The sequence below is a fragment of the Paenibacillus sp. YIM B09110 genome (assembly GCF_037167145.1).
Lineage (GTDB): Bacteria > Bacillota > Bacilli > Paenibacillales > Paenibacillaceae > Pristimantibacillus.
The window spans coordinates 461374-518151 of the sequence record NZ_JBANSP010000002.1 but is presented as its reverse complement, the minus strand read 5'-3'; the positions used below and the strand labels follow the sequence as shown (position 1 = coordinate 518151).

Sequence of the window (56778 nt, the reverse complement as noted above, 5' to 3'; positions counted from 1 at the left end):
GCGCAGCGCCGTCCATTGGCGGCGCTGCGCGTTTCATTCCGGAGAAATATAGAGAAAGTATGGCAGATTGAATTACTTTCCTATATTTGAACAAAGTTGTTCGTTCTAGGTACTCCGATAGGAGGTTTTCTTAATAAGCTCTTGCAAATACGACTGTGTGCTTCGAATCATCACCGCATACGAGACATTTCGGCTTCTGAACGGAAGGTTCGAAAGGAATATTGCGGCTTGTAGCGCCTGTCTCTTCCTTCACTTGCTTCTCGCAAGCGGCAGAACCGCACCAACCGGCTTCAACGAAACCGCGCTGCTCTTCAAGGAAAGCTTTCATCTCGTCGATCGTGTCGACAGAACGGGAATTGTCGCTTCTGAATTGCTTCGCTTTCTCCAGCATGCCGCTCTGAATCTCGGCAAGCATCGCTTCAACTTCAGCTATTAGATTGTCTTGCTGCACGATGCGCTTCTCGCCAGTCATCCGCGATACGAGCACAACGACGCCGTTCTCCATATCGCGTGGTCCAAGCTCGAGACGAAGCGGTACGCCGCGCATCTCGTATTCATTGAACTTCCAGCCCGGACTTACGTCCGCACGGTCGTCGACGCGAACGCGAACGCCAGCTTTTTTCAACTCGGCATACAGTTCGTCCACGCGACCAACAACTTGCTCGCGCATCTTCGCAGGTCCGATCGGAATCATAATTACTTGTGTTGGAGCAACCTTAGGCGGCAATGCAAGGCCACGGTCGTCACCATGCACCATAATAAGCGCACCGATGAGTCGCGTGCTTGCTCCCCATGACGTCGTATGGCAGAACTGCAATGTATTTTCACGATCCAAATATTTGATATCGAAAGCTACAGCGAACTTCGTTCCGAGATAATGGGAGGTGCCGGCTTGAACCGCCTTGCCGTCCTTCATCATCGCTTCGATCGAATAAGTGTCAACCGCGCCCGCGAATCGCTCCGAAGGTGTCTTCTCGCCTACGATAACCGGAATCGCGAGGAACTCCTCTACGAACTCACGATAAACGTTCAGCATGCGCATCGTTTCTTCACGTGCCTCTTCTTCGTTCTCGTGAGCGGTATGGCCTTCCTGCCATAGGAACTCGCTTGTGCGAAGGAACGGCATCGTACGCTTCTCCCAGCGTACAACGTTAGCCCATTGGTTAATAAGGACAGGCAAATCGCGGTAAGATTGAATCCACTTGGAATACATATGGCCGAACATCGTCTCGGAAGTCGGACGAACGGCAAGGCGCTCTTCCAGCTTCTCGCCGGCAGCCTCCGTTACCCATGGAAGCTCTGGATTGAAGCCCTCGACATGCTCCTTCTCTTTTTGGAAGAAGCTCTCCGGGATGAACATTGGGAAGTAAGCGTTGCGGTGACCTGTTTCCTTGAATCTTCTGTCCAGGTCGCGCTGAATATTTTCCCACAGCTCATAACCTTCTGGGCGGAACACGATACAGCCTCGAACCGGCGAGTAATCCATAAGTTCGGCTTTCTTAATAACATCGATATACCATCTGGAGAAATCTTCGCTCTGCGGCGTAATTTCCGTAACAAATTGCTTATCCTTAGACATGAGCTTTCTTACTACTCCCCTCGTACCAATCGTAAAATATCGTTATAGGTAACTACCAGCATTAATAGCATAATCATTGCAAATCCGACAAAGTGAACCATGCTCTCCCTATTCGGATCGACCGGTCGGCCGCGCAATGCTTCAATTCCGAGGAAAATGAGACGGCTGCCGTCCAGCGCCGGAATTGGAAGCAGGTTGAATATGCCGAGGTACAGACTAAGCAGTGCTGTCCACGAAGTCAGCTGTACGATGCCTTGGCTTGCGATCTGACCCGTAACTTCCGCCGTTCGTACTGGACCGCCTACATCATCTAGATTAAAGTTGCTGATTAGCTGCTTGAATCCTTCGAAAATGCTGATCGTCATATTTTTCATTAATTTTGCCGAACCCGTAATCGTTTCTGCGAAGGTGGCCTGCCTCATCGGCACTTTATTGACACCGGCGGTAATGCCGACCTTGCCGACTCCTTGATCGTCAGGCTTCGGTGTAATCTCAATCTGCTGAGCTACGCCGTCTCTTATAATATCGACCTTAAGCGCGACATTAGGAGACTTTCCGATTATATCGAGCATTTTATCAAAATCGGTACCGATCTTCGTGCCATTAATGGCATGAATGACATCGCCTTCTTGCAGCTTGCTTTGTGATGCAGGGGAATCTGGCAATACCGAGTTAATTAGCAGCTTATCGGGCTGAGTGGTTGGTACGCCAGCCATCTGAATGTAAGCAGCGAACAGCACGAATGCCAATACGAAGTTCATAAATGGACCAGCTGCAATTGCTAGCGCGCGCTGACCTACAGTCTTGCTGCCGAATTGGCGGTCAAGAGGCGCAATCTGCGTATCTCTGCCTTTCGCAATCAGCAGCGCTTGAGGATGCACAGCAAAACGCTCCGTTTCCCCTTCAATATCCAGCGTCACATGAAGATTGCGCTCTAGATCAATCGAGGTAACTTCACCGCGAATAACGTCGCTCCGCTCATCCAAGCGATCGAGATACAGCTTCTTGACCACATTATCCTTAACGCGGACTGCTATTGTCTGGCCTGGCTGAACTTCAACAATCTCTGGATCCTCGCCAGCCATTCTAACGAAGCCGCCTGCCGGGATCAATCTAAGCGTATACCTGGTCTCGCCTCGCAACACCGAAAACAGCTTTGGACCAAAACCGATCGCGAATTCGCGGACTAGTATACCCGCCCGTTTGGCAAAGTAATAGTGTCCCCATTCGTGAATCGTGACAATAACGAAAAAAACGAGCACGGTCAGAAGAATGACCTGAATCATATGCATATACGTGAAGCCTCCTGTTCGTTACGGCCTGTACATAGATTATCATTATTCTCCCGTCCGATACAAGAGAACCGGTTTTTGACCGTATGCAATCGCTATACGGTTGCCGCGAACCGGCGAGCCCAGCTGTCTACCTCCGCGATCGTCTGTAAATCGTTAATCTCCGTAACATCATGACGGCTAACGGTCGACTCTACAATTCTCTCTATATCGAGAAAATTAACTTCTCCGTTCAAGAAACGCGCGACAGCTATTTCATTCGCTGCATTGAATACAGCAGGAGCGGAGCCGCCTAAGCGCCCGCTATCGAAGGCAAGTCGCAGTAACGGGAAACGGACAAAATCCATCTCGCGGAAATGAAGCTTGCCGATCTCAGCTAAGTTCAGTCGATTCGTCGGCGTTGCCACGCGATCCGGATAAGTGAGCGCATATTGAATCGGCACTCGCATATCCGGCAAGCCCATTTGAGCGATTACACTATGATCGGAGAATTCCACATAGGAATGAATGATGCTTTCCGGATGAATAATGACATCTATCTGATCGTATGAAACCCCGAACAGCCATTTGGCTTCAATGACCTCAAGCCCTTTGTTGACCATCGTAGCCGAGTCAATCGTAATCTTCGCACCCATCGACCAGTTCGGATGGTTAAGCGCCTCACTCACTGTCACGCCTTCTAGCTGCTCGCGCGTACGATCACGGAACGAGCCCCCCGATGCGGTAAGCGTAATCTGCTTGATGCTCTCCCGCTTCTCGCCATTCAGACACTGGAAGATGGCCGAGTGCTCGCTATCGATCGGCAGAATCGCCACGCCGCGCTGTTTAGCGCGTTCCATAACGAGATGCCCTGCTGTAACGAGCGTCTCCTTGTTAGCGAGGCCAATCGTCTTGCCGGCATTAATAGCTGCAAGCGTTGCTGGGAGCCCTCGGCTGCCAACGATCGCCGTCACGACTATATCTGCATCCGTATGAGAAGCCGTCTCGATCAAGCCCTCTTCGCCATATACAACTCTTGTTCCAGAGGGCACATGCAGTCTAGCGGCATCGGCAAGCTCCTTCGAACCGAGACATACGATTGCCGGCTTGAACTGGCGCGCCTGCTCGATGAGCAGGTCGACGTTAGATCCCGCCGACAGTCCAACGACTTTGAACAGCTCCGGAGCATGAGCAACGATATCGAGCGTTTGCGTTCCGATAGATCCTGTCGAGCCTAAAATACTAATTTTCTTCATCACCAATATCCTCCAAACTTAAGACGGCAATAGGCCGGTTAGGAGCAGCAGCGGAAATACGATCAGCCAGCTGTCGAAACGGTCGAGTACGCCGCCGTGGCCGGGAAGCAGTGTTCCCGTATCCTTAATATCACGCACTCGCTTGTAGGCAGATTGGATTAAATCTCCGAATTGCCCAGCAACAGCGGCCAGCAAACCGATGAGAAGTGCCGTTGGCAGACTAAGACTGACCGTTTCCGGTGCGAATACGGAGAAAATCACTGCAACGATCAAAGACAGCACGACACCGCCTAACGCACCTTCGATTGTCTTATTCGGGCTGATCGACGGCCATAGCTTCGATCTTCCGAAGGCTCGTCCGCAGAAATAAGCGCCTGTATCCGACGCAATCGTACAGGAGAAGGATAGGAACGTCCAGAACAATCCGTTCGGAACGATGCCTCGCACTTCGATCATGGCCGCAAAGCCGTAACCTACATATAAAGCGCCTAGCAACATAAGCGCGGCGCCATCAATTGTCGTTTTGTTTTTGGTAATGACAGTCACGGCAAGCAATAGAAAGGCAAGCATCCACATGATTGTCATTTCGGAAGGCACATCAACGTTCCAATCCGACCAAGGAAGGACAAACAGCAATACGCCCGCATACCCAAGCAGTGCGGACGGATGCGACCATTTGACGCCGTTCATTCTTGCATACTCCGTAAACCCTATAATGGCGAGCAGTACGAGCAAAGCGGTAAATAGCCAGCCTCCAACAATTGTCAGAGCAACTAAAAGCGCCCCAGCCAGCACCCCTGTAATAATCCGTTGTCTCAACGAAACGTCACACTCCGATACTTGAAGCTACAAACCGCCATATCGGCGCACACGGCGCTGATACTCTTGTATGGCCTCATGAAAATGCTCTTCTGTAAACGCTGGCCAATACACATCCGTAAACCATAATTCACTGTAAGCGAGCTGCCACATCATAAAGTTGCTTAGACGGAGCTCACCGCTCGTTCGAATAAGCAAATCCGGGTCAGGCATTCCGCTTGTATGTAACCGGCTTGCCATCAGCTTCTCATCAATTTCATTGATGTCGACCACGCCTCGCGACACATCCGAAGCAATATCCTTGACCGCCTCCAGCATTTCCTTACGGCTGCCGTAGTTAAGTGCAAAGTTCAATACGAGCCCGGTATTGTTCGCTGTCTTGACGATCGCTTCCTCAAGCGGGCTTATTGTATGGGCAGGCAAGTTCTCTTTATGCCCCATCATTCGGACTTGAACGTTGTTCGCAATCAGCTCGTCGAGCTCAATCTCAAGAAATTGCTGGGGAAGCTTCATTAAGAAGTCGACCTCATCCTTCGGTCGCGTCCAATTTTCCGTGGAGAACGCATATAAAGTCAAATATTTAATGCCCAGCTTATCAGCGGCCATCGTTATTCGCTTGACCGCCTTCATCCCGGAATGATGACCTGCCGTCCTCGGCAATCCACGTTTTTTAGCCCAACGGCCGTTGCCGTCCATAATAATAGCCACATGCTCAGGAACCTTTTCGAAGACTTTAGGATTAGACGGCTTTTTGGACGATTTGCCAAGTAGGGCCCAAAGTCGCTTGATCATCTTCGTTCCTCCCAACCGGAATCAAAACCAAACCCCACCTGTCGGAGGGGCCTATTGTATAATTATACTTCCATAATCTCTTTTTCTTTGGAAACGAGAACTTTATCCACTTCAGTGATGAACTTGTCCGTTGCCTTCTGAATATCTTCTTGATGGCCGCGTGATTCATCCTCGGAAATTTCCGATTTCTCAAGCTTCTTGATGGAGTCGTTGGCATCGCGGCGAATGTTGCGGATAGCCACCTTTGCTTCTTCACCGAACTTTTTCGACGTTTTCACGAGTTCGGCGCGGCGCTCTTCCGTAAGCATAGGCACGGAAATGCGAATCGCAGTTCCATCGTTAGAAGGAGTAAGACCCAAATCCGACTTCATGATCGCCTTCTCAATTGCAGCAACGGACGATTTGTCCCAAGGCTGAATGAGCAGCGTGCGCGCGTCTGGTGTATTGATATTAGCGAGCTGGTTAAGAGGCGTCATTGCCCCGTAGTATTCAACTTGAATGCGGTCAAACAAAGCAGGACTCGCTTTGCCTGCGCGAAGCGATGCTAGGTCGCGTTTTAAAGCCGAGATTGCTTTATCCATGCGTTCTTCAGCATTTTTCTTAATTTGAAGCGGCATTATTTGACACTTCCTTTCACAATAGTCCCGATTTTATCACCGAGCACGACACGCTTAATATTACCATTCTCTGTAATCGAGAATACAATAAGCGGAATATTGTTGTCCATGCAGAGCGAAGCGGCTGTTGAATCCATTACGCCCAAGTTGCGGTTAAGCATGTCAAGGTAAGTAAGCTCTTCGAATTTTTCTGCCGTATCGTCTTTGAACGGATCGGCCGAGTACACGCCATCCACTTTGTTCTTCGCCATTAAAATCACTTCTGCTTCGATCTCCGCAGCACGAAGTGCGGCTGTCGTATCTGTCGAGAAGAACGGATTGCCTGTTCCTGCTGCGAAAATAACGACTCTGCCCTTCTCCAAATGACGAATGGCACGGCGTCTAATGTACGGTTCAGCAATTTGCTGCATCGCGATCGACGTCTGCACTCGTGTTGGCACATCAATTTGTTCCAGCGCGTCTTGAAGCGCCAGTGAATTCATTACAGTAGCAAGCATGCCCATATAATCGGCTGTCGCGCGATCGATGCCTTTCGCCGTGCCGGCGATTCCGCGCCAGATATTGCCGCCGCCGCATACGATTGCGACTTCTACGCCGAGCGCAATAACTTCCTTCACTTGGTTCGCAATGGAAGAGATGACCGACGCTTCAATACCATAGCCTTCCTGTCCTGACAATGATTCACCGCTGACCTTAAGAACGATACGTTTATACACAGGATGTTCCAACGTTTATACCTCCATCATACAGCTCAAATAAGTGTGCAAGCTTCTACAAATTGTGTCTTTGAAAACAAGCAGGCGGGGCGGACGCCCCGCCCCGCCTGTGCGTTCGGATTAAAGTTTTGCTTGAGCCATAACTTCTTCAACGAAGTTGTCGACTTTTTTCTCAAGGCCTTCACCAAGTTCGAAACGAACGAAGCGACGGATCGAGATGTTCTCGCCGATTTTGCTAATTTTTTCATTAAGCAAAGTCGAAATTGTTTTGTCGGGATCTTTGATGAACGATTGCTCCAACAAGCAATATTCTTCATAGTATTTCGAGATGCGGCCTTCAACCATTTTTTCAACGATTTTTTCAGGCTTGCCTTCGTTAAGCGCTTGTGCTTTCAAAATTTCGCGCTCTTTCTCAAGCTCATCGCCAGGAACTTCTTCGCGGCGAACAAATTTTGGATTAGCAGCTGCGATTTGCATAGCGATGTCTCTTGCAAATTCACGGAATTGATCCGTTTTTGCAACGAAGTCTGTTTCGCAGTTTACTTCAACGATAACGCCGATACGGCCGCCAGCGTGGATGTACGATTCTACAACGCCTTCTGTAGCGATACGGCCAGCTTTGTTAGCTGCAGCCGACAAACCTTTTTCACGAAGCAAAGCGATCGCTTTGTCGATGTCGTTGTTTGTTTCGTCCAAAGCTTTTTTACAATCGAGCATTCCTGCTCCCGTTCTTTCACGTAGTTCTTTTACTGCGCTAGCGCTAACTGCCATGTTAAACCCTCCTAAATGTTGTGCGAAGCTGTTATTCTACCTTATTTTAAAAAAATGATTTTCGTTCAAAAAAAGGGCAGTGAGAGGTTTTTCACCATCTGACCACCCTTTGTTGACCTGCATGAACTGCTATTTAAGCCGTTGTTTGCTCGCCTTGGTTAGCTTCTACGATTGCGTCAGCCATCTTCGAAGTCAACAACTTAACGGCACGAATTGCATCGTCGTTACCAGGAATGACATAGTCGATTTCGTCTGGGTCACAGTTCGTATCAACGATACCAACGATTGGAATACCAAGTTTACGAGCTTCTGCTACAGCAATGCGCTCTTTGCGCGGGTCGATGATGAACAGCGCGCTTGGCAAACCTTTCATACCTTTGATGCCGCCAAGGAATTTCTCCAAACGGTCTTTTTCTTTGCGAAGAATGATAACTTCTTTCTTAGGAAGAACTTCGAAAGTGCCGTCCTCTTCCCATTTCTCAAGCTGTTTCAAACGGTCGATACGCTTTTGAATAGTCGAGAAGTTCGTAAGCGTGCCACCCAACCAACGTTGGTTGATGTAGAAGTTGCCGCAACGTTCTGCTTCTTCTTTAACCGAGTCTTGAGCTTGTTTCTTTGTGCCGACGAACAGCATAGTGCCGCCCTCTGCAGCTACGGATTTAACGAAGTTATACGCTTCGTCAACCTTTTTCACTGTTTTTTGCAAGTCGATGATGTAAATTCCGTTTCTTTCTGTGAAGATATAACGATCCATCTTAGGATTCCAACGACGAGTCTGATGACCGAAGTGTACCCCAGCTTCGAGAAGCTGTTTCATGGAAATAACCGCCATATTCAACACCTCCTGTATTGGTTTTGTGTGCTCCTCCGCCACTCGCATCTCTTGCCAACACTTTCGCCGAGCGAAAGCACCATTGGCAAAATTGACCGGCGTGCGTTTTTAACACCGTCAATTAATATATCATATATGACAAACGTCTGCAACAATGGTTTATAGAATAAAATCAGTTTGCTGCCTTCGAGCTATTGAACGCGTCCGCTTCTGATTTCGTTATCGGGTTGCTCGTAACCGTTTCGATGGCTTCATCAACCGTCATATTCTCGTGAAACAAAAAATAACCGGCGCGAACCAGTTTTTTGTCCTTCTTCATTTGATTAATGAACCCCGTCTTATCGTCAATAATATGGTTCTTCTCGAGCAAAGAAGCTGTATTGCTTAAGTTCGCTCCATGTTCAATCCGTAGTACCTTCTCAGCATTAGATTGATCAGCTGCAGGCGTAGCCGGAACGGGCGTAGAAGTAGGCTCAAGAGGCTTGTCGCTTGCTTTCACTGGCGCATCCGTTGCTTCTGGATCAGCATTCTGATTCACTTCGTCGTTTATCTCATCTGAATCCTTCTGTGCTGCCAGCAGTGCATCAACTTCTTCTTGCGTATACAACTTCTGTTCAGTTGCTTGATCTTCGCCAAGCAATGACAACTTTTCCTCGCTTTTCTCGCCGATGTACATGAGCTCCAAAAGCAACGCTCCTATAATAATGCCGACGCCGAGACCAATCATGAATGTACGGTTTTTAAGCATGAGCAGCATCCTCCTGCTTTGCAAGCTGCATAATGAGCTGCACCTCGCCTTTGTTCATGCCAAGCTTCCGAGATATCGTTTCGATCGATTTTCCTTGCTCATACAATTGAAACAACTCCGCGTAACGAGCCTGGATTGAGCGCTTCGCATGAATTGGCTCTTCTGCCTGCGTTTCTTCTTCGTCTAGCTTGGGCTGACTCATTATGGAAGCAGGTTGAATCGCATCATGTTGAACGGATTCTGTCGATAATGGATCCAGTCTTGTCCCCTGGTTGACTATACTCGCGGCTTGCAGTGTCGCTAGATGCAGTTGTTGCTCAAGCGTAGAGCTCTTGCGCTCTAACTCTGCTATACGCATATCTTTGAGTTCTGCATCTTTCTTCGCTTCCTGCTGCGATTTCGCCACAAGCGAGACAAGCTCCTGATTGTCCTTCTCCATATTCTCCATAAACTGCTCGAGCGCCGTCTCCATATTTTGAATACTTTGTGAAGGCTGCTCTGCTTGCCGCTTCTGTCTAGGCAGCATAAAAGCCAGCACGATGACAACCGCTCCAACTAACACAATATATTGCCAGTACGATTCCACCTCACTTACCGCCTTTCTCCTGATGACTTGCGCTTCTATAATTTAATGTCAAGATTATGCCCCTTGAATGGATGGGCAGGCTTCGCTTCCGACTGCTCGTCCGTCTGTTCGCCAGCTGTGCGCTTGGAAGCAGATGAACGGTGGCCTCCGGATTCTTTACTCTGATCTTGATCGCTGCGCACCTTCTGACCAGTCGCTTGCTCAACTCCGGTATTTTTTGACCGCAGCTGTTCGGTTTCCTTGGACGCTTGACCCGCTAATGCTGACTGGTCAGCTAAAGGCTTATGAGCAGCTTGTCCTTGCAGTCCACTATACTCTTGCGTACGCGGTACAGACATTTGCATATCAAGTGGTTTGAAGGTCATCGAATGACTCCCCCTTATAAGGTAGTCGGCCGAGCAGAAGCCGAGCAGTGCGGTCTAAATGTGTTTCTTCCCGCAGTTAAATGCATAAAATTGCTTATCCTCACAGGACTTCGCTAGATATTGTTATCACGAGATTAATGGATTCATAGTAATATCCCCGTCCTGATAACGGAAGGATACTCGCTGCGCTGCGTCTTTAACGAATTTGGTATATCGTCCGATGACAACCTTGGTCCCGCCGTAGATTGTATTTACGACCTCAATCGTGGCCCGATCCGTATCTTCCAGCGAACGTTCAATTTCGAGAATGCGCATTCTTGTCTCCTCTACCTCAACCTTCGTCTGACGTTTCGTCGCGCTAAGCTTAACCCGCAGCGCCATCTTCTCCTCAGAGAGCTGTCCAGCTGCGGCCAGCTGATCGAGAATAGTAAGCGCTTTATCCGTTTTGTCCAAGCTTTCCGCAGATTGCTTTAACCTCGTCCTTAGCTCCTGCAGCTCATAACGGAACTCTGGTTTAACGCCAACCTCAATCGCTGTTGCTGTAGACATCGTGTTGCCGACGGTGCGGGCACGCACTAAGTCGCCTGCTTGAACGATGCCGCCTACGATTAATCCCTTTGCTCCTGAGCATACGATGCTTTTGCCAGCTCTTATACTTGAATGCATAATGCTTTGGGAGACGAGAATATCTTCTCCGGCAATGACGTTCGCTTCTTGAATAAAGGAACTGCGCACGTTGCGCCCAGCCTTCACATGACCCTTATTTCCACCGAGAATACCCCCTGTAATCTCGATAGAGCCTTCTGAATCAAGCTCAGCGCCTTCTACGCCGCCTATAACGCGAATATCGCCTGCTGCTTTAATACGGAAGCCGTTGAGTACGTTGCCGCGAATGACGACCGTTCCGACAAAATCAATGTTTCCGACACGATAGTCAACGTCGCCATTCACTTCATAGATCGGAAAGACGTTTATCTTTTCCTTATCCGTCATCGTGATTAGACCGTCAATTGCCGCATACATGGCCGTTTGTTCCGGATTAAGCACGACATTCTTGCCTACTTTGAAGCGTACCTGCTTGCCCAGCTTGGAAGGAATCGCTTCTCCGTTAACCGTTACTCCGGATGGACCTGGCTGAGGATCAATTCGTTCTGCGATAAGTTGTCCGCGCGTAACGTTCTTCAGCTTATTAACATCCTTGAAGTCAATCTTGCCGTCTTCGTTCTCGGACGGACGCTTATCTCGCTGTTCTAGTTCATAGATAAGGTTAATATATCCATCTTTGCCTGCTTGGGGCGATTTACCCTTCGCAATGACGGTTTGTTCCTTGCAATAGGCAAGCGGGTTGCTGCTTATGTAATTTAGCATCTCTGACTGCAGCCCTTGGACAATTCCTTTGCTCCGTACAAAACGCTCCAATTGCTCAGCGGTACATTCGAAGTCATCAGTTATACGGCTAAAAGTTAAGAAGGCCGACAATTTATCCGCTGAAGTCTGAACGCGCAGAAAGCTGTCTAATTGTTGATCATCCACCTTATCTCCTCCTTTCTAATGCTGCAAGAGTTGATCCTTATGTTTAGCCAGCACTCCGCGCAAACGTAAAATCGCTTTGGAATGGAGCTGGGAAATTCGCGAAGGCGATAAAGACATAACTTCAGCTATTTCGCTCAAAGACAATTCCTCGTAGTAGAATAAGGATACTACCGTACGTTCCTTTTCGGTCAATCTTTCGATCCCCTTCACTAACGATTCCTTCATATAAAACTCGTGAACCTTGTGATCGGGATTCTTCGCTTTGTCGTCCACCAGCAATGACATCCGTGTCTCCGATTCCTCTTCACGAATGGGATCTTCCAAGGAGCATACCGTCGTCACTGCAATGTCTTGAAGCATGCCGGCGAATTCTTTCTCCGATATTTGCAAATAGGAGCTAATCTCGGCATCTGTTACGGAACGCAAATACTGCTGCTCGAGATGCTGATAGGCTTCCTCCACTCGCTTCGCTTTCTCACGCACCGAACGAGGCACCCAATCGCCTTGACGCAATCCATCGATAATTGCCCCGCGTATACGCCATGAAGCATAGGTCTCGAATTGCAATCCCCGGCAATAATCAAACTTCTCGATTGCATCGATTAAACCCATAACGCCATTGCTAGCGAGATCATCCTTAATTACGTTTTTGGGCAGGCCGATTGCCATACGATTCGTAACGTAATCAACAAGCGGCAAATATTGCTCGATCAATTGCTTCTTAGCTTCGACTTCACCACGTTCTCTCCACGCTTGCCACATCTGGATGTTTGTCAGATGAGCGGTTTTGGGCTCGGCCATCGATTCACTCTCCTGTCAGGTGACGAATGGCCTTAGCCAATTCCTCAGGCTGTGAATTTTTTGTAGAAAGCAATTGAGGAGGATTAAGCGGTTGAAACGCGCTAACAGCCTCCTGCTTTTGGGCTCCAACAGTAGAATTGTCTTCTCGCATCTGTTTCTTGAGCAGCTCATTCAAATCGTCACTTTCGTTCGGTGTCTGAAGATCGAGCTGCCCTCCTGTTAGGCTGCCGGCAGCTTCCGCGCTCTCGGATGGTTCTCCAATTAGCGCCGGAGGTTTAAGGATGATGGCAAACACTGCTCGTACCGCATACGCAAGAACAAAGAAAGCGATGAAAGCATACACGCTTCGAAGCAGTACTACGCCAGGCGGATTCGCTCCGAGTGAGAAAGCTACCGTCAGTACCGTGCCGACGAATCCTAATCCAACATTCCATCGCCATGTTCCTAGCATGTCAAATCTCCTTTATTCCAAACTGCACACTTCTTATCGAAAGTATGCCGCTGTTGCTGTCTATTTCAATCGTGCGACCGACACTGCCTCCAGTATCTTGCGAAAGGATCGGAATCTTGAATCGGTGAAGCATTGCTGTGCACGATTCTACGTTACGCGGTCCGATTCTCATCGTATCGCTTTGTCCAGACATCGCAAACATTTGTGCGCCTCCAGCCATCTTCGCTTTCATACGCTCTATTCGCGCGCCTTGTGCAAGCATTCGGTCCAGCAATTCAGGAATTGCCGTATCCGAATATTTTGCCAAATTAATTGTAGTTTCGCGGGCAATATCTGATGAAGGCAGCATGACATGCGCCATACCGGCTATTTTTCGAATCGGGTCAAACAACGTAAGACCAACACAGGAACCAAGTCCTGTCGTCTTAAGGGTTGCCCCGTCCATTGCGATATTCAGATCTGCCATGCCTACCTTGATCACATTTTGCTGTATCATTGAACGACTCCCAGGGCCCTGAATATTTTGTCGAACGATTCTGGATCCGGGATTAGGAAGAAGTGCCCCTCTAGCGCCTCACGATCTTCTAAGAAAGTCGTTTCGATCAGCATTGCAGAGTCGCCCATCTCGCCATATTGGACAAGTCCATAACTAAGAATAGCTCCCGCCATATCAAGCGCAATCTGCGGTACAGACGGCGCCATCGTCAGATGAGTAAAATCGGCCAGCGATGATAAATACGATCCGGCGAGTATGTTTCCAATCTCGCATAGTGCGGAAAGCTCCATCTCTGAATAACCTTCTTGGCCTTCCTCTCTTATCGACAATAATTGTCTTAACAAACGTTCAGCAGATGCTTCCTCGATGATAAAGAACATATTGCCTGGGGCGTCTCCTTCAACGCGAAGGAAAACGGCGAACACAATCTGCTCGGAGCCGCCAACTCGATCAGCGACTTCTTCGAAAGGAAGAAAGCTTACTTTTGGAACAGCCATATCTACCGGCTTGTCCAGTAGACGGGACAATGCGGTCGCTGCATTGCCCGCCCCAATATTACCTACTTCTTTCAGTACATCTAGCTCGAAGGCTTCGAAACGACTAAATATACTCACTTCTATGCCTCTACTTGCGCTAGCTGGACAATCTCGTTTTTGTTAAGTACTTCCGATAGATTGAGCATAATAAGAAGCCGGCCTTCTCCGAGCTTCGCAATGCCGCGCAAATATTTCGCTTTTATACCACCAACAATCTCTGGCGGCAAGTCAATGGAATCCGTATCAATATCAATGACATCGTTAGCTGCATCTACGATAAAGCCTACTTCAATCTCGCCTACCGCTACTACGATTATCCGCGAATTTTCAGTTGGCTGCGTCTCGGATAGATTAAAGCGACCGCGAAGATCAATAATTGGAACAACTATTCCGCGAAGATTAATAACTCCTTTAATGAATGCCGCTGTTTTCGGGACACGAGTAATTGGAGACAATCTTTCAATCGTGCGAACCTTATCTACTTCAATTCCGTACTCCTCGTTGCCTAGCGCGAACACGATAACCTTTACTTCTTCTCCCATTGTAAACCCTCCCTATTTAATGAGTGCATTCGGATCAATAATAAGTGCCACATAGCCGTCGCCAAGAATCGTTGCTCCGGATATCGCTTCAATGTTGGCCAAATACTTGCCAAGCGTCTTAAGTACGATTTCACTTTGGCCGATGAACTCGTCTACCGTAACAGCAGCCCACTTCTCGCCTTTGCGAACGACGACTATTTCTGTTTCTTCCTCCGTATCCTCGTTATAATCAGGGGAATCCAAAACTTTGCTTAACGACACGACTGGAATGATCGTATTTCGGAATTCGATCATCCGATTGCCATGTACATGCAACACTTGCTCTTTACGAATAATTCCAGTTTCCACGATGGACGATAGAGGAATCGCATACTTCTCGCTTCCTAGCTTAACAAGCATTGCAGATATGATAGACAAAGTAAGCGGAAGCTGAACAGAGAATTTCGTTCCTCTGCCTTGCGCAGAATCTACCGTTACATTACCACCGAGTGAAGTGATCTTTGATCTTACGACGTCAAGACCAACACCGCGGCCGGAAATATCGGAAATTTTGTCAGCCGTACTAAATCCAGCAGCGAAGATGAGCATATTGATTTCATCGTTCGTCAGCTTCTTCGCTTCTTCCTCTGTAACGACGCCATTCTTGATTGCGGTCTTCAGCACTCTTTCCTTATGGATGCCTCGGCCGTCTTCTTCCACTTCAATAAATACATGGTTTCCGCTATGGTAAGCGCGAAGATTGATCGTACCCGTCTCCGACTTGCCCGCGGCAATACGCTCTTCAACCGTCTCAATACCATGATCTACCGAGTTGCGAAGCAAGTGAACAAGAGGATCGCCAATCTCATCAATGACTGTTCGGTCAAGTTCGGTTTCAGCACCGGAAATGACGAGATCAATCTTCTTGTCCAACGATTTAGCCAAATCCCGAATCATCCGCGGGAAGCGGTTGAATACCGATTCTACTGGAACCATGCGAAGCTTTAGAACGATGTTTTGCAAGTCTGAGCTGACACGAGCCATGTGCTCAACCGTCTCGGTCAAATCATTTCGTTTAATCTCGCTGGACAACTGCTCTAGCCTTACGCGATCGATCAACAGTTCGCTAAATAAATTCATAAGCGTGTCCAAACGTTCAATATCGACGCGGATCGTACGCGAAACGGCTGGCGCTGGAGCCGAAGATGTACTCGCTTGAGCAGCTGGCGCCGCAGCAGTTGCCGCAGTTTGGCTTTGGGCTTCAATAACAGGTACTGCTGCAGTTTCGTTCACTTGGGCAACACTATCGATCGCAGGCGCCGCCGGTGATTGGCTAAGCATGGCCAGCGATTCCTGATCAAGCAGCGTAACAACGGCCGATTCGATTTCTGAAATATCGGAAATTTGTTTCTGTAGATCTGCACCCTCTAGCGGCGATATCGTAAATACGGAGAATGATAGATCGAACTTTTCTTGCTCAATATCCTGAACGGACGGTTCTGACTTCACGATCTCACCGCTGCGCTCTAGCAAGTCGAATACCATGTAGGCACGCGCCGCTTTCAAGACGCAATTATCGCGTACCGATACTTGAATGTGATATACATTCTGACCGCTTTCGATCGATTGCAGCAGTACCGATGATTGGAATTCATCGAGCAGCATGGCTCCCGCTGTTCCCGCAGACGGCTTAACAACCTCAGTTGCAACAGGCTGAGCCGAAGCAGCTCCCGATTTATAATCGCTTTTGAGAATGACTTGCAGAGAAGCAACGATCGCCGTTACGTCTGCTTTGCCCGTTCCTCCGCCAACGATATCCTGTACCATCGCTTCCAGAGCGTCAAGCCCTTTAAACAATGTATCAAATATAAAGCTATCCATCTTAAGCTTGCTATTACGAACGAGATCCAGCACATTTTCCATCTCATGCGTTAGAGCTGCCAGATCCTCGAAGCCCATCGTTGCCGACATCCCTTTAAGCGTATGAGCGGAACGGAAGATGGCTTGAACGATGCTTAGCTCCCCGGGCTCGCTTTCAAGCTTGAGCAGGTTTTCGTTCAATGCTTGCAAGTGATCGTTCGATTCATCGATAAACATGGACAAGTATGCATTCATATCCATTTCGAGAAACACCTCCTGTAAGTACTTATGGTAGTCACTAGCATTTATTTCAACACTGCATTCACTAACTCGGACGCAATGTGTTGCAACGGCAATACAGTTCGAGCGTACCCGCCTTCAATCGCACATCTTGGCATACCGTAAACGACGCAAGTTTCCTCGGATTCGGCAATCGTTGATACTGCACCGCTTTGAGCGAGCTGCATCATTCCTTTGGCGCCATCGCTTCCCATGCCGGTCATAATAACCGCATGCCGCTTCAACTCCTGATGATCGATTAATGATTCGAACAACACATCAACAGATGGACGATGACCATTTCGCACTGGCTGTTCTGTCAACTTGATCCGATATCCGTCAGTGTCCTTGCCCAGCATCATATGATAGCCGCCTGGCGCGATATATACGACACCGGCTGTTACCTTCTCTCCATTGGTCGCTTCAACAACCTGCAGCGGACTAAAGCTGTCTAACCGCTGTGCGAGCGACTTCGTGAACTTAGGAGGCATATGTTGAACAACAAGCACAGGGGATGGGAAATTCGCTGGCAGCGAGCATATCACTTCATGAAGCGCTCTTGGTCCTCCAGTCGATGTGCCAATTGCTACGATATGGCGGAAATTTGAAGCCGTCCCCGATAAAGGCTTAACGACATTATTCGGTGGCTGAATTACTCTCGATTGTGCAGGTTTCGCTTTCGCAACCGTCTCCTTAGGAAGACTGCTTAGCTGCGAAAGTGCAGGTTTTGCTTTCAGTGCCGGCAATGGCTTGCTTGGCGCGGCATCATTAAGCGGTTTATGTAAAGGGGTTGTCGACCTTGCCGGCAGCGGCTTGTCCTTGGACGGCTGAAGCAAAGGCTTCTTACGTTCACTAATGATAGGAGCAGCAGGCTTTGGCGTCGTATCCTCATATTTTTGAGGTTCAGAAACAGGACTAAGTAACGGCTTAATGGCTGCGTCGACTTTGCTCGCTTCGGCTTCTTGAATCTGTATGACCGGTTGATGACGCTTCGTCAAGACGGCAATTTTGAGTTTCTCCAGCAATTGCTCGCCAACCTGATGAATATCGTGGGAAATGCTGCTTGACGGCTTCCGAATAAAATCGAATGCACCGTATTGCAGCGCTTTGATCGTATCTCTTGTGTTATCCTCGCTAATGCCGGATAACATAATGATCGGTATTGAATGATCCTTCATAATGTGCTGCAGCGCTTCGAGTCCGTTCATAAGCGGCATTTCCAAATCAAGCGTTACAGCGTCCGGCTTCCATTGCGTGACGGCTTTTATGGCCTCCTCGCCGTTATCGGCAGTGGCAACAATCGTAAATTGCGGATCTTGGAGTATCAGATCGCTTATAATTTTCCGCATGAAGGCGGAGTCATCTACTACTAGAATGCGATAAGGAGCCATCTGCGTTCCCCCTAGATTTCAAAGGATTATCGTGAAAGTCTGAACATTTTGTGTAAAAACCCTTTGACGCCTCCCGTCTCTGCGACTTTAGGCATCTCCAGAAATTGCATGGCAATTCGTTCAATTGCTGAGGAAGCCTCCGAGCTCGGGTATGCGACAGTGAAAGGAATTTGTCGTTTTACAGCCTTGGTAACGTTCGAATCATCGGGCACGATGCCAAGTGACGGAAGCTCCATGTGCAAAAACTGACTCGATACGAGATTGATCTTGTCGGCTGTCTGACGACCTTCGCGATAATCCGTTGCCCGATTGACAATCAGCTTGAATGGGACGTGAATATCCATCCCTATTACCATCTTGATAAGTGCGTAAGCATCCGTGATGGAGGTAGGTTCAGGTGTCGTCACTACGATCGTTTCTTGCGAAGCGGCAATAAACTTTACCGTTTCCTTCGACAATCCCGCACCTGTATCGAACAATATAATGTCATATTGCCCATGCAGCTTATCAATCTGCTCAGCGAAGCCATCAAGCTGCTCTTTGGTCAAGTTCAGAAGATCGCTAAAGCCGGAACCTCCAGCAATAAAATGCAGCCCTTCCGGACCAAGCTGTATAATATCCCAAATCGTTTTCTCTTGCTTAAGTAAGTGATAGAGACTATAACGTGACGAAACCCCCATCAGAACGTCGATATTAGCCATACCGATGTCAGCATCGAACACAAGCACTTTCTGTCCTAAACGCTTCAGCATGATAGCGAAGTTAAGGCTGAAGTTCGATTTCCCAACGCCGCCTTTGCCGCTCGTCACAGTAACGATTCGGGTCTGGCGACCTTCTTCTTTTCGTTCTCTCTGCTTAATTAAATTTCGCAGCGCTTCTGCTTGGTCATTCATGGGACGAATCCCCCAGTAGAAGCTGAATATAGGACTGTGCCCGGAACCTTTCTATATCGTCCGGCACCGTCTGGCCAGCAGCCAAGTATGTAGGGAGCAACTCGTATTTCATAATCAAATTGAAAATCGTTCCAAAAACAGATGTCTCGTCCAGTTTCGTGAACAATACCTTCCGTACGCCATACTTCGCAAATTGCTCAGCAACGGCCGCCATATCCTTCGTCTTGGCCGTTAAGCTAAGGACAAGAATCGTCTCGCTCGGCTCCTTCGTTTGCAACAGGCTAAACACCTCGGAAACAAGAAGCTCGCTTCGGAAGTTGCGTCCCGCCGTATCCATATAGATGAGTTCACGATCGTCTAGCTGCTTATAGGCTTTCGTTAAGTCAGGCTGAGATACGACGACTTCAAGCGGAATGTTCAAAATATTGGCATACGTGCGCAACTGATCTACCGCAGCAATACGGTACGTATCCGATGTAATGAAGCCAACCTTGCGGCTGAACTTAATCGTCTGCTCTGCAGCAAGCTTAGCAATGGTAGTCGTCTTGCCTACCCCAGTTGGTCCTACAAAGTGGATGACTCTTGCGTCTGGATCAATCGCTTGTCCAAGATAAGGGCGCATCCATTCTTCCAGCAATTTGGCTGCCTCAATCCACAGCTGCTTCTTGTCCCATTCGGTTTGCTGCTCATTCTGCTTGTCCACAATGGCTTGCAGTAGACGGTCAATCCATTCGGCTGACAATTCCTGATCGTTCAGTCTCTCCTTAAGCTCCAGCATTTGCTCTGAATAAAATGCTCTATCGCTTTGCTGCTTAGAGAGCTGAACCATATATTGCCGCAAATCTCTAATCTCATCGATGATGAACTGTTCCCGATCGACCCGCATGTTTTCTTTCGAATCCGGTGCAGGCGGTGCTAATACAGGGGGCAGGATAGGCGCCTCAGCTTCTTGAACTGCGGCTGACGAACGCTGCATGCTTTGCAAAATCTGCATCGCAGCGGCGTTCACCTCCGGTGGTGCCTGCCGCTGCGGGACAGCATTCGCAGGCGTCGATTCTACTGCTGCAATCACTTCAACCTTTTTTTTGCGGAACATTCCCATGAAGCCGCCAATCTTTATTTCCTTCGAATTCAATATGACTGCGTCTTTGCCCAGCTCCGACCGGATAATGGATACAGCTTCCGGCAACGCGTCAACGATATAACGTTTTACTCTCATAAGTTCACCACCCCGATACTTTGAACTTCAACGTTCGGCTCCAGCTCACTGTACGAAAGCACGGGCACATCCTGCATCGTCCGCTCGACAATTTGTCTCAAGTACATACGTATCGTTGGCGAAGCGAGTACGACTGGCTGCTGCCCGGTCTGAATCTGTCTATTCACATGTTCAGCAAGCTTTTGATAGATCTGTTGAGTTGATACGGGGTCAAGGGCGATATAGCTGCCCTGCTCCGTCTGCTGCACCGATTCGGCAATCTTCTTCTCAAGCTGCGGGCCTACCGTAATGACACGAAGCGTATCGCCTTGCGGCGAAAACTGTTGTGTAATTTGGCGGGACAATGATTGTCTTACATATTCCGTCAGCACATCCGGATCTTTGGTATAGCTGCCGTGATCGGCAAGTGCTTCGAATATAGTAACGAGGTCGCGAATTGATACTTTCTCTCGTAACAGCTTCGCAAGCACTTTCTGAATTTCGCCGATCGATAGAATCGAAGGAATAAGTTCATCGATAAGAGCAGGATACGTTTCCTTCACATTCTCGATCAGCAACTTCGCTTCTTGACGTCCGATCAGCTCATGCGCGTGACGCTTAATAATTTCCGTTAAATGCGTCGCCACGACTGAAGGCGGATCAACGACCGTATAGCCGGACAGCTCGGCGCGTTCTTTCATCTGCTCATCAATCCATATTGCCGGAAGACCGAATGCCGGCTCCATCGTTTCGATGCCGATAACCGAATCGTCTTCAAAGCCTGGGCTCATCGCCAAGTAATGGTTAAGCAGCAGATCACCGCGTGCCACAGTATTGCCTTTGATCTTAATGACATATTCATTCGGCTTAAGCTGAATGTTATCTCGAATACGGATGACAGGAACGACAAGTCCGAGCTCAAGCGCGCATTGCCTGCGGATCATGATGATACGATCAAGCAAGTCGCCGCCCTGCTGCGTGTCGGCGAGCGGGATTAAGCCGTAACCGAATTCGAATTCGATCGGATCCACCTGAAGAAGACTGATAACGCTCTCCGGACTCCGAACCTCCTCGATCTGTTGCTCTTCGACAAGCATCTCCGCTTGTTCTTGCTCCTTCGAGATGACCTTCTGCATCTTCCATGCTCCAAACGCTAGCAACAGTGCGAAAGGCCATGTTCTGAATATTCCGATTGGCGTAAAACCGAGTAAAAACAATGTGCCCGCTGCAACGTAAAGCAGCTTCGGATATTTGAATAATTGGCTTGTGACATCTTCAGCAAAGTTTCCGTTGGAAGCTGCTCTTGTTACAATAAGACCTGCTGCCGTCGAAATCAGTAGTGCCGGGATTTGGCTTACGAGTCCATCGCCTATCGTAAGGATCGAGAATGTCTCTAATGCTTCGCTAAAGCTGAGGCCACGAAGCGTCATCCCGATAATGAAGCCGCCTACCAAGTTAATCAATAGAATGATGATCGACGCAATCGCGTCACCTTTTACGAATTTACTCGCACCGTCCATTGCGCCGTAGAAATCAGCTTCCCGTTCGATCTTGGAGCGGCGCTCTTTCGCTTGCGTTTCATTAATCAAGCCGGCATTCAGGTCAGCATCGATACTCATCTGCTTGCCTGGCATTGCATCGAGAGTGAACCTTGCGGCAACCTCCGCTACCCTCTCCGAGCCTTTCGTAATAACGATGAACTGAACAACGACGAGGATTAGGAAGACGATAAAACCAACTGCTATTTCACCGCCGCCTACCCATCTGCCGAACGTCTCAACGACTTCGCCTGCATGGGCATGACTCAAAATATTTCTTGTCGTTGATACGTTGAGCGCTAATCGGAACAACGTTGTTACGAGCAAAATGGCGGGAAAGATCGAGAAATCCAGCGCCTCCCGCGTATTCATCGCAATAAGTAAAATCATCAATGCTATCGATATATTGACGATAAGGAGAAAGTCTAGCAGCAGCACCGGGATCGGGATAATCATCATGAGAACAATCCCAATGATTCCGAGTAATATGATTATATCTCTTGCTTTCATGACGCTGCCTCCTCCCTATAGTTTATGATGACTTTGCTCGGCCTTTCAGTTTATATACATATGCCAACACTTCAGCCACAGCTTGGAACAGATCTGCCGGGATCACATCGCCGATCTCGGCCCGTTCGTACAGCGCTCTGGCAAGCGGCTTGTTTTCCATCGTAATGACTCCGTTTTCCTTTGCGATCTCTTTGATACGGAGTGCTACATGATCCATCCCCTTCGCGATTATAGTAGGTGCCTCCATATTAGAAGCGTCATATTTGAGTGCGATCGCAAAGTGAGTCGGGTTCGTGATAACGACATCGGCCTTCGGAACTTCCTGCATCATACGCTGCAAAGCCATTCTGCGCTGCTTCTCGCGGATACGGCCTTTTATAATCGGATCTCCCTCTGTCTTCTTGTGTTCGTCCTTAATATCTTGCTTGGACATCTTCAAGCTCTTCGCGTGCTCATAGCGTTGATAGAAGTAATCTGCGAATGCAAGCACAACCAGCATTGCACTGACTTGCAGCCCGATCTTCATCGTTAAACCTGCTACATAGGTGAATATTTGTTCTATTGGCAAAGTTGTGAGCGATAAGATCCGCTCCCAGTCACTCCTTATTGCCATGAACACGAAGATGCTGATCACTAGCAGCTTGAGAATACTCTTCAGTCCTTCTACGACCGTCCTCATAGAGAAAATTTGCTTGAAGCCTTTGAGAGGATTAACCTTCTCCAGCTTCATCTTCAAAGGCTCGCCAGTAAGCAGGAAACCGAATTGCATGATGTTGCCGATAATGCCAATCAGCATCGCAATAGCGAAGATCGGCAATAGAAACATTAAGATCTCGACCGATACGTCAAGCATTAACGTCATCACGTTCTCGGTAGTCAGTTCCATTGTGAGCCAATCCTCGAACAAATTGCCGAACAATCCGATAACATGTTTCTTATAATAGCCGCCCAGCATCATGAAGCTGGAGAATATGGCGAGCAGAATGAGCGCGCCAGGCAAATCGCTTGATCTAGCAATTTGACCTTTCTGTCTTGCTTCACTTAATTTCTTAGGTGTCGCCTGCTCCGTTTTCTCTTGACTGAACAGCTGCAAATCTAGTTTAAAACGATATGTACGCATCGACGCTGCCTCCTAACGCCCGGCGGGCGGCCCTTGTACGATGCCGAATAGCTGTTCTAACGACTCGAACATAATCGAGAACAGTCTCTCGAAGATGGAAGCAAGCCCTGGCATAAGAAGTACGAGTAGGAACAGACCGATAATCAACTTAAGCGGCATGCCGATAACAAAAACGTTGTATTGCGGCGCTGTCTTGGCAAGCATGCCAAGTCCCGCGTCAGTCAACAGCATTGCTGTAACAAGTGGTGCTGAGACTTGCAGCGCGAGCAAAAACGTATTGCCTACGACCCTGACAAGAAAGTCTGAAATGCTGCCGCTCATTATTCTTGCAAACAGCTCATTCGACAGTGGCATCCATTGGTAGCTGTCCATTAAGCCTTTAAGCAAGTAATGATGGCCGTTCATCATCAAGAAAATCAGAATCATCAGCATATACTTGAAGTTGCCAAGCAATGGCTGAGAGGTGCCCGTGTGCGGGTCAATGACGTTTGCCATCGCGAATCCGATCTGCATATCCATAAGTGAACCAGCCGTGTTGACGACCGAGAAGAACAAATACACAACGAAACCCAACAAGACACCAAGCAATATTTCACGGAATATGGCTAATACATATTCTGCATTCAGTTGAATCGTCTGTTCCATTCCATAAGTAAGAAATACGATAAATGAAATGAAGAAACCGAGTCCAATCTTGAACGTACTCGGCACGCCTCGGGATGAAAAGACCGGTGCGACAACGAAAAATGCTGTAATTCGACAAAAAATAAGCAAAAAAATAGGAAAGCCAGTTACGATCGCGTCCATTCATTCACAGCCTATCCGATGTACTTATGGAGATTATTCAGCAGATTGTAAGTGAAGTCGACGACCGTATTCAGTATCCATGGGCCAAAAATGATGATGGCTATAAAAACGGCTACAATTTTGGGCACAAATGCAAGCGTCTGTTCCTGAATCTGAGTTGTCGCTTGAAAAATACTGACAATTAGGCCAACGACTAAAGCAAGAATGAGCATTGGCGCGCTGGCTTTCAACACCGTAAAGACGGCTTGTCCGGCTAGTCCGATAATGAAGTCAGCACTCATGTTCTTCTGGTCCTCCCTGCCTTTGTCATGTGTTGAAGCTTAACAGCAATGATTTGACTATTAAATACCAGCCGTCGACTAGAACGAACAATAGCAGCTTGAAGGGCAAAGAAATCATAATCGGCGGTAGCATCATCATCCCCATCGCCATCAGCGTGCTTGAAACAATCATGTCGATGACTAGAAACGGTATGAAAATCATGAAACCCATCTGGAAAGCTGTCTTAAGCTCGCTTATCGCATAGGCTGGAACGAGAACAGTAATCGGAATATCCTTAAACGTTTCAGGCTTCTCAGCCTTCGTATAATTCATAAACAGCTGCAGGTCCTTCTCCCTCGTATGTTTGAACATAAACTCTTTCATAGGAATGGAAGCCTGCTCAAACGCTTCGGTTTGCGAAATTTCGCCTTTCATATAAGGCTGTAATGCTACCTCATTCACTTGAGAGAATGTAGGTGCCATTATAAAGAAGGTTAGAAACATAGCAAGTCCGATAAGCACTTGGTTCGGCGGCATCATCTGCGTGCCGAGCGACGTTCTGACGAAGCTGAGCACGATGACAATACGCGTGAAACTTGTCATCAACACCATGATAGCCGGAGCGATACTAAGAACCGTAATGAGCAGCAAAATGGATAATGCGCTCGTTGCCGGCTCCTCTGAACTGCTGTCTCCGATATTAATGGAGATGTCCGGTATAGGCTCAGCGAATGCTGGCGTGTAGAACAGCATAGCAAGCAATTGTACAGCTACTATGGATATCCACCATTTATTTCTCATCGTCGATCAACCGTTCATTTGATTTAGTATCATTAAGCAATGACTCTAGTTGCTGCTTGCGGTCCGACTGCTGAGTAAGCTTGCTTTGGAGCATGCTTTGGAATGACGTTGAACGATTCCATTGCTCATTGTCAGGTTGTTTATCTTTGTCCGTGTTAGATCCGCGCAGCTTGCTTGTGAACTGCTTCAAGGCGTTCTGAGGCCACATTTGCTCAGGCTGACGCTCTAACGAATCAATAATCGCCTTAATTTCCTCTGGATCGACAATCTTGTCCAGCAGCGTAATATTTTCGCCTATTCCGACAACATAGATGCGTCCGGCAATTTCAACGACTTGCATCGAATTGTTCTGTCCTAGCGCAATGCCGCCAAGCGAGCGCATCGAGCGATTCGTTCCCCAAGACCGATTGCGCTGGGACAGCCATTTGATTACAAATACGATTAGCACGATAACAATGGCCAGCGACACAATTACCCACACGAAGCTGCCTGCAAGACTGTCCGATCCCGTGAAGACAATCTGCTCATCATTAGTCGCATTGTCAACCGTTTCTTCCGCCGCCGAAGCGAGCCCTGGCATTAGCGCCGTCCCAAGCGCAGATGCGATCGAGACGCGCGAGATTAAGTTAGCCATGGCGTTACCTTTATCCGAGCGTCTTCTTGATCGCTTCGATTACGCGGTCCGCTTGGAATGGCTTCACGATAAAGTCTTTAGCGCCTGCTTGAATCGCATCGATAACCATCGCTTGTTGACCCATAGCGGAACACATAATCACTTTGGCGTTGCCATCCAGCTTCTTGATTTCTTTCAATGCGGAGATGCCGTCCATCTCAGGCATCGTAATGTCCATTGTAGTCAGGTCAGGCTTCAATTCCTTATACTTCTCAACCGCCTGCGCGCCGTCTGGTGCTTCGCCGACGACTTCGTAGCCGTTCTTCGATAAAATGTCGCGAATCATCATTCGCATAAAAGCTGCGTCGTCTACGATAAGAATGCGGTTTGCCATCTTTTTCTTCCTCCCAGGATGTTACTGTAATTTTTGAATGCGGTCCCATTGGCTTACGATATCAGTTACCCGGACGCCAAAGTTTTCATCAATGACGACAACTTCGCCTTTGGCGATCAGTTTGTTATTCACGAGAATGTCGACCGGCTCGCCTGCCAGCTTGTCCAGCTCGATAATGGAGCCTTGCGACAACTCAAGAATATCCTTTATTTGCTTTTGGGTTCTTCCTAATTCTACAGTGACCTTAAGCGGTATGTCGAGAAGTAAATTGAGGTTTGTCGAATCAGGTTGAACGAACGCGCCTCCCCCAAAATTAGCAAATTGAACAGGTTGTACATTGACATTGCGATTTGCTGCATTATGTCCGTATGTATGCGGTCCAGGAGGCTGCATTGGCATATCATATCCAGCTGCCGGCGCCCCGTAAGGCATGCCTGGTTGCGTCTGAGGAGGCATCGCATACATCTGGGCTGCCGCAACTTCCTGATAAGCTGCCGCTTGCTCGACTGCCGCTGGAGAAGCCGCAGCAGGTGCACTCGCAGGCGTTGGCGCTGGTGATGGTGCTGGCGTCGGCGCTGGAGCAACCTCATCATCGAAGCTGCCGCCCATAAGCGTAGAAACCATCTGCTTAGCGAACGATACCGGCAACAGTTGCATGATTGTCGAATCGATAAGATCCCCAATGGTTAGGCGGAACGAGATTTTGATAAAAACGTCGACTGGCGGCAAATGACCTAAACCGTCACCATTGTTCACATCCAGAATGTCAATGCCTGGAGGCGATATGTTGACAAAACGGTTAAAGATCGTTGACATCGAAGTCGCTGACGAGCCCATCATTTGATTCATCGCTTCTTGTACGGCGCTAATATGAATCTCATTTAGCTCCTCGATCGAAACTTCGCCTTCGCCGCCTAACATTAAGTCGGCAATGACTTGAGCGTCCTTCGTCTTAATGACAAGAGAGTTAATCCCTTGGAAGCCATCTACGTATTGCACGCTTACGGCTACATGCGGCTTCGGAAAAATATCTCCAAGTTCATCGCGTCTAACCAATGTAACTTGCGGTGTCGTAATATCGACTTTTTTGCCTAGGAGCGTAGATAGAGCTGTTGCCGCGCTTCCGAACGTAATATTACCGATCTCGCCAAGCGCATCCTGTTCCAAGGACGACAGGAAATCTTCCAATAGTGCTTCTTGTTCGGTCGACTGCGCTGATTCAGGCTCATTAGAGGATTGACGAAGCAATGCATCGATTTCCTCTTGCGATAAATAGTCTTTACTCGTCATATTCTTCTTCCACTCCTTCGCTGAGAACCTCGTCCACCTGTATCGCAATCCGATCCTTAACTGAGCCCGGGCTGCCGATGAACTTAAGCTTATCTCCAACTTTTATTTTGAGTCCATCCTCAATCGGCTTATTTAATGTAATAACATCACCGATATTCAAACCTAGAAATTCGCTAATCGATATCGAAGATTCGCCAAGCTCTGCAACGATCGGAAGCTTCGCCCTATGTACCCGTTGTTCAAGTATTTCGTATTCCTCTGGGGCGCGCGCCTTCTTCTGCGATACAAACCAGTGGTGGACGGACAGTCTTTGCATAATCGGTTCGATGACGACATGAGGAATACAAAGATTGATCATTCCCGTTGTATCGCCGATCTTCGTGCTGAATGAGATAAGTGCAATCGTCTCATTCGGCGAGACAATCTGCATGAACTGCGGATTTGTCTCTAAGGCTTCCATAACAGGCGAAATATCAATGATTGTTCTCCAAGCTTCCTGCAAGCTTTCTAATGTCTTGCTGAAGATTTTTTCCATAATCATTGTTTCGATTTCAGTCAAGTTATTGATCTTGGAAGGCGCCGAGCCTTGGCCGCCTAACATTCTGTCAAGCATAGCGTAGGCAACATTGGGATGAACCTCAAGCACCATCCGCCCTTCCAGCGGCTCCGCTTCAAATATGTTCAGAATCGTCATTTTCGGTATGGATCGAATAAATTCGTCATACGGCAATTGGTCTACGTGAACGACGTTAATTTGAACAAAAGTGCGAAGTTGCGCTGAGAAATAGGTTGTCAAATATCGCGCGAAGTTTTCGTGTATGCGAGTCAAACTCCGGATATGATCCTTCGAAAAACGAGTGGCGCGCTTGAAGTTGTAAACACTGACTTTTCGTGACGTATCTTCCTTCTTTAAATCCTCTGCATCCATTTCCCCTGAGGACAATGCAGCGAGAAGCGCATCTATTTCGTTCTGCGATAAAACATCAACCAATTTTCTCACCTCCTTCGAGGAATGTCGGCCTTAACCTTTAAATTTCTGCGATTGTAAAGTTGGTAATCTCGACCTTAACAAGCTTGCCTTTGGCGAGAATAGGATTAATCAAGTTAAGAAGCTTCGATTCCAACGCGTCTTCGCCCTTCGAGCCGCTCAGCTCTTCCGCCGTCATATCCGCAACTGCGCGGTTAATAATCGGACGTACTTCAATTTCCATAATTTTATCAAAATCTTCTTTAGCCTTTTTGCTATCCAGTTGGAAAGCAAAGCTTAGTACGACCACATATTCAGGGTCGAGCAGATTCCGACGGAAATCTTTCAGTTCGGAAGTAACCTCTACGCGCTCAGTGGCAGATAAAACTTTCACTTCCACTGGCTTGTTGGCAGCCTCCGCATCTGTATCAGTTAAAAATGATTTGAACAGAATTACAGCTACGATGGCGATAAGCGTAATGGACAGCAAAATCGTAATCAACCATGGCATCATCTTTTTCATGTCGAAGGACCCTCCGTTTGTTCACTCTTCTGAGCCGTCGCAATGAGGCCGATCGTCCGAAGAAATTGCTGATTAAGCAGTATCAGGTCAGATGACTTTTCCTTTACGACCATCTTCTTGCCAGTCGTAAGCGTGATAACTGTATCAGCCGACTCCTCGATCACTTCAATTAAGAGCGCATTAATTATAACTTTTGTGCCGTTCAAACGCGTTACGGTAATCATCAGTTACCCCCTCACACCTAGGGGAGACGCCTTACGCCGCCTCCCGCCGGTTAAGACTTAAATTATCGTTTTAAGTTAACAACCTCTTGCAAAATCTCGTCGGATGTCGTAATGATACGCGAGTTGGCTTGGAAGCCGCGTTGCGCAACGATCATTTCTGTGAACTCAGCAGTCAAATCCACGTTCGACATTTCAAGCTGACCTGCAATGATTGCACCAGTACCAAACTCAGGATCGCCCGCGAATGTCAGATAGTCTTCAATGGAAGCCTCCGGATTCGCGTTTGCCGTCATTCGGTACATATTGCCGCCAAGCTTCTCAAGTCCGCTAGGATTGATGACTTTAGCTACAGCGATTTGCGGTCCAGGAACCGTACCGTCAGCTGTTACCGTCATAACCGTTCCGTCTTGACCAATGGAGAATGCTGTAACCTCTGGATCAAGTACGATTGGCTCTTGGTCCACCGAAAGCACGAAGTAACCGTCAGCCGTTACGAGCTGTCTGTTCGCATCCAGTGTGAAGTTGCCTGCCCGAGTCAACAGCATCTCGGCGTCATCGTTAGCTCTAACGACGAAGAATCCGTCACCGTCGATACGCAAGTCTGTCGGCTGGTTCGTCGTCATTGCGCTGCCCGCTGTATGAACGGTATCGATCGAACCGATCGATACGCCGAGTCCAATCTGCTTCGCGTTGACGCCGCCGCGGACGCCTTCCTCTGGAGCTGTAACGCCAGCAACCGTTTGGCTCAAAATATCTTTGAACATGACGCGGCCTGCTTTAAAGCCGACTGTGTTCACGTTCGCGATATTATTACCGATTACATCAAGCTTTGTTTGGAAACCGCGCATACCGGATACGCCGGAGTACATCGATCTTAGCATTGTTCGTTATTCCTCCTAAAAGTTTTTTCAATTCGATAGCTGGCTGCTGCAAGCCGCTTCAATCGGTCGGCGGCTCGAGGCCTCCTATTAGGTCCAGCCCTATGAAATAATTACAGCGCTATCGATCTGAGTAAATACGTTGCTCTGCATCTGACCGCCGTCCAGTGCTGTTACGACTGTGCGACTCGGAACGTTGACGATCATCGCAATATCTCGGAAAACGATCAAAGAATCTTTCGCGCCTTTGGACGCTGCATCCTCGACGGCATTCATAATCTTCGTTAATGATTCGGGTTGAAGCTTAATGCCGCGCTGCTGCATGCGCAATTCCGCATGATGGCTGAACTTAAGCACCTTCGCGTCGAGCATATCGCGGAATTCCGTTGATTGCGTTCCGCGTGATGCCGCAGTTTTGCTTGGGACAAGCGGAGTGCTCTTGACCGGAAACAAATGGCCGATCTTCATCGCGTCACTCATTACGCTTCAGCCTCCTCGCTAGAATCCGAGGCGCTCGTTTCTTTAATGCCAAGCACGTAATCTAATGCGACCGACTTTTCACCCGCGGTTGCATACAAAATGCCATCTTTCGAGACGATCGAATCCACGACGCCGCTAACAGGAATAATCGTTCCTGCTTCGTCATACTCGTTCCATTCGATCGTTTTGCCGATTAGACTAGAAGCGGAACCGATGCTTTGGCGAAGCTTGGACACTTCAGCTGCCATGTTCACCATCTGCTCAACCGATGTGAATTGAGCCATCTGAGCGATAAAATCTTTGTCTTGCATGGGCTGCATCGGGTCTTGATTGCGAAGCTGAGTAACTAGGATACTTAGAAACTGATCTTTGCCTAACGTATCCGTCTTTTTCTCAGCCGCTTTTTGAACATTATCTGTACTGTAATTGGGCCAAACTACTTTGGAGGAAACGCTGTCTGCCATTTCTAATCACCTCCGTTTCTTCTCAATGTCGCCGCTAAGCGCTACGCCTTCACATTGATTGCTCTGCCGTATCCAAGTCCTTGAATCGTTACCTGCTCAACGATCTCGTTCTCGAAGGCCGCATCTGCTGATCCATCGCCGTTACCTTTCGAGGATTGGCGGTTGCCAGATGCCTGCTGCCCATTTCCTTGGCTGTTATGTTGACCGAATAATTGCGAGGACGCTCCGCCTTGGGATACTTCCAGCTTATCGACAACTAATCCTTGCGCTTGCAACGCCGTTCTTAATTGGGCTAACTGGTTGTCCAGCATATCTTTCGCTACTGCCGTATCTGTATGGAAGATTGCTGTCAGCTGTCCGTTTTGCATCGAGATACGAACGTCTACTTGTCCCATATGTTCAGGGAATAAAAGGAGCTTCGCCTCCGATACGCCGTCTGCCGAGGTAACGTCGAACTTTTGAACGACAAGTCCTGTCATCGTTTCGGCGAATTCTTCAGCAACTACATACTGGACTGGCGCATTCTTCGCAATAAGCGGTGCTGCACTTTTCGCTTGCTCAGCATTTGCTGTCGTCACAGGCGCAATCGGTGTTTGTTCGGCTGCAGTTTGTTGTCCTGCTTCTGAATCAACCGTATTCTCGGAAGATTGCGCAGCTGCCGCAGCAACATAAGAAGGATGCAATGCTTGTTGAGATAATCGCTGCAACAACGTACTCGTTTCCGACTTCGGTGAAGATACAGCCGTAAACAATGAATTCGAAGCGGAATCCGACTTCGTTTCCTGCTTGATCGGAGAATCCGAATCGTCCTGAAGCAACGCTGCCAATGCTTGAAGCTGTTGACTAATCAATGTCGTTGGTTCTTGCTGATTGACACGCTTCAGATCGCCTTGCGACATAAGAGCTTGCAGTTGCAATAACGCATCCTGCAGGCTGTTCTTGATCATAGCTGCATTCGTGTTAATCCCTAAGTCCGTTGATTCTTCACCGTTCGCTTGCAAGTTGACTGCTGGTTGATTCACCATTACGATTGGTGCGCCTAACATCGCGAGCAATGCGTTTAATTGATCTAACGCCGAGTCAAGCTCCGTCAAGTTCTCCTCAAGATCAACAGCAGGCTCGATCTTCTCATCCTCATCTTTCAGCTTCTCTAGCAAGCCGTCAATCAATGACATCAGATCCGATAGAAGCGTTAAGCTGTCTACATTCTCATTGCCTACAATCGCAGGCTGAGTACCGCCAACAATCTGAACGATTGGTTTGGCTGATCCAGCAGCTTGCGATGTGTTGCCTCCGATTTGTTGAACGAGCGCTTTCTGAAAGCTGCCACTGGCACTTGCGCCTCCAGCAGCATTCGTTGCGCTTGAAGTTTGATTCTGACCTGCCGATGTTCCTGCCTGTGATTGAACGTTCACTGCCTGCGGAATAACCATTTCCATTTTTCTCACCTCCTCTCCATGATAGGATCTAAAAGGATGCTGTGAAAAATCAGTTGCCGCTCATGAGCTTCGTTACAAGCTGTGCCGTTGTCGACTCATTAATGGCTGACATTTCCGCTAATATTGCCGAACGTGTCGTATTATCAACAAGGTTCAATATCCGAAGTGCTTTACTCGGACTAACATCAACCATCTTAATCAACAATTCGGCTGCGCTTTGCGCATTCATCGAAGTAAACGTTGCGCTAAGCTGTTCCTCGTCTAGCATGGAGGAGGCCGGCTTCGTCGTCTTCGACTTCAGCTCATCCACTTGCGATTGAAGTGCGGCGATCTGCAAATCTTTCGCCGTACCAACATCCTTCAGCTTGATTGCCGCATCAGCAGCCGTCTGAGGATTCATCTTCTCCATAATCCGAACGCGATCGTCAGGACGCATTGTATTGAATATAAGTACCATCTCTTCAAGCGTCATACTCTGCATGATTGGCGCTGCCTTGCTCGGGGAAATCGTCGAGAACATGTTAGACAGCTCCAGCACTTTCGCCTGATACTGTTCATCCTCTACGAGTTGTTCCTCGTTCGAGCGTTTCAACTGAGCAATCTCGCCTTCAAGATCTTTGATCTGCTGCTCTTGCGCGGTCTTGGACTCTACGGCAGTCGCCAGCTCCTGTTCCTTCGTTGTAAGCTCAGCTTGCAGATCAGCGATTTTCTTGGACATATTGTCCGTTTTCAACTGTTCATCGTCTGATGCAGCACCTGCTTCAGCTTTCGGTTCCGGAAGTACTTCTTTAAGGAAAGGAACCGAATTACCGACTTCCAGCGCTTTATTCCGTATATCACTGTTAAACAGGATTAACAGTACAACCAGCATGACAATTGCGAATAGAATCGGTGTCGTAAAAAACATGAACCGTTCAATCGCGCTATAACTTTGCTTCTCTGCATCCGCACCCGCCAAATCATTCACTCCCTCTAGCCAGCGTCACAGATCACGTTACGGGGTTGATATCATGAAACGGACGGTTGCCATCTCATCCAGCTCGTTCTGCTCCTTCACCTGCAGGGCGCTGCGAAACCGGTCAAAAGCGTGATCCTTGGCTTTTAGCCATACTTTCTCGTCTTTCATCTTCTCCGTTAGCAAACCTCTTCGATGCTCAACCTTCTTCTTCGCTTGAAGCACATCCGTCATCTTGTTTTGGATACAAGTGACCAAGTGATCCAAGTACTGCTGCATGACTTGAAGCTCCATTAAGGAAACCGCGGTCTGAGAAGCTTCGATCAGCTTAATCTCCCATTCCCGCTTGGACATGTGCAGTTGCTCAAGCGACTGCTCTTCCACAGCAAGCGCACCAACCGCCGCGGATAAAATCCATTCCGCTTGCGTTTTCTCGCTAGACTTTAAATCAACGATCTTCTGGAACGAATAACGAAATGCCGCCACTTAGCAGATCAGCTCCTATAGAAATCAGTAATTAATCGTTGCTGGGCTTCCTCAAGGGTTACCTTCTCATTCGTTTTTTGCCTTGTGTAGCTTTGGATTTCATCCATGTATTGAATGGCCATATCAATTTCTTCATTTGTTCCTCGCTGATACGCCCCAATATTGATCAGGTCTTCCGAATCTTTATAAACAGCAAGATATTTTTTCAACACATTCGCGGCGTCTTGCTGCTCTTCCGTTACAATTTCTTTCATGACACGGCTGACGGAAGCCAGTATATCAATTGCCGGAAAATGTCCCTTATGAGCAAGCGCCCTGCTAAGTACGATATGACCATCCAGAATACCGCGCACTGCGTCGGCTATCGGTTCGTTCATATCGTCACCGTCTACTAGAACGGTATAGAAGGCTGTAATCGATCCTGTCGGACCAGTGCCCGCTCTCTCTAGCAGCTTAGGCAGAGCAGCAAATACGGATGGCGTATAACCTCTTGTCGCTGGCGGTTCGCCAATAGCTAGTCCAACTTCACGAAGCGCCATCGCATATCGTGTAACGGAATCCATCATTAGCATCACGTTTAGCCCGCGGTCACGGAAATATTCTGCGATGGAAGTAGCAATTAAAGCGCCCTTCATCCGAATAAGTGCCGGCTGATCGGAAGTTGCTACGATGACAACCGAGCGTGCTAAGCCTTCTGGACCAAGATCCTTCTCAATAAATTCGAGAACCTCGCGTCCACGTTCACCGATTAGAGCGATGACGTTCACATCAGCTGATGTATTGCGGGCGATCATGCCGAGCAGCGTACTCTTGCCTACGCCAGAGCCTGCGAAAATGCCGACCCTTTGGCCGCTGCCTACAGTAAGCAGACCATCAATCGCGCGTACGCCAATGCCCAGCGGGTGTTCAACCCGAGGACGCTTGAGCGGGTTGCTTGGCTCGTTATGAGTCGAGTATTGCTGCATACGGCTTGGCAGAAACGATCCATCGAGCGGATTGCCTAAACCATCAAGCACTTTGCCTAGCAATTCGGATCCGACTTGAACCGTTAAAGGCTTGCCTGTTCCAACGACATCGCAACCAGCGCTAATCGAATGAAGATCGCCTAGCGGCATAAGAATAACTTTGTTATCCCGGAAACCGACAACCTCCGCTTTGAGCGGCTTCGCCCCTTTGGACGGATAAATGTAGCAAACGTCGCCGATACTTGCATCCGGACCTTCTGATTCAACAGTAAGCCCGATTACCTGGGTTACTTTGCCGTTGACCCTGATCGGATCGAGCGGTTGCAAATGTTCGATATACTTGAGAACGTCAAGCTTAATCGTTTCCATGCGCATGGCCTCGCTCTTCGTTGCTGTGATGCGCAAGCTGAATTAACTCTTTTTTGATCTCTGCTAGCTGTGTATCGATTCGAGCATCGATGCTGCCGTAAGCCGAACGGATTACGCAACCAAAATCTTTAACGGTAGAATCCGGCAAAATTTGCAGCTCTGCTTGCGAATCGATCGAATAATGCAGCTCTTCCCTTGCTGCTTGTACGAAAGCAAGCTGCCCTGGGGACACACATAACGTAATGACGCCTAGCTCTCTGCGTCTCGATAGCGATTTGCGAATGAGCTCAATTGCCATTTCCGGTGCAGCCGACAATTGCATCCCGATAATTTTCTCGGCAATCGCACAGCTTAACTCAACGAGGAACGGTTCCGCTTCCTGAATGATCTGCTCTCTCATATCATAAGAGCCTTTCAGAATAGCAGATGCCTCTTCGAGCTTATGTTCCCAATGTTCACGGAGCTCTACCTCGGCTTGTTCTGCGCCTTCCGAGTAACCTTGTGCGTAGCCTTGTTGTCTAGATGCTTCTGATGTCGCTTCATCTTCGGAACGCTTGAGAAGCCACCATGTTTCAATCTGCTGTTCGGTCTCCTGAAGTAATTGCTCACTTTGCTGTGAAGCTTCGCGCAGTCGGTCTTCAGCGAAAGTTTGCGCATCCGAAAGAATTTGATCTCGAAGCGTTATTAGCTCCTCATCGGGTACCGGTTCGCTGTTTTGATGTTCTTCCGTCTCTGGCACTTCTGGTGCATATGGATTCATCCATTGCAGATGTTTTAATTGTTCTACCGAAATGACGCTCGAAGATTTTATCAAATTAGACAATGATATCGTCTCCTCCGCCGCGCGAGATAATGATCTCGCCCGATTCTTCTAGCCTGCGAATCGTAGCAACGATACGAGTCTGAGCTTCTTCGACGTCGCGAAGACGAACAGGACCCATGAACTCCATTTCTTCTTTGAATGTCTCGGCCATACGCTTGGACATATTGCGGAAGATAACTTCGCGAACTTCTTCGCTCGCCACCTTGAGCGCCAATTGAAGATCGGAGCTCTCGATATCGCGAATGATACGCTGAATCGAACGGTTGTCGATATTGACGATATCCTCGAATACGAACATGCGTTTTTTGATTTCTTCAGCCAGTTCCGGATCTTGGATCTCAAGCGAGTCGAGAATCGTACGTTCCGTTCCGCGGTCTACGCCGTTCAGAATCTGAACGATCGAATCGATACCGCCGGCATTTGTGTAGTCTTGTGTAACCGTTGAAGACAGCTTCTGTTCCAATACGCGTTCAACCTGTGAAATGACTTCAGGAGACGTACTATCCATTAGCGCAATTCTTCTTGCTACATCAGCTTGCTTCTCTTGAGGCAAAGATGACAGAATATGTGACGATTGCTCGGATTGCAAGTACGAAAGCACTAATGCAATTGTCTGCGAGTTCTCGTTCTGAATAAAGTTTAAAATTTGAGTAGGCTCGGCTTTACGAGCAAAGTCGAATGGTCTAACTTGAAGCGTTGCCGTCAATCGATTGATGACATCAAGCGCCTTTTGTTCGCCAAGCGCCTTTTCCAAAATATCTTTCGCGTAGCCGATACCGCCTTGCGATATATATTCTTGAGCCAAACAAATTTGATGAAATTCGCTAAGAATCGTTTCTCTGTCTATACTGTCTACCTTCCGAACATTCGCAATTTCAAGTGTCAGCTGCTCGATTTCCTCATCGCGCAAGTGCTTGAATATTTGAGCCGATACTTCGGGACCGAGCGTAATGAGCAGGATGGCCGCTTTCTGCCGACCTGACAAACCTTGCATCGCTTTGGACAATTAAAGCACCTCTATTCATCCACTAGCCAAGTACGAAGAAGGTTGACGAATTCATCCGGCTTCCGTTTGGCAAGTGTTTCAAGATTTTTACGGGCTTGACTGTCACCATTGGCACTATCAAAATCAAGCGTTGGATACTCCACTTTAGGAGGCGCAGCCATATCAATTTCTTCAACAACACTTTGTTTGCGTCTGCGAACGAGCATTACGACAAGACCGCCGATTAATGCAAGTGCCGCAGCACCGATTCCAATTACCCAGCCTAGCGATAAGCCGCTTGATTGGCTCGCAGAAGCACCTTCTGCAAAAGTTTGTGCGATAACCGAAACCTTTTTGCCCATTAGTTCGTCATTAGTAACATCTTGACCCGAATCGGCCAGCTGTGCTCTTACTAGCGCCGTCAAATATGTTTTAACCGCTTGATTCGATTCGTCATTCAGTTTTCCTTGTTCGACGCCGATACTAATAGTAAGGTCCTTCAGAAGAAACGGTGCGGACTCGATCTGATTTTTGATTCGATCAAACTCATAATTAGTCGCCTTAGAACTACTCTCCGAAGTACTTTCACCAGAGCTCGCAGCATCATAGCCAGGAACATCAGTTTCACCTGTTCCTGTGACTCCGCCAGCTTGCGAAGAACCACCCGTAGACGAGCTGTTATTCGATTCTTCACTCAGAATAATTCCGTTGTTATTGTTGCCTTCAAGCGGTCTAACGAGATTTTCCTCCGAATATTTCTTATCGAAGTTCATCGTGCTCGCTACGCTAATGACAAGATTGTTCGATCCGACCATCGGACCTAGAAATTGTTGAATGTTCTTCTTCAATTCCGATTCGTATTTGCGTTGGATTTGGAACTGTTGTTCAACGACGTCCGTATTTCCGACAAGCGCGCCGTCAACTTCAGACGATGCAAGCTCGCCTTGCGGACTCGATATTGTAATATCTTCCATGGCAAGGTTCGGAACGGCTGTCTTCACCAAGTTATAGTAGCCATCGATCTCCTTTTGGCTTGGTCGATAACCTGACGCAAAGTTAAGCATGATGGACGCCGAAGCCTTCTTCGCTTCTTCAGCAGACAGGAACACGCTTTCCTCCGGCAAATTAATAAGCACGTTTGATGAATTCACGCCTTGCATGCCGTTAAGCAACTGCTGAACTTCGCCGTTTAATGCGTTCAAGTACTTCACATTGAACTCATTGTCCGTTGTGCCGAACGCGCTCGAGCTGGAGTTGAAAGCCTCGAAGCCGATCGAACCATTTTGAACAAGTCCTTGCGAACCAACATCGACTTTAACTCTGGATGCCACCGCGCTTGGCACTGAAATGCTTTTTCCGTTCGCGCTAAGTTCGTAAGGAATTCCACTGCCATCCAAATGATTCATGATTGCTGCTGCATCGGTTGTATCCAAATTTTGAAAAGCAATCTCGTATTCCGTTCTAGTGAACACGATTGTTAACAAAATAATAGTTACTAACAATCCACCAATGGATGCCCCCAACCATATTTTTTGTTTTCTGCCCATCTGGCCCCAAAACTGCGTAAGTCTGCCTCGATATTGGGCGATTCTCTCGTTCACATTGTCACCTCACCCAAATACTATGCTAAGAACGTCCTCATGCTAGATTTGCATCCGCATCATTTCTTGGTATGCTTCGACTACTTTATTGCGGATTTGCGAGGTTAGTTGCAAACTAAGCTGCGCTTGTTCCGAAGCGATCAGGACTTTCGTCACATCCACCTGACCGACTAAATATTGATCGTTAAGCTTATGTACATTTTTTTCCTGCGCACTAACATTTTCAATCGCCGTTTTTAAGTATTCGCCGAACGATTGTGTCATCTCCGCCGGAGTCGCCTTGTCAAACGATTTAGTCTCGATTAGCTTCGTCGGTTGAATCTGGCTTAGCGACATCGGTTGTATCATCAGTACCCCTCCATTCTAGTTCAATTCACTCCATTGCTTACCTGCCAATTTCAAGCGCTTTGACAAACATGGCCTTCGAAGCGTTTATTGCTGTTATGTTTGCATCATAGTTACGAGTTGCTGCAATTAAATCGACCATTTCTTTCATCACGTCAACGTTTGGCATTTGTACATAACCGTTCTCGTCGGCGTCTGGATGCGTAGGATTGTACACGAGCTTGGTCGGTGTCTGATCTTCTTTGATTTCGGTCACCTTCACGCCTTGTCCAACTGAGCTCTTACCGCCCATTTGCTGGGAAAGGACGCTGGAGAACGATTGCTTCACAGGCTCCATGACAACCATCTTGCGTTTGTACGGCTCGAACTTTCCATTCACGAAATTTGCGCGCGTCGTTTCGGCGTTTGCGATATTTGACGAAATAACGTCCATCCGCAACCGCTGTGCCGTTAATGCAGAAGCATTAATATCAAATCCTGTCGAAAGCTTCACTCTTTACGCTCTCCCTTCTATCGCGGTTCGCATCATGGAGACATCATGGTTAATTTGTTGGATATAAAAATTGTAACTCAATTGGTTTTTCGCCAATAACGACATTTCGCGTTCAATGTCGACATTGTTTTCACTGTTCGTCATAGAAGTTGTTTCATCGGTTACCACTTTAGCAGTTGGCACGTTAGAACCCCCGATACCAATCGGGATATGCCTGGAATCGGTCGTTCTGCCTGCAAAACGATTGAGACTATTGCCCCCCATCGATTTCTCGAGCAGTTCTTCAAAAAGTACCTCTGTCCTCTTGAAATGCGGCGTTTCAGCGTTGGCCACATTGTTTGAAATGACGCGATGCCTGAGCTCAGCCGCCTGTACGGCTCCCTCCATTCTTTGGAATGAAGCGCCATTCAACAAATTCATGCAGTTTCACCACTTTCATTGATGATCTTCTCTTAGGTATTCAACAGAATAATCTTCATTCCTGCTAAGTTCGACACATAAAAATGAAAAAAATGAGACGAGTGTGTCGATATTTGCCGACTTCATAATCTTCAACAATTCCCTAATTTATTACAATAAGAAAAAAGCCCTATCTTTGAATTCAGATAGGGCTGAAATGGTCTAAACGTCCCATTTCTAATTTTTCATCTTTTGAAGTTCTTGTAAAAGCTGATGGTTTAATATTTTGATGTAGGTCCCTTTCATGCCTAGCGATCTTGTTTCAATGACGCCAGCACTCTCAAGCTTGCGAAGCGCATTGACGATTACCGAACGCGTGATGCCGGCACGATCGGCAATTTTGGACGCTACGAGCAGTCCTTCCTTGCCATCCAGCTCTTCAAAGATATGTTCAACGGCCTCTAGCTCGCTGAAGGACAACGAACCGACTGCCACGGATACAGCAGCCCGACTGCGAACCTCTTGTTCAATCTCATCCGCACGCTCACGCAATATTTCCATACCGACGATCGTCGATCCGTATTCGGCAAGCACAAGATCATCATCGTCGAACGTGCCCGACTGACGAGTCAGCACAAGCGTTCCGAGACGATCTCCGCCTCCGATAATGGGAACTACGGTCATAATTTCTTGGTCGCCAAGCCGAGGAAACGTCTCATAAACGCCTTCATCCGGCTTCACGTTCGTCATGGATTCCTGCATATCGAGGAACCTGACGTTAGCTTCCTGCGGAAACCTAAGCTCATCAGACGACAAGGAACGCAGGAAATCGTGATCATACACATCAACCGCCGCGCTGCCGAGAATTTTCCCTTTGCGGCTCACAACGAATACATTTGTCTGAATCGTCGTGCACAGCACCTCGGCCATTTCTCTAAAGTTAAGCGCCTTGCCCGCAGCGCGCTGCAGCAAACGGTTCAAGGTTCTTGTCTTTGTAAGTAATGTCATTACACTGCCTCCCAAAACTCTTAACAACTACAATATATATTGACTCAAATCGCGATTTTGCGCAATGCTTCCCAGCTTTTCCTTCACATATTCCGGTGTAATCGTCATTGTCGCAAGCGTTAGCTCAGGCGCTTCGAACGATAAGTCCTCCAGAAGCTTCTCAAGAATCGTGTGCAATCGGCGCGCACCGATATTTTCAGTATTGCGATTGACGTCTGCAGCTATTGACGCGAGTTCACGAATCGCTTCGTTCGAAAACTCCACTTTAATGCCCTCAGTCTCCAAAAGAGCCGTGTACTGCTTCGTCAATGCGTTCTTAGGCTCCGTCAAAATGCTTACGAAATCATCCAAGCTTAGGCTCGTTAATTCCACCCGAATCGGGAACCGTCCTTGAAGCTCGGGTATTAGATCGGAAGGCTTCGCCATATGGAAAGCTCCGGCAGCGATGAACAGCACGTAATCCGTCTTCACAGGACCATATTTGGTCATGACGGTAGAACCTTCAACGATAGGTAAAATGTCCCGTTGAACGCCTTCTCTGGATACGTCGGGGCCGTTGCCGCGCGATGGACTGGCGATCTTGTCGATCTCATCAATGAAGATAATGCCGGATTGCTCTGCGCGAAGGACCGACTCCGAGATGACATCATCCATATCAATAAGCTTATTGGCTTCTTCCTGGGTAAGAACCTTGCGGGCTTCCTTGACCGACAGCTTACGCTTCTTATGCTTCTTAGGCATGAACTGACCGAACAGCTCCTGCATATTCATGCCCATGCCTTCAGGTCCTTGACCAGACAGCATATCCAACATATTTGGCGTGGAGTCTTCAACCTCGATCTCGATCGTTTCGTTCTCGAGCTTGCCTGCTGCTAGCTGTTCCTTCACCTGACTGCGTCTTTGCTGAACGTTAAAGTCAACGTCCGGCTCTTCGACTTCCTCTTTCGCCTGCTGCTGATTGTTGCCGAACAGCATTTCAAAAGGATTTTTGGCTGACTTCGCTTTGGCAGCAGAAGGCGCAAGCAGCGATACAATACGCTCGTTAGCAAGCTTCTCGGCCCGCTCCTGCACACGCTCCGTACGCTCAGCCTTCACGATACGAATCGATGTCTCAACGAGATCGCGAACCATCGACTCGACATCACGGCCAACGTAACCCACTTCCGTGAACTTCGTCGCTTCGAGCTTGACGAAGGGAGCTTTCACCAGCTTAGCCAAACGGCGGGCAATTTCCGTCTTGCCGACACCAGTAGGACCGATCATCAAAATGTTTTTCGGAACGATCTCATCGCGCAGCGATTCATCCAGCATGCTTCTGCGATAACGATTGCGGAGCGCGATCGCAACCGACCGTTTCGCTGACTTTTGACCGACAATATATTTATCCAGCTCTGCAACAATTTGGCGCGGCGTTAAGGCATCATTTTTCATACTATAATCCCTCCGATAATAGATTCCATCCGATCATTACACGCTAAGCTGATAGTTCTTTAGGCCTAATTGATTATTCGATTTCTTCAACGATAATATTATTGTTCGTATAGACACAGATCTCGGCAGCAATTTGCAAGGATGCGCGAGCAATATCCTTCGCTTCCATATCGGATGAATAACGAGTTAACGCACGAGCTGCCGACAGCGCATAAGTTCCGCCTGAACCAATCGCTAGCAGACCATCATCCGGCTCAATGATTTCACCATTTCCAGAGATGAGTAGCAAACCGCTCTTATCCATTACAAGCATCATCGCCTCCAGCTTGCGGAGCACGCGATCCGATCTCCAATCCTTAGCCAGCTCCACGGCAGATCGCTGCAAATTGCCATGATGTTCCTCAAGCTTGCCTTCGAATTTCTCGAATAGAGTAATGGCATCGGCAACCGATCCTGCAAAACCAGATATGACTTGTCCGCGATAGAGTCGTCTTACTTTTTTGGCTGTGTTCTTCATCACCATGCTATTGCCGAACGTGACTTGCCCGTCGCCGGCAATTGCGCCCTTACCATTATGTCTGACTGCGCAAATCGTCGTCGCGTGAAATTGCATTTCCATTGCTTTGCCTCCTCTATGGTATGACTCAAGCACGATATACTCCTACTTGAGCAGCAGTTGTCTTTCTTCCAAAGTTAAGCGCTTATATGATGAAATCTTATACAAACGCCGCCTCGAGTAGACCTTGCTATGCTTTCCTACGAAATTTTATTGCAAATGTTCCCGTTTAAATTGTTCAATACCTTCCAGTGCTCTACTCGCGATCGCTTCGTTTTTCTCTTTTTTGCTGCGAATTCTCGTTTCTAACGGCGGAAACAGCCCGAAATTCGCATTCATCGGCTGGAAATGTTTGAAATCGGCGGTCGTAATATATTTCGCCATACTGCCCAGCGTCGTTTGCTCTGGCAATACGATCGGCTCCTGATCTTGAGCGACTCTAGCGGCGTTAATACCCGCTATAAGGCCTGAAGCAGCTGACTCCACATAACCCTCTACCCCGGTCATTTGGCCGGCAAAGAACAGATTCTCACGCGTGTTAAGCTGATAAGTCGGCTTAAGCAGACGCGGCGAGTTAATGAATGTATTGCGGTGCATGACCCCGAAACGGACGAACTCGGCATTTTCTAATCCTGGAATGAGTGAAAATACACGCTTCTGTTCGCCCCATTTCAAATGGGTTTGGAAGCCTACTAGATTGTAGAGTGTTCCGGCAGCGTTATCTTGGCGCAGTTGAATAACCGCATGCGGAAGCTTGCCTGTATGCGGGTTAACAAGACCGACAGGCTTCATCGGCCCGAAGAGCACCGTTTGCTTGCCCCGACTCGCCATAACTTCGATTGGCATACAGCCTTCGAAATAAACCTCTTTCTCGAATTCCTTTATCTCTGCGGTCTCGGCAGTCGTAAGCGCTTCGTGAAAAATTTCGAATTCCTCTTCGGTCATCGGACAGTTGAGGTAAGCTGCTTCGCCTTTATCATAACGGGATGCCAAATACACTTTGTTCATATCGATAGAGTCTTTCTCGATTATCGGCGCAGCCGCATCATAGAAGTAGAAATATTCCTCGCCAAGCAACTCTTGAATTTGAGCCGACAAGCCAGGCGCCGTTAGCGGGCCTGTTGCAATGACGACGATACCGTCCTTAGGAATCTCAGTTACTTCTTCGTTGCGCACCTCGATAAGGGGATGCTCGCGAAGCCTGCTCGTTACTTCACCGGAGAATCCGTCTCGGTCGACGGCGAGCGCCCCGCCAGCAGGCACGGCATGCTGATCCGCGCAGCTCATGATAAGCGAGTTAAGCTGACGCATCTCTTCCTTCAATACGCCTACGGCGTTTGTGAGACCATTCGCTCGCAAGCTATTGCTGCAGACAAGCTCTGCGAATTGGTTCGTATGATGTGCCGGCGTTTGCCTAACCGGACGCATTTCATATAAAATCACGGGCACTCCTTGCGATGCGATCTGCCATGCAGCCTCGCTTCCGGCTAAGCCTGCTCCGATGACGGTTACGGTTTGTGGTTGTGACAATGACAATTTAGGTCAATCCTTTCGAGTATATTTACTACCAAACCTTCAAAGGCTTCTAACCAAACCTTTAAAGGCTTTTCGAACCCACCCAAACCCTCCCTTCCAAGGGAGGGCCCCATAGGGTTGCACCCTCTGGACACCGCCTGACTAACGATGCAGTAAAAGAGACGCTCGCGAGTTCACACTGTGCTAGGATCGCTGGTGTCCTTCAGGACACTCTTTAACTTTGGGCGGTGTTTAGTTACCTGGTTTCGTGCAACAGTAACGATGGCGTTTCATATTTGTGTTTTGAGTTTATTTTGTCCTTCGAGCGCTGATACAGATTATTGATCGAATATTCGGACTAAGGTTGAGTCAGCTATAGTAACAATCCAATCGCTCGCATCCAAACGATTCTTTTGTACCCGATGCATCGCAAGTGATTCAGCACAAACGTTGAGCACGCCATTAACTGGAATTTGTCCTGTTAATTTGCGAGTGTAAACCGATTTTCGCGAAATAACTGAAATTTCTCCAACTATTTCGAAGAGAAATGAGCAGGATGCTGATAGTAAACAATATTAACGGGAGTTTTCCCGTTAATGTTGGTTCAATCGACAATGGAGAGACTTTAACAGGAGAAACTCCAGTTAATTTCGCTCCATCTTCAGCTCATAATTTTTCCTGCATCTTCACGCTGACCGTCCATGGACGGTCAAACCCTCCCCTTTGCAGGGAGGGCTTGATACGTTTGAGCATCGGGTGTTAAAAAATGGAATGAATAGCCCTTATAACGACGGTGTCCTCCCTAGTAAGGGAGGACGGTGTGCCACTCGCAATGGCTGTTTGTTCATTTCATTAACAAGCTAGCTTTAATCCACTATTTCCTCGTTATCCTCTTCATCCGGCACTTCTTCCGAATAGTCGCAGGTCGGACAATTCAGCTTAACTCCGCTCCGGTTGCGCTTCTCGACCAACATGCTTTCGCAATTCGGACAAGGTTTCGTAGTCGGCTTATCCCATGACACATAATCGCAGCCTGGGTATTGATCGCATCCATAGAAGATACGGCCTTTCTTGCTGCGCCGCTCGATAATCTTTCCGTCGCCGCATTTCGGACAAGGTACGCCAATATCCTTGACGATCGGCTTCGTGTTGCGGCAATCAGGAAATCCCGAGCATGCTAGGAACTTGCCGAAGCGGCCCATTTTGTATACCAAATGCCTGCCGCACTTCTCGCACAGCTCGTCGGAAACCTCATCCTGAATTTCGATTTCCTTCATTTCGTCCTCTGCAACCTCGAGACGTTTCTCGAAAGATTCGTAGAACTTTGCGAGCACCTTCACCCAATCTTCTGTGCCTTCCTCCACATGGTCAAGGTTTCCTTCCATGTTGGCGGTAAACTCAGCGTCAAGAATTTCGGGGAAGAACTCCTCCATCAGTTGGATAACGAGATCGCCTAGCTCTGTCGGCATGAACTTCTTCTCTTCCATCGCCACATAACCGCGCTTCTGAATCGTCTCCAATGTCGGCGCGTACGTACTTGGGCGCCCTATGCCGAGCTCCTCAAGCGTTCGAACGAGCCGCGCCTCCGAATATCGCGGCGGGGGCTGGGTGAAATGCTGTTTCGGGTCAATCGTCTCGGCTGCAATCACGTCACCCGTTACAATCGGAGGCAGAAACTTATGCTCTTCGACGGTGCCGTCATCGTTGCCTTCGACATACACCTTCATGAAACCCGCGAACTTCACTTTCGAACCGACCGCACGGAAGACGGTGCTGCCAGCTTGCATATCAACGGTCATCGTATCAAGGATAGCAGAAGACATTTGACTGGATACGAAACGCTCCCATACGAGCTTATACAGACGGAACTGATCGCGGCTCGTGAATGACTTAACCGATTCCGGGTCACGGAGCACGGATGTCGGACGAATCGCTTCATGCGCATCCTGTGCGTTGCTGTTCTTCTTCGTATAGACGCGAGGCTGTTCTGGAGCAAACGCCGGACCGTACTTCGTCGTAATGTACTCCTTCGCTTCCTCTTGTGCAACCGGTGAGATACGAGTCGAGTCCGTTCTCATATAAGTGATTAAACCGACTGTACCTTCCTTGCCAAGCTCTACACCTTCATAAAGCTGTTGAGCAACCGACATCGTCTTGGAAGCGCGGAAACCAAGCTTTCTGGCCGCCTCCTGCTGCAAGGAGCTCGTAATGAACGGCGGAGCCGGATTACGGAGTCGTTCCTTCTCTCTGACATCGGAGACGCTGAACTTCTCGCCTTTCATAGCGCTCAGCACTTCTTGCACATCGGCTTCCTTGCCTAGTTCCTTCTTCTCCCCGTTCACCGAATAATATTTGGCGTCGAACGGGATACCGGAATGGGTCAACTTAGCGGTAATGGACCAATATTCCTCAGGCACGAAAGCGTCGATCTCATTGTCGCGATCGATAATAAGCTTAACCGCAACAGATTGTACGCGTCCGGCAGACAGACCCTTTTTTACTTTCTTCCATAGAAGCGGGCTAATCTTATAACCTACAAGCCGGTCTAGTATTCGTCTAGCTTGCTGCGCGTTAACCAAATCCATATTGATCTTCCGCGGCGTCTTAAACGCATCCTTCACGGCTTGCTTCGTTATTTCATTAAATACGACACGGCAAGTGTCTGTTTCGTCAAGCTCCAAGTAGTGTGCCAAATGCCACGCAATCGCCTCGCCTTCGCGATCCGGGTCAGCCGCCAGAAAAACTTGTTTTACTTTTTTACTGGCGTCCTTCAATTCCTTGAGCACGCTTCCCTTGCCGCGAATGGTTATGTATTTGGGATTAAAATCGTTCTCTACCTCTACGCCGATCTGACTTTTAGGCAAATCGCGAATGTGACCCATCGATGCTTTAACGATATATTTGCTGCCTAAATATTTGCCTATCGTTTTGGCTTTGGCCGGTGATTCGACGATAACTAATGAATCTGCCATGCGAGGTGCCTCCTCTCTCTACTGCTAGTTACAATGCGATATATATGGATCCGGGCTGAAGCTCGATTTTCCGTTTTATACATAAATTTATCAGAAGTGCGTTCAAATGTCCAAACGGAATGGCGGACAGCTCGTGTAATTCATTAATGGACAATGGCTGATCTTGCAAAAAACGGACGATTTGCCGTTCTTCTTCTGTAAGACTTAAGGCAGAATCTTCGCTTACATTATTCCCGGCAGCCGTCTTGCTTTTGAACCGCTTATCGATAGCGGCTGGCAGCCACCTCAGCTCTTCAATAATATCATTTGCGCAAGAGATGAGTTTAGCTGTGCCTTTCTTGATAAGTTCGTTAGGACCATCACTCTTTGGAGAAGAGATTTGTCCCGGGATGGCGAACAGTTCTCTCGACATGTCGAGCGCGTATTGCGCCGTTATGAGCGACCCGCTTCGTTTGGCTCCCTCCACAACAACCGTGCCGACCGATAATCCGGCAATGATCCGATTGCGCTGGGGAAATTGTCCCGGATGTAGCTTCGTGCCAATCGGCGTCTCGGATAAGAGTAAGCCTTTCTCAGCTATAGCACGAAATAATGAAGCATTTTCCGAAGGATAACATGTATCAATCGGCGTTGGCAACACCGCTATCGTTCCGCCAGTACCGTCTAGCGCCGCTTCATGCGCAACGCTATCGATTCCTTTGGCAAGTCCGCTAACAATGGTTAGACCGATATCGGAGAGCTCCTTCGACAGTTCTCTTGCACTATGTCTGCCATAGGCGGTTGGCACTCTCGTACCGACAATAGCAACGCTTGGCGCGTGCAGTAGTTCGATATTACCTTTCGCGTACAGCACCCAAGGGGGCTGATCGATCTGTCTTAAACGATATGGATATTCCTTATCGAACGGCGTTAACGTAACCGCCCCTGCTCTTTCGGCAGCTGGAGCCGACTTGTCAGCGAGATCCCATCTCCCCGCAGCGAACCGGTTCATAACCGATTGTGCCTGATCCTTCTTCAGACCAATGCCGGTCAACAGCTCAAATGTCCATATTGGCTTCAGCCATAATTGATGTTCAAGTGCCTTCATAATGGAATGCCAGCCAATGCCCGGTATTTCATAGAATGCGACAACCATGCTTCTTTTCAGTTCATTATTGCTGTTCATACGCCCATCCCTCTCATAGATCCGGACGGCATACATTCTTATCTATTGTGCGTTACATGGATAAAGAATGCAAGTCGACCGTTTAAATTTTGAAAATCCAAATGAAAATGAACAAAAAAAAGCAACCCTCCAACTCCCGTTAACGGGTCGTCGAAAGGTTGCTTACCTTCATATGTTGCGTATTAGATTTGTACTTGGTGAGTCGTGCATTTCTCAAGCAAGCCTTGCTCTTTCAGTACGCTTACGAGCGTGGAGCCCATGTCCGTAGGTGTCGGAGCAACTTTGATGCCGCATGCTTCAAGCGTAGCGATCTTCTCTGCTGCAGTACCTTTGCCGCCGGAAATGATAGCGCCTGCATGGCCCATACGTTTGCCCGGAGGCGCTGTTGCGCCGCCGATGAAGCCGACTACCGGTTTCTTCATGTTCGCTTTGATCCACTCAGCAGCTTCTTCCTCTGCTGTACCGCCGATCTCGCCGATCATGATAACCGCATAAGTGTCAGGGTCTTCATTGAAACGGTTAAGGATGTCGATGAACTCGGATCCTTTAACAGGGTCGCCGCCAATACCAACTGCGGACGATTGACCGATACCGCGAGTTGTAAGCTGGTGAACCGCTTCGTACGTCAGCGTACCCGAACGGGAAATGACGCCTACGTGGCCTTTTGTATGGATGTAACCTGGCATAATACCGATTTTGCATTCGCCTGGTGTAATAACGCCTGGGCAGTTCGGTCCGATAAGAACCGTTTTGCTGCCGTCCATATAACGTTTTACTTTAACCATATCAAGTACCGGAATGCCTTCTGTAATACAGATGACAAGGTCAAGCTCAGCGTCTACAGCTTCCATGATTGCATCAGCAGCGAATGCTGGCGGCACATAGATAACCGAAGCATTAGCGCCGGTAGCTTTGACAGCTTGAGCAACCGTGTTGAATACCGGAAGCGATACAACACTTCCGTTGTCAAGCGTGATGTCAACGTTCGTGCCGCCTTTGCCCGGAGTCACGCCGCCAACCATTTGCGTACCGTATTCTAAAGCGCCTTTTGCATGGAATAAGCCGGTTGCGCCTGTAATACCTTGAGTAATGACTTTTGTGTCTTTATTGACCAAAATGCTCACTCTTAACTCACATCCCCTGAATGAATTCGTATGCGGGCATGCCGCAAGTCAAGCTATTTATTTCACGAGAGCGACAATTTTTTGAGCGCCGTCAGACATGGAGTCAGCAGCGACAATGTTCAATCCCGATTGTTTCAAAATAGCTTTTCCGAGGTCTACGTTTGTACCTTCCAGACGAACGACGAGCGGTTTATCAAGACCAACTTGTTTAGCCGCTTCGACAACGCCGTTAGCAATAACGTCGCAACGCATAATGCCGCCGAAAATGTTAACGAAGATCCCTTTTACTTTTTCGTCGGACAAAATAATTTTGAAAGCTTCGGTAACTTTCTCCGCTGTCGCACCGCCCCCTACGTCGAGGAAGTTGGCCGGGTCGCCGCCGAAGTATTTGATAATATCCATCGTTGCCATTGCAAGGCCTGCGCCGTTAACCAAGCAGCCGATGTTGCCGTCTAGGGCGATGTAGCTCAGATCGTATTTGGATGCTTCGATTTCCTTCGCATCTTCTTCTTCGAGGTCGCGAAGCGCTACGATGTCTTTGTGGCGATACAGCGCGTTGGAATCGAAGTTAAGCTTCGCGTCAAGGGCGATAACTTGTCCGTCGCCAGTAACAACAAGAGGGTTGATCTCCGCGATGGAAGCGTCTTTCTCAACGAATGCTGTGTAAAGAGAGATCATGAACTTAACTGCTTTATTAACCAATTCGCCTGGAATATTGATTGCATATGCCAGCTTGCGCGCTTGGAATGCCTGTAGGCCAACAGCCGGATCGACAACCTCTTTGAAAATTTTCTCCGGAGAATGCTCGGCAACTTCTTCGATCTCCGTGCCGCCTTCTTCCGAAGCCATTATAACGACGCGGCCTGTACCACGGTCAAGAACGGCGCCGATATAATATTCTTTCTTAATGTCGCAGCCTTGCTCGATGAGCAGACGTTTGACTTCTTTCCCCTCAGGGCCAGTTTGATGCGTTACGAGCACTTTGCCAAGAATTTCGCTAGCGTATGCACGCACTTCATCCAAGTTTTTTGCTACTTTAACGCCGCCCGCTTTACCGCGTCCGCCAGCATGAATTTGTGCTTTCACGACAACTACGGAAGTTCCGAGCTCTTTGGCCGCTTCTACAGCTTCATCAACCGTGAAGGCAACTTTACCCTCAGGTACGACTACACCATACTGTTTAAGGACCGCTTTCCCTTGATACTCATGGATATTCATTGTTGAAATCCTCCATTTCACAGACTGAAATCAGTCATATGTACACAAACCTTTATTATTGTAGCACCTTTCCATGCTTGTTACCTTATTTTCACGCATAATTAATACGGCTTTTTTGATATGGGTTTAATCTCTTTTTGAGATTAAACCGCAGGAGCCAGGCAAACTACGCCAAATAGTATAACCTTAAACCTCATTTATTACGCGGCAAATGTTATAGGATTGACAGTAAGGAAAGGCATGAACTATGATAGTTCCATAATCTAAAAAATGGAAACGGAATGGTTAGGAAGCACCTTCATTCAATACTTGGAGGTGCTATTTTTTATGTTCAGTTTGGTACAAAGCGCAAGCGTTTACGGAGTTGACGGCAGAAGCATTTCGGTTGAAGTCGACATATCGAGCGGCTTGCCCCAGGTCAATGTAGTCGGACTGCCCGACCCCGCTGTTCGCGAATCAGTGGAACGTGTTCGGGCTGCGATTAAGAACAGCGGCTTCAGCTTTCCAATGGATCGCATAACGGTAAATTTAGCGCCAGCTGATCTTCGTAAGGAAGGCACCGCGTTCGATCTTGCGATCGCAGTGGGCATATTAACGGCCAGCGCGCAGATTGGCGCCCAACCGTTCGAGCGTACGCTTCTCATCGGCGAGCTATCACTTAATGGAGGCGTCAAGCCCGTATCAGGAGTGCTTGCAATGATCGAACAGGCAAAAAGCAGCGGCATTACACGAATAGTGCTTCCCTTAGCCAACGCTGCCGAAGCGGCATATATATCCGATATGGAACTGTTCGCCCTCACGCATCTCAAGCAATTGCTGGGTGAGAAGGCGAGCGGCGAACAGGATTGGAATCGTCTGCGGTTCGACCCATCGGCCAAGAATTCAGGCACTCGCGGCAAGGCAGGCCATGCAGCTGCTCTAACGGATGAAGATGATGCTTTCGACTTTAGTGACGTTATCGGTCAGCATCAAGCCAAGCGGGCTATGCTAATCGCAGCCGCCGGAAAACACAATATTTTGCTAAGCGGACCGCCGGGAACGGGCAAAACAATGATGATCCGTCGTTTGCCCGGCATATTGCCGCCGCTGAGCGAGCAAGAAGCGCTCGAGGTAACGAAGATATACAGCGTAGCCGGCAAGCTGTCCGAGGCACCTCAGGGCTTAATTACGCGTCCGCCATTCAGAGCTCCGCATCATACGATTTCTTCCGGCGGTCTAATTGGCGGCGGCTCCATTCCGAAGCCCGGGGAAATTACATTAGCCCATCGCGGTGTCTTATTCTTAGATGAATTGCCTGAATTTCCGCGGCAGGTGCTTGAGATGATGAGGCAGCCTCTAGAAGATCGGGTCGTCACGATCGCAAGATCGAAAGCCGTTTTCCAGTTTCCCGCCAATCTCATGCTAGCCGCCTCCTTCAACCCTTGCCCTTGCGGCTATTATGGTCATGAATATGGCGAGAAACGCTGCATATGCAATTCGACGGCGATTAGCCGCTACCGCTCCAAGTTATCCGGACCGCTCCTTGACCGTATCGATCTGCAGCTTGAAGTGCCTAGGCCTATCATTATGGAACAAGGAAAAGGAGCTGAGTTGGGCTTAACATCAGCCGATATGCGGCGAATCGTTCAGGAAGCCAGGGTGCGCCAACAACAACGCACACGCTCACTTGGGACCGTGTGGAACAGCGAGCTGACGAGCTCTGCGCTTCGCAAGCATGCCTTGCTTAAGCCAGCGGCATTAGCACTGCTCGACCACGCCTTCCAGCTGTTCGGTATCAGCATGAGGGCCTATGACCGGCTTCTTAAGCTGGCGCGTACAATCGCTGACGTGGAGGGCAGCGAGGAAGTCGAGGCGGAACATGTCGCCGAAGCCATTCAATATCGGAGATTGGATACGGTTTAGCAGCAGCAAGTAACTGCTTACACTTGACAAGATTTTGGTATCGACCGCATAAAGTCGCTATTTTGAATGGATTTTGTACAATCAAAAGGCTAAGAACGTGGCGTCAGTAGAGTTTGATTGGATTTTGTGCAGGCAAATGGACGGAGGAAGGCAGTTGAAGGCTAAAATGCCGGTTTTGACTGTATTTTTTCCACTCAAGCGTCGCTTAACAGGGGATTTAGCCCAATTAAACTGTATGAAATACAGGCAAAACGTTTGATCATACACATTATCCATGATGAAATGACCGATAAGAAAGAAAAGACTCGCAGCCTTATGGTTGCGAGTCTTTTCTTTCTGTTGAGATTCACCAAAGTGTGCGATTACTCCTTGGACAACCTTCTCCGACGCATTTATCAGAATGCACCTTCAATATGCTTGCGCTCTGCGATGCTGCCGTCGCTATTAACCGCTACGGCAATGACATCGAAGCGAACTGGACTGTCCAGCAAGCCTGCGCTCCGCATATAAATGAGAGCTGTCGATCTGACCTTCATTTGCTTGCGAATATCGACCGATTCTGCGGCCGTACCGAAGCGGCCAGCTCCCGACCTTCTCGTACGCACCTCTACGAACACCGTTCTGCCTTCATGGTCTGCAATCGTATCGATCTCGCCGATGCGGCAGCGCCAGTTGCGCTCGATAATTCGATAGCCTGCTGCTTCAAGCAGGCTGCAAGCAGCATCCTCGCCTAGCTTTCCAAGCTGCAGTCTACTTAGCGTCATTCCAATCCCTCGCTTTGCGATCCGAGCGATAAACAAAGCTTAATATTTCAGCGACGAGCGTGTACAGCTCGGCCGGTATTTCTTGATCGACATCCAACTTAGAGAGCACCTCTACCAGCGAAGCATCCTCTTGAATAGGGATACCGTTCTCCTTCGCCTTCTCCAATATCTGATCCGCAATATGCCCCTTGCCCTTGGCAATCATTACAGGAGCATTTCGTTCGCCTGGCTCATACTTTAGAGCTACCGCCTTGCGGGAGGGAACCGATGAACGGTTGCCTTGCTGATCTCCGGTCATATTTTGAAATCGACTCCTTTGTACCTCGCCTGCGAGAACTGCGACAGATCAGGCGGCGTCAGCGGCTTCTTCGCCTTCTCAGCGCCCTGTTCCTGCTTCTGTTCAGTCTCCGCTCCCGGCTTAGGCAACGGCGTTGTACGAAGCGACAGCAGTTGGTAGCCGGTCTCCTGCAGTCGTTCCGCCACTTCTATGCGCGAAGCTTCCGCAAGCGCTCCAATAGCAGGGTGATCGTTCCACAAATTCAGACTGACGATCTTGTCCACTACATTCACGTCAACCAAAGTATCGCCAAGATTGTTCATCGACAAATTGAATAATAACCGGCAATTGGCAGCATCGAGCTCGCCTTTGCGCCCGCGGCGGGTCTGAATATGAACTGAAGCGGTCTGATTGCCGTCTTGACCGTTCAGCGGAATAAACATCGTGACATGAGTAAGAATGGAGCTGTTGCGCTCCGGTGTCAGCAGCAGTTGCTGCCCTGTAATCTGGGACACAAGCTGCTGAGCCGTCTCTTTGATTGCTGGCGGCGTGTCACTATCTGAGATAAGAGAGAGCAGCGCGCTCTTTAGTGATTCATGCTGCGCGCTTTGAGTTTGCTGAGCCGGCTGCGCTTGTTGCGATTGAAGCTGAATATCCGGTTTCGAAGTATCCAGACCAAGAGCGTTTGCTTGCTGTAATGGACCAGCTGTACGTTCCATTCCTGCAGGCCGTGTTTCCGCGGCCGTCGGCTTCGCCTGCTGCTCTTCCGCAGCGCTTTGATTGACTCGAACCTGTCCACTGTTTTCTGGCTCATTCTCCGGCAACTGCAGTTTTACTAAGCCGCTGCTATTACCGCGCTCTGCTTCAATCCCTCTAGAACCCGTGGCCACAGGACGAGCAGTCGTTTCTGACTCGCCCTCGCCAGCACTCTCACTAACGCTTGCTCCAACCGCAGCTTGCGACTGCTCCTCGACTGGCTGAGATGTTGCAGCCGCACGAGCTGCGGCAGCATCAGGCGCAGTCGTAGCCTTGGCGAGCTGAAGCTCATGATCGACTCCAAGCCATTTCATCATTTGGCCGATCCAATTCTGCGAGCCTTTGCTACCAGCGGTAGCTGCTTGGCGACTTTCAGCCTGCCCGCTTCCAGCCTCGTCTGCTCCCTCGCCTTGAACAGCCGCCGCACCCGCCACGTTTCCCGTTTCAGATACCGTTCCCGCTGCCGTTGTTGCCGGTTGCGCAAGCCCATCTGGCTTGCCAGCTAAAGATAACGAAGACATAGCCGCCTTCGCTCCCGCAGCGCCAGCTTGAGGCTCGCTGTCGGCAGTCGCAGTGCCGTCAATCGCGCCCCGCAACAACTCCGCTCCTTCAGCCAACAGCGCAGCTACGCGCGCTGCTGCTGGCGGCAGCGTCTTCGCTTCAGCAGTTGCCTCTCCTTCCTGCCCTTGCAACGTTTGCGTCATCGTTGCAAGCTGCTTCTGGAGCGTATCCAGCAACTGATGCGCATCCTGCCCGAACATGACCTGCTGTAACGACGCTACAACGGCTCCCGTCATCGGCAGGCCGCGCTTATGCGCTCCGGCAGCTGCATTCATCCACTGCTCAATATCGCCGCCCTCCGGCATTGCTGCAGCAGCCTGCTGAAATGCTTGCGACACTTCTTTCGTCAGCACTAGACCTTCCCGGCGAAGATCCTTAATAAGCGCCAGCGCCCATTTCGTCTCCGGCAATCCCAAAGCCTTTGCCCATTCCTTGAAATTCTCATCCGGCATGCCAAGTGAGCTTGGCTCTACCTGCTTGAGCACAATAAGCGCGCCAGAGGATTGCGGCTGAACTTGCATCAATGCCGTCTGCCCCTGTTGCAGCGGAATTTCTAACTTAGCGCGTACTTGAACGCCGTTTATTTGTACAAGCGCTTCGTTATTCTCCATAACTTGCAATACGACGCCGCGAACCGTTTGGCCTGTCTTAAGCTCCAGCGCCCGCGTATCATTGCCGGCGGCTTCCCCCAGATAGTTTCTCATCATCTGGCCGATGTTCATCTGTGCATCCGCCTCCCCTGCATTCTCTTTACGACTTACGATCTTTTCGTTCGCAACACACATGTACCCTATATATCGGCTGGCAAGCTTCTTCCGTGTAGGTTTTACAAACAAAAACGCCTGCCGCTTGTAATGGCAGCATTAGCCAAGAACAAGAAGACAGGCGTTCGTATGTACAAGGGTCGCGTTATACAAGAAGTTGCTGCTGCTCTGCAAATAGCTTGCCGAGAAACGTTCGACGATGGAGCGGACTCGCGCCATACTCAAGCAGTCTCTCCCGGTGAAGCTTTGTTGCATAACCTTTGTGAATGGCAATTCCGTATTCCGGATAAGCTTCCTCCCACTCACTCTGGCAAAGTCTGTCACGCGTTACTTTTGCGACGATAGACGCTGCTGCAATGGACTGACTAGTCGCATCGCCTTTAATAATCGATTGCTGGGGAAGCGGCACGTCAACCTTCTCCGCATCGATTAGCAAATAATCAGCCGGCATTTCAAGCGATTCCACCGCCAGCTTCATGGCCAGCCTTGCCGCTTGCTTAATATTGATTCGATCGATCGTCTCCGCATCGACGCGTGCTACAGACCAAGCGACAGATTGCCGCAAAATAATGTCATACAGCATATCCCGCTTCTTCTCAGAAAGCTTCTTAGAATCGTCAACACCGTCAATGCATAGACCAGGAGGCAAAATAACTGCGCCTGCGACTACATCGCCGAACAAGCAGCCACGCCCCACCTCGTCAACACCTGCAATGGTCTTGTA

General features: G+C 48.7%; 59 protein-coding genes (1 of these 59 only partly in view). 1 reads left to right on the top strand and 58 read right to left on the bottom strand.

Annotation, left to right across the window (positions count from 1 at the left end; translation table 11 throughout):
• Window positions 1–130: 130 nt before the first annotated feature.
• The 54 genes from proS to sucC form a co-directional block, all read right to left on the bottom strand.
• Window positions 131–1579: a proline--tRNA ligase gene (gene proS / locus V8F51_RS04720; protein WP_337098892.1), complete on the bottom strand. Its 1449-nt coding sequence runs from the start codon at window positions 1577–1579 to the stop codon at window positions 131–133.
• Window positions 1580–1590: 11 nt separating this feature from the next.
• Window positions 1591–2871 (bottom strand): RIP metalloprotease RseP, encoded by a 1281-nt coding sequence (rseP, locus tag V8F51_RS04715; RefSeq protein ID WP_337098891.1) that lies wholly within the window; start codon window positions 2869–2871, stop codon window positions 1591–1593.
• 95 nt (window positions 2872–2966) lie between these two features.
• Window positions 2967–4106 (bottom strand): 1-deoxy-D-xylulose-5-phosphate reductoisomerase, encoded by a 1140-nt coding sequence (locus V8F51_RS04710; RefSeq protein ID WP_337098890.1) that lies wholly within the window; start codon window positions 4104–4106, stop codon window positions 2967–2969.
• A gap of 18 nt (window positions 4107–4124) precedes the next feature.
• Window positions 4125–4925, bottom strand: coding sequence for a phosphatidate cytidylyltransferase (locus V8F51_RS04705; RefSeq protein WP_337098889.1), 801 nt, complete (start codon window positions 4923–4925; stop codon window positions 4125–4127).
• A gap of 27 nt (window positions 4926–4952) precedes the next feature.
• Complete coding sequence (locus tag V8F51_RS04700; RefSeq protein ID WP_337098888.1) at window positions 4953–5717, bottom strand: isoprenyl transferase; 765 nt, start codon at window positions 5715–5717, stop codon at window positions 4953–4955.
• A gap of 62 nt (window positions 5718–5779) precedes the next feature.
• A complete protein-coding gene (gene frr, locus V8F51_RS04695) occupies window positions 5780–6334 on the bottom strand; it encodes a ribosome recycling factor (protein ID WP_337098887.1) in 555 nt (184 codons plus the stop codon).
• Window positions 6334–7062, bottom strand: coding sequence for a UMP kinase (pyrH, locus tag V8F51_RS04690; protein WP_337098886.1), 729 nt, complete (start codon window positions 7060–7062; stop codon window positions 6334–6336). Before pyrH ends, frr begins: the two co-directional genes overlap by 1 nt.
• A 108-nt stretch (window positions 7063–7170) precedes the next feature.
• Window positions 7171–7821, bottom strand: coding sequence for a translation elongation factor Ts (tsf, locus tag V8F51_RS04685; protein WP_337098885.1), 651 nt, complete (start codon window positions 7819–7821; stop codon window positions 7171–7173).
• Window positions 7822–7954: 133 nt separating this feature from the next.
• Complete coding sequence (rpsB, locus tag V8F51_RS04680) at window positions 7955–8653, bottom strand: 30S ribosomal protein S2 (protein ID WP_307204067.1); 699 nt, start codon at window positions 8651–8653, stop codon at window positions 7955–7957.
• Between the two features lie 172 nt (window positions 8654–8825).
• Window positions 8826–9401 carry a hypothetical protein gene (locus V8F51_RS04675; RefSeq protein ID WP_337098883.1) on the bottom strand — a complete coding sequence of 192 codons (576 nt, stop codon included), beginning with the start codon at window positions 9399–9401 and terminating at the stop codon, window positions 8826–8828.
• Window positions 9394–9987 (bottom strand): DUF6115 domain-containing protein, encoded by a 594-nt coding sequence (locus V8F51_RS04670; protein ID WP_337098882.1) that lies wholly within the window; start codon window positions 9985–9987, stop codon window positions 9394–9396. Before V8F51_RS04670 ends, V8F51_RS04675 begins: the two co-directional genes overlap by 8 nt.
• Window positions 9988–10022: 35 nt before the next feature.
• Window positions 10023–10352, bottom strand: coding sequence for a hypothetical protein (locus V8F51_RS04665; RefSeq protein WP_337098881.1), 330 nt, complete (start codon window positions 10350–10352; stop codon window positions 10023–10025).
• A 126-nt stretch (window positions 10353–10478) separates the two neighbouring features.
• Window positions 10479–11885: a DUF342 domain-containing protein gene (locus tag V8F51_RS04660; protein ID WP_337098880.1), complete on the bottom strand. Its 1407-nt coding sequence runs from the start codon at window positions 11883–11885 to the stop codon at window positions 10479–10481.
• Window positions 11886–11900: 15 nt separating this feature from the next.
• Window positions 11901–12686 carry a FliA/WhiG family RNA polymerase sigma factor gene (locus V8F51_RS04655; RefSeq protein WP_337098879.1) on the bottom strand — a complete coding sequence of 262 codons (786 nt, stop codon included), beginning with the start codon at window positions 12684–12686 and terminating at the stop codon, window positions 11901–11903.
• Between the two features lie 4 nt (window positions 12687–12690).
• Window positions 12691–13137, bottom strand: a complete 447-nt coding sequence (locus V8F51_RS04650; protein WP_337098878.1) for a hypothetical protein — start codon at window positions 13135–13137, stop codon at window positions 12691–12693.
• 1 nt (window position 13138) lies between these two features.
• Window positions 13139–13633, bottom strand: coding sequence for a chemotaxis protein CheD (locus V8F51_RS04645; protein ID WP_337098876.1), 495 nt, complete (start codon window positions 13631–13633; stop codon window positions 13139–13141).
• Window positions 13630–14247 carry a chemotaxis protein CheC gene (locus tag V8F51_RS04640; RefSeq protein WP_337098874.1) on the bottom strand — a complete coding sequence of 206 codons (618 nt, stop codon included), beginning with the start codon at window positions 14245–14247 and terminating at the stop codon, window positions 13630–13632. Before V8F51_RS04640 ends, V8F51_RS04645 begins: the two co-directional genes overlap by 4 nt.
• A 2-nt stretch (window positions 14248–14249) precedes the next feature.
• Window positions 14250–14711, bottom strand: a complete 462-nt coding sequence (locus V8F51_RS04635; protein WP_337098873.1) for a chemotaxis protein CheW — start codon at window positions 14709–14711, stop codon at window positions 14250–14252.
• Between the two features lie 12 nt (window positions 14712–14723).
• Window positions 14724–16811, bottom strand: coding sequence for a chemotaxis protein CheA (locus V8F51_RS04630; RefSeq protein ID WP_337098872.1), 2088 nt, complete (start codon window positions 16809–16811; stop codon window positions 14724–14726).
• A 44-nt stretch (window positions 16812–16855) separates the two neighbouring features.
• Window positions 16856–18220, bottom strand: coding sequence for a chemotaxis-specific protein-glutamate methyltransferase CheB (cheB, locus tag V8F51_RS04625; protein ID WP_337098871.1), 1365 nt, complete (start codon window positions 18218–18220; stop codon window positions 16856–16858).
• Between the two features lie 26 nt (window positions 18221–18246).
• Window positions 18247–19113: a MinD/ParA family protein gene (locus V8F51_RS04620; protein ID WP_337098870.1), complete on the bottom strand. Its 867-nt coding sequence runs from the start codon at window positions 19111–19113 to the stop codon at window positions 18247–18249.
• A complete protein-coding gene (flhF, locus tag V8F51_RS04615) occupies window positions 19106–20332 on the bottom strand; it encodes a flagellar biosynthesis protein FlhF (protein ID WP_337098868.1) in 1227 nt (408 codons plus the stop codon). Before flhF ends, V8F51_RS04620 begins: the two co-directional genes overlap by 8 nt.
• Window positions 20329–22359 (bottom strand): flagellar biosynthesis protein FlhA, encoded by a 2031-nt coding sequence (flhA, locus tag V8F51_RS04610; RefSeq protein ID WP_337098867.1) that lies wholly within the window; start codon window positions 22357–22359, stop codon window positions 20329–20331. The genes flhF and flhA overlap by 4 nt, the downstream gene beginning before the upstream one ends.
• A 22-nt stretch (window positions 22360–22381) precedes the next feature.
• Window positions 22382–23479 (bottom strand): flagellar biosynthesis protein FlhB, encoded by a 1098-nt coding sequence (gene flhB, locus V8F51_RS04605; protein WP_337098865.1) that lies wholly within the window; start codon window positions 23477–23479, stop codon window positions 22382–22384.
• A gap of 12 nt (window positions 23480–23491) precedes the next feature.
• Window positions 23492–24286 carry a flagellar biosynthetic protein FliR gene (fliR, locus tag V8F51_RS04600; protein ID WP_337098864.1) on the bottom strand — a complete coding sequence of 265 codons (795 nt, stop codon included), beginning with the start codon at window positions 24284–24286 and terminating at the stop codon, window positions 23492–23494.
• A gap of 11 nt (window positions 24287–24297) precedes the next feature.
• Window positions 24298–24567, bottom strand: a complete 270-nt coding sequence (fliQ, locus tag V8F51_RS04595; protein ID WP_337098863.1) for a flagellar biosynthesis protein FliQ — start codon at window positions 24565–24567, stop codon at window positions 24298–24300.
• A gap of 25 nt (window positions 24568–24592) precedes the next feature.
• Complete coding sequence (gene fliP, locus V8F51_RS04590) at window positions 24593–25300, bottom strand: flagellar type III secretion system pore protein FliP (protein ID WP_442956402.1); 708 nt, start codon at window positions 25298–25300, stop codon at window positions 24593–24595.
• A gap of 37 nt (window positions 25301–25337) precedes the next feature.
• Window positions 25338–25982, bottom strand: coding sequence for a flagellar biosynthetic protein FliO (locus tag V8F51_RS04585; RefSeq protein ID WP_337098861.1), 645 nt, complete (start codon window positions 25980–25982; stop codon window positions 25338–25340).
• 10 nt (window positions 25983–25992) lie between these two features.
• A complete protein-coding gene (locus V8F51_RS04580; protein WP_235233882.1) occupies window positions 25993–26355 on the bottom strand; it encodes a response regulator in 363 nt (120 codons plus the stop codon).
• Between the two features lie 21 nt (window positions 26356–26376).
• Window positions 26377–27645 (bottom strand): flagellar motor switch phosphatase FliY, encoded by a 1269-nt coding sequence (fliY, locus tag V8F51_RS04575; RefSeq protein ID WP_337098859.1) that lies wholly within the window; start codon window positions 27643–27645, stop codon window positions 26377–26379.
• Window positions 27635–28636, bottom strand: coding sequence for a flagellar motor switch protein FliM (gene fliM, locus V8F51_RS04570; protein ID WP_337098857.1), 1002 nt, complete (start codon window positions 28634–28636; stop codon window positions 27635–27637). The genes fliY and fliM overlap by 11 nt, the downstream gene beginning before the upstream one ends.
• A gap of 37 nt (window positions 28637–28673) precedes the next feature.
• Window positions 28674–29135 carry a flagellar basal body-associated FliL family protein gene (locus tag V8F51_RS04565; protein ID WP_337098856.1) on the bottom strand — a complete coding sequence of 154 codons (462 nt, stop codon included), beginning with the start codon at window positions 29133–29135 and terminating at the stop codon, window positions 28674–28676.
• The gene (locus V8F51_RS04560) at window positions 29132–29359 is read right to left on the bottom strand and encodes a flagellar FlbD family protein (protein ID WP_337098855.1); all 228 of its coding nucleotides are present in this window, start codon (window positions 29357–29359) and stop codon (window positions 29132–29134) included. Before V8F51_RS04560 ends, V8F51_RS04565 begins: the two co-directional genes overlap by 4 nt.
• A gap of 62 nt (window positions 29360–29421) precedes the next feature.
• Window positions 29422–30240 carry a flagellar basal body rod protein FlgG gene (gene flgG, locus V8F51_RS04555; protein WP_337098854.1) on the bottom strand — a complete coding sequence of 273 codons (819 nt, stop codon included), beginning with the start codon at window positions 30238–30240 and terminating at the stop codon, window positions 29422–29424.
• Window positions 30241–30339: 99 nt separating this feature from the next.
• Entirely contained in the window at window positions 30340–30717 is a 378-nt protein-coding gene (locus tag V8F51_RS04550) for a TIGR02530 family flagellar biosynthesis protein (protein ID WP_337098853.1), read from the bottom strand.
• A complete protein-coding gene (locus V8F51_RS04545) occupies window positions 30717–31181 on the bottom strand; it encodes a flagellar hook capping FlgD N-terminal domain-containing protein (RefSeq protein ID WP_337098852.1) in 465 nt (154 codons plus the stop codon). Before V8F51_RS04545 ends, V8F51_RS04550 begins: the two co-directional genes overlap by 1 nt.
• Before the next feature lie 41 nt (window positions 31182–31222).
• Window positions 31223–32620 carry a flagellar hook-length control protein FliK gene (locus V8F51_RS04540; protein WP_337098851.1) on the bottom strand — a complete coding sequence of 466 codons (1398 nt, stop codon included), beginning with the start codon at window positions 32618–32620 and terminating at the stop codon, window positions 31223–31225.
• Between the two features lie 49 nt (window positions 32621–32669).
• Window positions 32670–33587, bottom strand: coding sequence for a MotE family protein (locus tag V8F51_RS04535; protein WP_337098850.1), 918 nt, complete (start codon window positions 33585–33587; stop codon window positions 32670–32672).
• A gap of 27 nt (window positions 33588–33614) precedes the next feature.
• Entirely contained in the window at window positions 33615–34061 is a 447-nt protein-coding gene (gene fliJ / locus V8F51_RS04530; RefSeq protein WP_337098849.1) for a flagellar export protein FliJ, read from the bottom strand.
• Between the two features lie 8 nt (window positions 34062–34069).
• Window positions 34070–35395: a flagellar protein export ATPase FliI gene (gene fliI, locus V8F51_RS04525; protein ID WP_337098847.1), complete on the bottom strand. Its 1326-nt coding sequence runs from the start codon at window positions 35393–35395 to the stop codon at window positions 34070–34072.
• Window positions 35382–36218, bottom strand: a complete 837-nt coding sequence (locus V8F51_RS04520; RefSeq protein WP_337098845.1) for a FliH/SctL family protein — start codon at window positions 36216–36218, stop codon at window positions 35382–35384. Before V8F51_RS04520 ends, fliI begins: the two co-directional genes overlap by 14 nt.
• Window positions 36211–37212, bottom strand: coding sequence for a flagellar motor switch protein FliG (gene fliG / locus V8F51_RS04515; protein WP_442956401.1), 1002 nt, complete (start codon window positions 37210–37212; stop codon window positions 36211–36213). The genes V8F51_RS04520 and fliG overlap by 8 nt, the downstream gene beginning before the upstream one ends.
• A gap of 23 nt (window positions 37213–37235) precedes the next feature.
• Window positions 37236–38804: a flagellar basal-body MS-ring/collar protein FliF gene (gene fliF / locus V8F51_RS04510; protein ID WP_337098843.1), complete on the bottom strand. Its 1569-nt coding sequence runs from the start codon at window positions 38802–38804 to the stop codon at window positions 37236–37238.
• A 42-nt stretch (window positions 38805–38846) separates the two neighbouring features.
• The gene (gene fliE, locus V8F51_RS04505; RefSeq protein WP_337098842.1) at window positions 38847–39152 is read right to left on the bottom strand and encodes a flagellar hook-basal body complex protein FliE; all 306 of its coding nucleotides are present in this window, start codon (window positions 39150–39152) and stop codon (window positions 38847–38849) included.
• A 37-nt stretch (window positions 39153–39189) separates the two neighbouring features.
• Window positions 39190–39642, bottom strand: coding sequence for a flagellar basal body rod protein FlgC (gene flgC, locus V8F51_RS04500; protein ID WP_337098841.1), 453 nt, complete (start codon window positions 39640–39642; stop codon window positions 39190–39192).
• A 3-nt stretch (window positions 39643–39645) separates the two neighbouring features.
• Window positions 39646–40062, bottom strand: a complete 417-nt coding sequence (flgB, locus tag V8F51_RS04495) for a flagellar basal body rod protein FlgB (RefSeq protein ID WP_337098840.1) — start codon at window positions 40060–40062, stop codon at window positions 39646–39648.
• Between the two features lie 216 nt (window positions 40063–40278).
• Window positions 40279–41049: a GTP-sensing pleiotropic transcriptional regulator CodY gene (gene codY, locus V8F51_RS04490; RefSeq protein WP_337098839.1), complete on the bottom strand. Its 771-nt coding sequence runs from the start codon at window positions 41047–41049 to the stop codon at window positions 40279–40281.
• Window positions 41050–41076: 27 nt separating this feature from the next.
• Window positions 41077–42480, bottom strand: coding sequence for an ATP-dependent protease ATPase subunit HslU (hslU, locus tag V8F51_RS04485; RefSeq protein WP_337098838.1), 1404 nt, complete (start codon window positions 42478–42480; stop codon window positions 41077–41079).
• Window positions 42481–42553: 73 nt separating this feature from the next.
• Window positions 42554–43099, bottom strand: coding sequence for an ATP-dependent protease subunit HslV (gene hslV, locus V8F51_RS04480; protein WP_337098837.1), 546 nt, complete (start codon window positions 43097–43099; stop codon window positions 42554–42556).
• A gap of 147 nt (window positions 43100–43246) precedes the next feature.
• A complete protein-coding gene (gene trmFO / locus V8F51_RS04475; RefSeq protein ID WP_337098836.1) occupies window positions 43247–44566 on the bottom strand; it encodes an FADH(2)-oxidizing methylenetetrahydrofolate--tRNA-(uracil(54)-C(5))-methyltransferase TrmFO in 1320 nt (439 codons plus the stop codon).
• An 851-nt stretch (window positions 44567–45417) separates the two neighbouring features.
• A complete protein-coding gene (gene topA, locus V8F51_RS04470; protein ID WP_337098835.1) occupies window positions 45418–47523 on the bottom strand; it encodes a type I DNA topoisomerase in 2106 nt (701 codons plus the stop codon).
• A gap of 28 nt (window positions 47524–47551) precedes the next feature.
• Entirely contained in the window at window positions 47552–48688 is a 1137-nt protein-coding gene (gene dprA, locus V8F51_RS04465; protein ID WP_337098834.1) for a DNA-processing protein DprA, read from the bottom strand.
• 182 nt (window positions 48689–48870) lie between these two features.
• Window positions 48871–49812, bottom strand: coding sequence for a succinate--CoA ligase subunit alpha (gene sucD / locus V8F51_RS04460; protein ID WP_337098833.1), 942 nt, complete (start codon window positions 49810–49812; stop codon window positions 48871–48873).
• Between the two features lie 57 nt (window positions 49813–49869).
• Window positions 49870–51030, bottom strand: coding sequence for an ADP-forming succinate--CoA ligase subunit beta (gene sucC / locus V8F51_RS04455; protein ID WP_337098832.1), 1161 nt, complete (start codon window positions 51028–51030; stop codon window positions 49870–49872).
• 327 nt (window positions 51031–51357) lie between these two features.
• On the opposite strand from sucC, the gene V8F51_RS04450 reads away from it, so the two are divergent.
• On the top strand, window positions 51358–52932 hold the full coding sequence (locus V8F51_RS04450) for a YifB family Mg chelatase-like AAA ATPase (RefSeq protein WP_337098908.1): 1575 nt from the start codon (window positions 51358–51360) through the stop codon (window positions 52930–52932).
• A gap of 395 nt (window positions 52933–53327) precedes the next feature.
• Here V8F51_RS04450 and V8F51_RS04445 read toward each other — a convergent pair whose 3' ends face one another.
• The 4 genes from V8F51_RS04445 to V8F51_RS04430 all read right to left on the bottom strand — a co-directional run.
• Window positions 53328–53696: a YraN family protein gene (locus V8F51_RS04445; protein ID WP_337098831.1), complete on the bottom strand. Its 369-nt coding sequence runs from the start codon at window positions 53694–53696 to the stop codon at window positions 53328–53330.
• The gene (locus V8F51_RS04440; protein ID WP_337098830.1) at window positions 53683–53994 is read right to left on the bottom strand and encodes an EscU/YscU/HrcU family type III secretion system export apparatus switch protein; all 312 of its coding nucleotides are present in this window, start codon (window positions 53992–53994) and stop codon (window positions 53683–53685) included. The genes V8F51_RS04445 and V8F51_RS04440 overlap by 14 nt, the downstream gene beginning before the upstream one ends.
• Window positions 53991–56012: a hypothetical protein gene (locus V8F51_RS04435; RefSeq protein WP_337098829.1), complete on the bottom strand. Its 2022-nt coding sequence runs from the start codon at window positions 56010–56012 to the stop codon at window positions 53991–53993. The genes V8F51_RS04440 and V8F51_RS04435 overlap by 4 nt, the downstream gene beginning before the upstream one ends.
• A gap of 187 nt (window positions 56013–56199) precedes the next feature.
• Window positions 56200–56778 carry the 3' portion of a ribonuclease HII gene (locus tag V8F51_RS04430; RefSeq protein ID WP_337098907.1) on the bottom strand. The gene runs 36 nt beyond the window's last position, so 579 of the gene's 615 nt are visible here — the last part of the coding sequence; the start codon falls outside the window, past its right edge — the gene reads right to left on this strand; its stop codon occupies window positions 56200–56202.

What these genes read in the sequence shown, in the direction of transcription:
- proS (WP_337098892.1), bottom strand. Translation starts at nt 1,579, where the DNA reads ATGTCTAAGGATAAGCAATTTGTTACGGAAATTACGCCGCAGAGCGAA.
- rseP (WP_337098891.1), bottom strand. Translation starts at nt 2,871, where the DNA reads ATGCATATGATTCAGGTCATTCTTCTGACCGTGCTCGTTTTTTTCGTT.
- V8F51_RS04710 (WP_337098890.1), bottom strand. Translation starts at nt 4,106, where the DNA reads ATGAAGAAAATTAGTATTTTAGGCTCGACAGGATCTATCGGAACGCAA.
- V8F51_RS04700 (WP_337098888.1), bottom strand. Translation starts at nt 5,717, where the DNA reads ATGATCAAGCGACTTTGGGCCCTACTTGGCAAATCGTCCAAAAAGCCG.
- frr (WP_337098887.1), bottom strand. Translation starts at nt 6,334, where the DNA reads ATGCCGCTTCAAATTAAGAAAAATGCTGAAGAACGCATGGATAAAGCA.
- tsf (WP_337098885.1), bottom strand. Translation starts at nt 7,821, where the DNA reads ATGGCAGTTAGCGCTAGCGCAGTAAAAGAACTACGTGAAAGAACGGGA.
- rpsB (WP_307204067.1), bottom strand. Translation starts at nt 8,653, where the DNA reads ATGGCGGTTATTTCCATGAAACAGCTTCTCGAAGCTGGGGTACACTTC.
- V8F51_RS04675 (WP_337098883.1), bottom strand. Translation starts at nt 9,401, where the DNA reads ATGCTTAAAAACCGTACATTCATGATTGGTCTCGGCGTCGGCATTATT.
- V8F51_RS04665 (WP_337098881.1), bottom strand. Translation starts at nt 10,352, where the DNA reads ATGACCTTCAAACCACTTGATATGCAAATGTCTGTACCGCGTACGCAA.
- V8F51_RS04655 (WP_337098879.1), bottom strand. Translation starts at nt 12,686, where the DNA reads ATGGCCGAGCCCAAAACCGCTCATCTGACAAACATCCAGATGTGGCAA.
- V8F51_RS04650 (WP_337098878.1), bottom strand. Translation starts at nt 13,137, where the DNA reads ATGCTAGGAACATGGCGATGGAATGTTGGATTAGGATTCGTCGGCACG.
- V8F51_RS04645 (WP_337098876.1), bottom strand. Translation starts at nt 13,633, where the DNA reads ATGATACAGCAAAATGTGATCAAGGTAGGCATGGCAGATCTGAATATC.
- V8F51_RS04635 (WP_337098873.1), bottom strand. Translation starts at nt 14,711, where the DNA reads ATGGGAGAAGAAGTAAAGGTTATCGTGTTCGCGCTAGGCAACGAGGAG.
- V8F51_RS04630 (WP_337098872.1), bottom strand. Translation starts at nt 16,811, where the DNA reads ATGGATATGAATGCATACTTGTCCATGTTTATCGATGAATCGAACGAT.
- cheB (WP_337098871.1), bottom strand. Translation starts at nt 18,220, where the DNA reads ATGGCTCCTTATCGCATTCTAGTAGTAGATGACTCCGCCTTCATGCGG.
- V8F51_RS04620 (WP_337098870.1), bottom strand. Translation starts at nt 19,113, where the DNA reads ATGAATGACCAAGCAGAAGCGCTGCGAAATTTAATTAAGCAGAGAGAA.
- flhF (WP_337098868.1), bottom strand. Translation starts at nt 20,332, where the DNA reads ATGAGAGTAAAACGTTATATCGTTGACGCGTTGCCGGAAGCTGTATCC.
- flhA (WP_337098867.1), bottom strand. Translation starts at nt 22,359, where the DNA reads ATGAAAGCAAGAGATATAATCATATTACTCGGAATCATTGGGATTGTT.
- flhB (WP_337098865.1), bottom strand. Translation starts at nt 23,479, where the DNA reads ATGCGTACATATCGTTTTAAACTAGATTTGCAGCTGTTCAGTCAAGAG.
- fliR (WP_337098864.1), bottom strand. Translation starts at nt 24,286, where the DNA reads ATGGACGCGATCGTAACTGGCTTTCCTATTTTTTTGCTTATTTTTTGT.
- fliQ (WP_337098863.1), bottom strand. Translation starts at nt 24,567, where the DNA reads ATGAGTGCTGACTTCATTATCGGACTAGCCGGACAAGCCGTCTTTACG.
- fliP (WP_442956402.1), bottom strand. Translation starts at nt 25,300, where the DNA reads ATGCTGTTCTACACGCCAGCATTCGCTGAGCCTATACCGGACATCTCC.
- V8F51_RS04585 (WP_337098861.1), bottom strand. Translation starts at nt 25,982, where the DNA reads ATGGCTAACTTAATCTCGCGCGTCTCGATCGCATCTGCGCTTGGGACG.
- V8F51_RS04580 (WP_235233882.1), bottom strand. Translation starts at nt 26,355, where the DNA reads ATGGCAAACCGCATTCTTATCGTAGACGACGCAGCTTTTATGCGAATG.
- fliY (WP_337098859.1), bottom strand. Translation starts at nt 27,645, where the DNA reads ATGACGAGTAAAGACTATTTATCGCAAGAGGAAATCGATGCATTGCTT.
- V8F51_RS04565 (WP_337098856.1), bottom strand. Translation starts at nt 29,135, where the DNA reads ATGAAAAAGATGATGCCATGGTTGATTACGATTTTGCTGTCCATTACG.
- V8F51_RS04560 (WP_337098855.1), bottom strand. Translation starts at nt 29,359, where the DNA reads ATGATTACCGTAACGCGTTTGAACGGCACAAAAGTTATAATTAATGCG.
- flgG (WP_337098854.1), bottom strand. Translation starts at nt 30,240, where the DNA reads ATGCTAAGATCGATGTACTCCGGCGTATCCGGTATGCGCGGTTTCCAA.
- V8F51_RS04550 (WP_337098853.1), bottom strand. Translation starts at nt 30,717, where the DNA reads ATGAGTGACGCGATGAAGATCGGCCATTTGTTTCCGGTCAAGAGCACT.
- V8F51_RS04545 (WP_337098852.1), bottom strand. Translation starts at nt 31,181, where the DNA reads ATGGCAGACAGCGTTTCCTCCAAAGTAGTTTGGCCCAATTACAGTACA.
- V8F51_RS04540 (WP_337098851.1), bottom strand. Translation starts at nt 32,620, where the DNA reads ATGGAAATGGTTATTCCGCAGGCAGTGAACGTTCAATCACAGGCAGGA.
- fliI (WP_337098847.1), bottom strand. Translation starts at nt 35,395, where the DNA reads ATGGAAACGATTAAGCTTGACGTTCTCAAGTATATCGAACATTTGCAA.
- fliG (WP_442956401.1), bottom strand. Translation starts at nt 37,212, where the DNA reads ATGCAAGGTTTGTCAGGTCGGCAGAAAGCGGCCATCCTGCTCATTACG.
- fliE (WP_337098842.1), bottom strand. Translation starts at nt 39,152, where the DNA reads ATGATACAACCGATGTCGCTAAGCCAGATTCAACCGACGAAGCTAATC.
- flgB (WP_337098840.1), bottom strand. Translation starts at nt 40,062, where the DNA reads ATGAATTTGTTGAATGGCGCTTCATTCCAAAGAATGGAGGGAGCCGTA.
- codY (WP_337098839.1), bottom strand. Translation starts at nt 41,049, where the DNA reads ATGACATTACTTACAAAGACAAGAACCTTGAACCGTTTGCTGCAGCGC.
- hslU (WP_337098838.1), bottom strand. Translation starts at nt 42,480, where the DNA reads ATGAAAAATGATGCCTTAACGCCGCGCCAAATTGTTGCAGAGCTGGAT.
- hslV (WP_337098837.1), bottom strand. Translation starts at nt 43,099, where the DNA reads ATGGAAATGCAATTTCACGCGACGACGATTTGCGCAGTCAGACATAAT.
- topA (WP_337098835.1), bottom strand. Translation starts at nt 47,523, where the DNA reads ATGGCAGATTCATTAGTTATCGTCGAATCACCGGCCAAAGCCAAAACG.
- dprA (WP_337098834.1), bottom strand. Translation starts at nt 48,688, where the DNA reads ATGAACAGCAATAATGAACTGAAAAGAAGCATGGTTGTCGCATTCTAT.
- sucC (WP_337098832.1), bottom strand. Translation starts at nt 51,030, where the DNA reads ATGAATATCCATGAGTATCAAGGGAAAGCGGTCCTTAAACAGTATGGT.
- V8F51_RS04450 (WP_337098908.1), top strand. Translation starts at nt 51,358, where the DNA reads ATGTTCAGTTTGGTACAAAGCGCAAGCGTTTACGGAGTTGACGGCAGA.
- V8F51_RS04445 (WP_337098831.1), bottom strand. Translation starts at nt 53,696, where the DNA reads ATGACGCTAAGTAGACTGCAGCTTGGAAAGCTAGGCGAGGATGCTGCT.
- V8F51_RS04440 (WP_337098830.1), bottom strand. Translation starts at nt 53,994, where the DNA reads ATGACCGGAGATCAGCAAGGCAACCGTTCATCGGTTCCCTCCCGCAAG.
- V8F51_RS04435 (WP_337098829.1), bottom strand. Translation starts at nt 56,012, where the DNA reads ATGAACATCGGCCAGATGATGAGAAACTATCTGGGGGAAGCCGCCGGC.